Raw genomic sequence first — 54568 nt, forward strand, 5'->3', positions numbered from 1 at the left:
GTCGGCGGCCAGGTTGAGGTGGAGCGAGGGGTACAGCGCCCGGAGGGCGGCCGCCGAGTCGTGCGCGGCCGGCCGCTCCTCGACGAGCCCCTCGGCCGCGCTCAGCGCCCGCAGGTCCCAGGCCAGCTCGGTGTCGGGATCGTCCTGGGCGTCCGCCATGTAGTGCGCGAGGGTGCAGCGGTGCAGGGGGTCGCCGTCCGGGCCGATCTGCTGCCACAGCAGCCCGAAGCGGTTGCGGGCCTCCTCGCGGTCGCCGCCGTGGAGGAGCATCATGGCCTGCCCGATCCTGGTCATGACCCCGTCGTCCGACACCTGCTGCTCGGTCACCGCGACCTCCACCCGCTCACCCACTGGGAGTGACGACGCTAGCCGCACCCGGCCCGGATCGGGCCGAGGCTCAGCCGAGGTCCGGGATGCGCCAGTCGATCGGCTCGTGTCCCTGGGCCGCGACGGCCGCGTCGATCTGGGTGAAGGGCCGGGAGCCGAAGAACTTCTTCGCCGACAGCGGCGAGGGGTGCGCGCCCTTCACCACGACGTGCCGCTCCTCGTCGATGAGCGGCAGCTTCTTCTGCGCGTAGTTGCCCCACAGGACGAAGACGGCGGGGTCGGGGCGGGAGGCGACCGCGGTGATCACCGCGTCGGTGAACTTCTCCCAGCCCTTGTTCTTGTGCGAGTTCGCCTCGCCGGAGCGGACCGTCAGGACGGCGTTGAGCAGGAGGACGCCCTGCTCGGCCCACGGCATCAGATAGCCGTTGTCCGGGATCGGGTGGCCGAGCTCCTCGTGCATCTCCTTGTAGATGTTCCGCAGGGAGGGCGGGGTCTTCACCCCGGGGCGGACGGAGAAGCAGAGACCGTGGCCCTGGCCCTCGCCGTGGTAGGGGTCCTGACCGAGGATCAGGACCTTCACCTTGTCGTACGGGGTGGCGTCGAGGGCGGCGAAGACCTCGTCCTTCGGCGGGAAGACCGGCCCCTTGGCGCGCTCCTCCTCGACGAACTCGGTGAGCTGGGCGAAGTAGGGCTTCTGCAGCTCCTCGCCGAGGACACCCCGCCAGGACTCGGGCAGCATGCTGGTGTCGGTCACGGTCAACAACCTCCGGTGGACGTTCCTGTCACTCCGCCCGAGAACCTACCGGGGGCCACTGACAGTGGCCCCCGCAGGCCCGCTACCAGCTGGCGCGGCGGCTCAGCTCCCACATCTGCATGACCGTCTGCGGGTCGAGGGCGCGCTCGCTGCCGCCGATGTCCTCGCCGGCCGCGATGTACAGCTTGCCCTGCCACAGGGGCAGCAGCCGGACGTCCCTGACCATGATCTCCTGGGCCTCCACGAACTCGTCCGTGACGGTCCCGCGGTCGCTCTCGCGGCGCGACTTCGGGAGCAGTTCGTTGGTGATCCGGGAGCTCTCGTAGGGCGTGCCGAGGACGTTCTCCTTGCCCACGAAGGGGGCGACGAAGTTGTCCGGGTCCGGGAAGTCGGGGAACCAGCCGCGGCCGAAGACCGGGTACTCGCCCTTCTGGTAGCCCGCCTGGAACTCCTTCCAGGGCTTGCCGTGCAGGGTGACCTTGAAGAGGCCGGACTCCTCCAGCTGCCGCTTGAGCTCGGTGAACTCGGCGGCCGTCGAGGAGCCGTAGCGGTCGGTGGTGTACCAGAAGTCCAGCTCGACGGGCTCGGTGATGCCGGCTTCGCGGAGGATCTTCTTCGCCTTCTGCTCGCTGGGCGAGCCGAAGCGGTCGAAGAACTTGGTGGTGTGGGCGGCGATGCCCTTGGGCACCATCGAGTACAGGGGCTCGGCGGTGCCCTGGTAGACCTTGTTGACCAGTTCGTCGCGGTCGACGAGCTGGGCGATGGCCTTGCGGACGGGGAGCTTGGAGACGGACTTGTCCTGGGTGTTGAAGACCAGGTAGCGGATGTCGGCGCCGGTCGACTCGACGAGCTGGAGACCCTTGTTCTCCGGCTTGTCCTCCTGGAGGGCGACGACCTCCTCGGCGGTGAGGCCGCGGTAGGTGGCGTCGATCTCCTTCTTCCGGAGCGCGGCGACCATGGCGTCGGAGGCGTCGAAGTACCGGATCGTGACGCCGCCGTTCTTGCGGTCGGCGAAGCCCTTGTAGGTGGGGTTCTTCGTCAGCTCCGCCGTCTCGCGCTCGGTGTACGAGTCGAGGACGTACGGGCCGGAGCCCATGACCTTGCCGTCCTTGCGCAGCTGGTCGGCCGGGTACTCGGCCGGGTCCACCAGCGACATCGCGGGGGTGGCGAGGACGAAGGGGAAGGTGGCGTCCGACTTGTTGAGCCGGAAGACGACGGTGCGGTCGCCGACGGTGTCGATCTTGTCGAGCGAGCCGAGCATGCCGTTCGGGCCGCCCTTGTAGTTGATCTTGCGGATGCGCTCGATCGAGTACTGGACGGCCTGGGCGTCCAGTTTGTGCCCGTTGGAGAAGGTCAGGCCCTCCACGAGCTTGCATTCGAAGACCCTGCTGGAGGTGTCCGTGAACTTGCAGTCGGCGGCGTCCGACTGCGGGGCGGTGCTGCCCGTCGGGAAACTCACCAGGGTCTGGAAGACATTCCGGAAGAGCTCCCAGGAATTGTCCCAGGCGGCGGCCGGATCAAGCGTGGTGGGAGAACTCGTCGTGCCGACGACGATTCTCTGCTCCCCGGCGGATTCGCTGTCCGAGAAGACACCGCATCCGGTTACCAGGGATATGGACACAAGGGCTGCAGCGGCCTGCAGACTGGTCCGGTTGAACACGTGCACGCTCCTCGTTCAGCCAGGGGTCGGCCGACGATACCGCAGCACCCCGCCAGGTCAATGTTCGAGCCTGCCGGGGCACTTGAGGCATTCAGCATACAACCGGGGTCAATCCGGACAGAGGAATCCGGAAAGTGTCCGGTTATCGGTCACCCGACTCCGGCGTTCAGGAAAATGCCGCCGTCGACGACGAGCGTCTGACCGGTGATCCACTCCGACTGCGACGAGGTGAGGAAGGCCGCCGCCCCGCCGATGTCCTCGGGCTCGCCGAGCCGGCCGAGCGGATAGGAGGCGGCCGCCTCCGCCTCACGGCCCTCGTAGAGCGGCTGCGCGAATTTCGTCTTCACGACGGCCGGGGCGATCGCGTTGACCCGCACGACCGGCGCGAATTCATGTGCCAGCTGAAGGGTCAGATTGATCATCGCGGCCTTGCTCATTCCGTACGCGCCGACGAAAGGCGAGGCGGTGACGCCGGCGATCGAGGCGATGTTCACGATCGCCCCGCCGTGCTCCTTCTGCCAGGCGTGCCAGCTCCGCTGGGCGAAACCGAGCGCGGAGATCACATTCGTCTCGAAGACCTTCCGGGCCACCCCGAGGTCCATGTCCGCGATGGGCCCGAACACCGGATTCGTACCGGCGTTGTTGATCAGGAAGTCCAGACAGCCGAAACCGTCCATGGCCGCCTCGACGGCGGCGGCCTGGTGGGCCTCGTCGTGCGCCTTGCCGGAAACGGCGATGACCCGGTCGGCCCCGAGCCGCTCCACGGCCTCCTTGAGGGCCTCCTCGCCGCGTCCGGTGATGACCACCCGGTCGCCGCGGGCGACGAGGGCCTCGGCGACGCCGTAGCCGATGCCCCGGCTGGCGCCGGTGACGAGGGCGACCCTGCCGGAGAGCTCCGGCCGTTCCTGTGCGCTCATGCGTGCCTCCTCCTCTCGCTGCCGGTCGTCAGTTGAGCGGGCCGCCGGCCACGTACATGACCTGGCCGGAGACGAAGCCGGCGTCGTCGCCCGTGAAGAACGCGATCGCGTTGGCGACGTCCTCGGGGCGGCCGACCCGCGCCACCGGGATCATGGAGGCGGCGGCCGCCTGGAACTCCTCGAAGCCCATGCCGACGCGCTCGGCGGTCTGCGCGGTCATCTCGGTGACGATGAAGCCCGGGGCGACGGCGTTGGCGGTGACGCCGAACTTGCCGAGCTCCTTGGCGAGGGTCTTGGTGAAGCCCTGCAGACCCGCCTTGACGGCCGAGTAGTTGGCCTGGCCGCGGTTGCCGAGCGCCGAGGAGGAGGAGAGGGAGACGATCCGGCCGAAGCCCGCGTCCACCATGTGCTTCTGGACGGCCTTCGCCATCAGGAAGGCGCCCTTGAGGTGGACGTTCATGACGATGTCCCAGTCGGACTCGGACATCTTGAAGAGCAGGTTGTCGCGGAGCACGCCCGCGTTGTTGACGAGGATCGTCGGCGCGCCGAGCTCGGCGGCGACCCGCGCGACGGCGGCCTCCACCTGCGCGCCGTCCGAGACGTCGCAGCCGACCGCGAGGGCGGTGCCGCCCGCGGCGGTGATCTTCTCGACGGTGTCCTTGCAGGCCGCCTCGTCGAGGTCGAGCACGGCGACGGCGCGGCCCTCGGCCGCCAGGCGGAGCGCGGTGGCCGCGCCGATGCCCCGTGCGGCACCCGTGACAATGGCTACGCGCTGCTCGGTGGTGGACATGCTTGGTTCTCCTCGCCCTTGGATCGTCCCTGGTGGCGGCCGAACCGGCCGTCCGCTCCTGCGTCCCGCACATGAGCGACCGCTTAGTATCGTCCGCAGGACGAGACGCTAGAAGCCCTGGCACCCGGTGTCAACGGCCCACCGGGTGCACCAGGTCACTCCTTTTGCCCCTACCGGACGAGCTATCGGACGAGAAGGTCGAGCAGCCGTTCCACCTCGGCCTCGGGGTCGGCGGTCAGACCCGTGTGGACGGGTCCCGGCTGCACGACCGTGGAGCGCGGCGCGATCAGCCAGCGGAAGCGCCGCCCCGCGTCGTCGCGCGCGGCCTGCCCCGCCGCGTCGCCGCCCAGACAGACCCCCTCGACGGCGCGCAGCGCGGCCCGTACGCCGGTCACGTCGGCCGCCGGGTCGAGCACCGTCAGCTTGGCCTCGTCGAGATGCGTGCGGGCGGCCACGAAGGACCGGGCGCGGCAGTAGACGACCACTCCCGCGTTGAAGCACTCGCCGCGCTCCACCCGGGGCACGACGCGCAGCAGCGCGTACTCGAAGACATCGCGGTCGGTCACGTCGTGCTGTCCTTCTCGGTGGTGTGCTTCCGGGGCGCGAGTCGCTCGGCGAGCCAGCCGGGCGGCTGCTGCGGCCGGCTCTCGGTGCGCGGGCCGAGCGTGATCCGCTCGTGGATGGTGGCGGCGCGCGGCAGCAGCGCCGAGACGTACGCCGCGCGCACCTCGTCCGTGCCGTCGAAGCCGGGCTCGTCGACGAGCCACTCGTCGGGGACGTCGGCGGTGACCTCCTCCAGGAGCTCGCGGGTGACGAGCGGGGCGAGCTCGGCGGCCGCGGCGGCGACGTCCGGGGCGAAGGGGGCGAGCGCGTGGTCGGAGGCGTCGTACGGCTTCGCGGCGGAGGCCTGGGCGCCCGGCCAGTTGTGGTGCCAGATCATGGTGGCGCCGTGGTCGATGAGCCACAGGTCGCCGTGCCAGACGAGCATGTTCGGGTTGCGCCAGGAGCGGTCGACGTTGTTGATCAGCGCGTCGAACCAGACGACCCGGCCGGCCTCCCGGGGGTCGACCTCGTACGCGAGCGGGTCGAAGCCCAGCGAGCCGGGCAGGAAGTCCATGCCCAGGTTGAGGCCGCCGCTCGCCTTGAGCAGCTCCTGCACCTCCTGGTCGGGTTCGGAGAGTCCGATGACGGGGTCGAGCTGGATGGTGACGAGCTCCGGCACCCGCAGGCCCAGCCTCCGGGCGAGCTGCCCGCAGACGACCTCGGCGACGAGGGTCTTGCGCCCCTGGCCGGCGCCGGTGAATTTCATGACGTACGTGCCGAGGTCGTCGGCCTCGACGATGCCCGGGAGCGAGCCGCCCTCACGCAGCGGCGTCACATAGCGGGTAGCGGTGACTTCGGTGAGCATCCGGCCAGGCTATCGACTCGCGCGGCCGCGCCGGGCACAGGAGGGCTCCGCCCCGGCAGGGCACCCCCCAGGTGCCCGGAAAGCCCCGCCCGGCTCACGGCGTCCGGCACCCCTAGCCCACGCGGCGCCGCCTGTCAGTCCGCAATCTTCCGGGGTCACCCCGGACCGGTCCCGTTGCTACGTTCCCGACCGTCGTCCCGCTTCGACCCGGAGGTCACGTTGAGCGCGAAGAACCCCACCCGCCGGAACATCCTCAAGACCGCCGGCGGCCTCTCGGCCGCGCTGGCCCTGGGCGGTGGAGGCGTCCTGGCCGCGGCGGGGACGGCCGCCGCCGTCGGGGACGGCTTCGGGCTGCGCATCGTGGACCGCAACGAGGCAGACGCGCGCATGTGGTACTACCGCTTCCAGACCGCCGCCATCGGCTGGAACCCCGGCGTCAACGTGCTCCTGCCGGACGACTACCACTGGAGCGGGCGCAGGTACCCGGTGCTCTACCTCCTCCACGGCGGCGGCACCGACCAGGACTTCATCACCTTCGACCGCGAGGGCGTCCGCTCCTGGACCGCGGGCAGGCCGCTCATCGTCGTCATGCCCGACGGCGGGCACGCGGGCTGGTACTCGAACCCCGTGAGCTCCAACGTCGGCCCGCGGAACTGGGAGCAGTTCCACATCTCGCAGCTCGTCCCGTGGATCGACGCGAACTTCCGTACGTACGCCGAGTACGACGGCCGCGCCGTGTCCGGCTTCTCGATGGGCGGCTTCGGCGCGCTGAAGTACGCCGCCAAGTACTACGGTCACTTCGCCTCGGTGAGCGCCCACTCCGGGCCGGCCAGCCTGCGCCGGGACAACGGCCTCGTGGGTCACTGGGCCAACGCGAGCTCGGCGACGCTCGACCTGAACGGCGGCACGGTCTACGGGGTGCCGTTCTGGGACGAGGCCCGGGTCAGCGCGGACAACCCGGTGCAGCGGATCGAGAGCTACCGCAACAAGCGGGTCTTCCTGGTGGCCGGCACCAGCCCCGACCCGATCAACTGGTTCGACACGGCCAACGAGACCCAGGTGCTCGCGGGGCAGCGGGAGTTCCGCTCCCTGCTCGGCAACGCGGGCATCCCGCACGAGTGGTACGAGCTGCCCGGCGGCCACTTCATCCGCCACGACATGATGCAGCGCGACATCGACGGCGTCATCGACCGCCTCCGCAAGGCCTGAGCCCGTGCTCCGCGGACTGTCCCGACGCGCCCTGAGCCGGGTCCTCGCGGCGGCGGCCGCCCTGCTGCCGGTGCTGGCCGCCACCGCCCCGGCCGAGGCCGGGACCACCGGATCGGCCACCGCCTGCCCGAGCGTCGGCTTCGTCAGCCAGCCGTTCCACCCCGGGCACAACGGCGTCGACATCGCCGCCGACATCGGTACGCCGATCTACGCCGTGGGCGACGGCGAGGTGACCGTCTCCGGGTACGTCGGCGACTACGGCCAGTGGATCCGCGTCCGGCACCCGGACGGCCGGACCTCCGAGTACGGGCACATGTACCGGCGGGACGTCTCGGTCGGCGACCACGTCGTGGCCGGCCAGCAGATCGCCCTGATGGGCGCCGAGGGCAACGCCGACGGCTCCCACCTCCACCTGCGGATCTGGGGGGACGACTCCTTCTCGTACGGGATCGACCCGGAGGTCTACCTCGCGGAGGGCGGCATCACCCTGCCCTGCGTCCCCGGGAGCGGTCCGCGCCCCAAGCCCCCGGTGCACCCGGCGGAGTCGGGCCGGGTGGTGGCGGCGCGGTCGGCCGACGGGCGCCTGGAGGTCTTCGCCGCCGGGGCGGACGGGGTCCACCACGCCTGGCAGCGGGAGGCGAACCGCGACTGGTCGGAGTGGGAACGGCTCGGCGGACCCGTGAACGCCCAGCTGGCGATCGCGCCGAACGCGGACGGCCGCCTGGAGGTGTTCGCCATCGACGGGAGCACCTTCCGGCACCGCTACCAGCTCTCCCCATCGGGCGGCTGGTCCGACTGGGAGGACTTCGGCGGCGGCGGTCGGGACATCGCGGCCGGCGTGAACGCCGACGGCCGGATCGAGGTCTTCGCCTCCGGACCGGTCGGCGTCTTCCACCGGTACCAACGGGATCCGAACGGCGGCTGGTCGGGATGGGAGCCGACCGGTGGCGGGCCCGCCGACGGCCGCATCGAGATGGAGAAGTCGCCCGACGGCCGCCTGGAGGTCTTCGCCCTCAACGGCAGCACCTTCCAGCACCAGTACCAGACGTCCCCGAACGGCGGCTGGTCGGCGTGGGACGACTTCGGCGGCGGCGGTCACGACCTCACGGTCGACCACAACGCCGACGGCCGGATCGAGGTCTTCGCCTCCGGACCGGCCGGCGTCTTCCACAAGTACCAGACGGGTCCCTCCCGTTGGTCGGGATGGGAGGGGAGCGGCGGACCCGCCGACTCCCGGCTCAGCAGCGAGCGCACCGCCGACGGCCGCGTCGAGGTCTTCGCCATGAACGGCGACACGGCCGTGCACACCTGGCAGACCGGGGTGAACGCGCCCTACGGCGCGTGGGAGACCTTCGGCGGAGGCGGCACCGAGGTCACCGCGGCCTCCAACGCCGACGGCCGCATCGAGGTCTTCGGCACCAGCCACGCCGGCACGTACCACGTCTGGCAGACCGGCTTCTCGACCTGGTCCTCCTGGGTCTGGGTCAACGGCACCGCGGGACCCGCGCTCGACTGATCCCCAGCCTCCCCCGCACCCGCCCTTCCCCTCCCCCTCCCTCGTCCCTCGTCCCTCGTCCCTCGGACCGATCCTCCGACCGCCGCCCCCTTCGCCCCTCGGCCGGCCGAGCCCGTACGGCACGGCCGGCCGAGCGGTCCTCCTGGAGAGACCCATGCTTCCGATCAGCAGACGGAACCTGCTGCGCGGCGCCGCCGGTCTCGGCGCGCTCTCCCTCCCGGGCGCCGCCCCCGCCGTGGCCGCGGCCCCCGGGGCCGTCCCGCCCGCCCGCTGGGTCGGCGCGGGGCCCTTCGTCCACGTCCACGACCCCTCCACCCCCGCCGGCCCGCGCTACCTCAACGACCACACGCTGATCCGGGCCCGGGGCCGCTGGCATCTGTTCAGCATCGTCGGGGACGGCGCGCCGCGCGGCGAAGCGCCGGACAGCTCCGCGGAGACCTCCTTCGCCCACGCCTCCGCGCCGACCCCGCAGGGCCCGTGGACCGCCCATCCCGACGCGCTCACCGTCGCACCGTCCTACTTCGGCGAGGAGCACCTGTGGGCCCCGCACGTCGTCGAGGCGGACGGCCGGTTCTGGATGTTCTACGCCGCGGGAGGCGCCGACGGCGCCGCGATCGACCTCGCCACCTCGACCGACCTGTTCGACTGGACCCGCGAGCCGTCCGGTCCGCTGTTCCGGGGGCTCGCCGCCCGGGACCCGATGGTCCTTCGGGTCGGCGGCGAGTGGGTCATGTACTACACCGAGCTCTCGGGCCCGGGCGGCCACCATGTGGTGGCCTACCGGCGGTCCGCCGATCTGGTGCGTTGGAGCGAGCCGGGCGTCGCGTTCACCGACGCGAGCACGGACACCACCGTCTCGGTCACCGAGTCCCCGTACGTCGTCGAACGGGACGGCTGGTACTACCTGTTCATCGGACCGCGCAACGGCTACACGGGCACCGACGTGCTCGCCTCGCGCGACCCGTTCCGCTTCGACCTCACCGGCCCCGCCGGCCATGTCCCCGGTCACGCGGTGGAGGTCTTCGCCGACGGGGACACGTGGTGGGCGAGCGCGGCGGGCTGGTTCGGGCAGGGCCTGTACGTCGCGCCGCTGGACTGGCGCGACACGCCTCCGCCCTGGCAGAGCCCGGACAACCCGGCGGCGGGACTCGACGTCCACGGCCGGCTCACGGTGTTCGCGCTCGACGCCGTCGACCGCTCGATGCTGCGGCGCGTGCAGCTCGACCCGACCACCGACACCTGGTCGGGGTGGGAGGCCTTCGGAGGGCCCGCCGGCGCGGTTCCCACGCTCGGGCGGAACGCCGACGGCCGCCTGGAGGTGTTCTCGCTCGCGCCGGGAGGCGTCAACCTGCACCACCGGGTGCAGCGGCCGGACGGCGGCTGGTACGACTGGGAGGAGTTCGGCGGCCCGGCCGGAGCGGCGCCCGCCGTCGCCCGCGACGCCGGCGGCCGGCTCCAGGTCTTCGCTCCGAGCCCCGGCGTCGCCTCCTTCGCGCGGCGACGCCAGCGGTCGGCCGGGGCGACGGCCTGGGAGGCGTGGGAGCCCGGCTTCGGCGGCGCCGCCGGCGCCCCGCCGGCGGTGGCGGCCAACGCCGACGGCCGGTTGGAGGTGTTCGTCCTCGCGGTCGGCGGCTCCGGGATCCGCCACCGGTGGCAGGAGTCCCCCGACGGTCCCTGGACCGGCGCCTGGCACGCCTTCGGCACCGCCGCCGGCACCGCGCCGAGGGTGGCCGGGGACGGCAGCGGCCGGCTGACCGTCGTCGCCGTCGGACCGTCCGGGGCGGGGACGTTCCACCGGCGGCAGACCGTGCCGAGCGGCGGCTGGGACGACTGGCAGCCGCTGTTCGGCTGGAGCGCGGCCGCCCCGGCGCTCGCCGCCAACGCCGACGGCCGCCTGGAGGCGTTCTCCCTGTCTCCGGGCGGCGCCCGGCTCGTCCACCGCCGGCAGACCGCTCCGGGCGGGAGCTGGGATCCCGGCGCGGAGTTCGGCGAGCCCGGCGTCGGGCTCGCCGCCACCCCGGCGGTCGCGCTCGACGCCACCGGGCGGCTGCACGTCTTCGCCGTCACCGCGGACGGCCGGGTGCGGACCCGTGTCCAGGACCGGCCGAGCGGCGGGTGGCGCCCGTGGACGGCCTTCGGCGACCGCCCGGTGGCGCCCCTCGTGGCGGGCAGCCCCGCACTCTGAGTACGCGCAGCGCAGCGCTCCGTACGGATTGCGCCAATGTGCGGACGCCCGGGCGGGGCTCCGGCCACCTGACGAACCTCCCGGATCGCCCTTTACCCTCCCTCCGGGCGCGGTGACTCACCCCACCTTGCGCGAGACGCGGGGAGCCGACCGCGGCCGGGGCGCGAAGGCGCTCCCCCGCGCCCCGGCCGCCGCCTCCGGCCGGTCGCCTCCCCGGCCTCCGCGCCGACCCCTCGGCCGATCGGCGCCTCAGACGGCCGAAAACGGCATCAAATCGCCGCCCCGGCAGGGCGGCGAGGTGTCCTGGGTCACAGCGGCCGGCGGCGCCGCGGGCCGTGCCCGCACGGGGCCGGAAAGGACCCGGCGGTGGCTTCCCCGCGCCGCCGGGGCGCCCGCCGGGGACGGCCGCCGGCCACCGTGACGGGTCCCGGCCGAAGTGGCCGAAGCACGCCGGTGAACTCACCTGACCCGTGAGTATCGTTCCGCTCGTCCGACAACCGCGACGGGACGAAGAGGGGGAGCGGTGAGCGGCGTAGTCGTCCATCTGCCTCGTGGGAGTGGTGGCGCCGACGGCGGCGAACCGTACGGCGACGCGGTCACGTTGCGGCTCGGCCCCGGCCAGGTCGCCCGTTTCGGGCGGGGTTCCACGACGACTCCGGTCGAGCTCCGGCTCGCGGACGCGGCGATCTCCCGGCTCGCCGGGGAGATCCGCGCGACCGACGACCACTGGCAGCTGACGAACCACAGCAGCACCCACAGTTATCTGGTGGAGAACCCCGAGGGAGCGGGCGAGTACCTACGGGTCCCGCCGCGGCGCGTCGGGGCGCCCGTCCCGTTCGAGTTCTCCCGGGTGGTGCTTCCCACCCGGGGTGACCTCACGGTCTCCTTCCAGGTGTTCGCCCCCGACCACGTCTATCTGGACCCGGACGCGACGGGCGCCCCCTGGGGCGGTCGCACGGTCACCGCGTACTCCCTGGACGAGTCGGCCACGTACTTCCTCGTGCTCGTCGCGCTGTGCGAACCCCGGCTGCGCGACCAGTCCCGCGTGGCGGTGCCCACCACGCCCCAGATCGTGGAGCGGCTCAGGGGTCACGTCACCGGCGGCGCCCTGACCGCGCGGGCGATCAGCTCGCACATCGACTACCTCGCCGAGGAGAAGCTGCGCCTCGGCGGGCTCGATGCCCAGGAACCCGGCAAGGGCGAGCGCCGCAACGGCAAGCGGGAGGAGATCGTCGGGCTCGCGCTGCGGTTCGGTCTGGTGCGGGAGGAGCATCTCGCGCTGCTGCCGCCCCTGGCAGGGGGCGGGCGGGAGCGGCAGAGGTCGCGATGACGGCGCCGCGCGGCCCGGACGACGCCACGGGACTCGACCGTACGGACCTGCTCCCGCCCGGCCACCGGGTGGGCGACTGGGTGGTCACCGAGCTGATCGGGGCCGGGGGCTGGTCCACGGTGTACGCGGCGCGGCCGGCGGAGGGGCGCCGCGACCGCCCCGGCCGGGCGCCGGACGCCGAGGAGGTCGCGCTCAAGATCATGCCGACCGCCGGGCTCGCGCCCCGGCAGGCCCGCAGGATCGTGGAATCCGCGCGCCGCGAGGTCGAACTCGGGCGCAGGGCCGGGCATCCCCGGCTGATCGGCCTCCGGGAGTCCTTCGTCCTCGCCGCGCCGGAGCTGCCGGCCCTGGACGGCGCGATCGTGCTGGTCATGGAACGGGCGGCGGGCAGTCTGCGCGAACTCCTCGACGCGGGCGTGGCCGAGGCCGATCGCGGCCGGCTGATCGCGGGGATCTGCGAGGGCCTGGCCCACCTCCACCGCTCGGGCTGGGTGCACGCCGACCTCAAGCCCGAGAACGTCCTGCTGGGCAGGGACGGTTCGGTGAAGCTCTCGGACTTCGGCCTCGCCACCGAGCTGACCGGGACGCACGGGTACGTGCCTCCCATGGGCACGCTCGACTACCTCCCGCCCGAGCGGTGGAGGGCGCCCCTGGGGGAGCTCGGCGTGCAGGTCCGGCCGAGTGCCGACATCTGGGCGCTGGGAGTCGTCGTCCACGAGGTGTTCGCCGCGGGCGCCTCGCCGTTCCCCGGTGCCACGCCGGTGGCGCGGGGCGCCGCCGTGCAGGAGTACGGCGAGGGGCGTGCGCCGCTGCGCATGGACCACGCGGTGCCGCCGTTCTGGCGCGCGCTGGCCGCCGACTGTCTGGCCCCGACGCACGCGGCGCGTGCCCCGCACACGGCCGAGAGCCTGCTCGCCCGCATCGCCGACCGGGAGAGCGCGCGGGAGGGCACGCGGGAGGCGGGGACGTACGACGCGGGGAGGCGTGGGCCGGGGGCCCGGGGCGCCGGGGCCCGGCCGCCGCGGGGGCGGGCCCGCGCGGTCGTCCTCGCCGCCGTGCTCTGCGGGGCCGCCGGCGCGACCCTGTGGTCGGACACGGTACGGGAGGGCCCGGCGGCTCCGGAGGCGGCGCCCCGTGCGGTCCGGGTCTTCAACGCCGAGCGCGGCTGCCAGGACCGTCCCGACCGGGACCCGCAGTGCAGTCTGGGCCTGGCGATCGATCCCCTGCGGCCGTACGTCGCGGGCAACGTCGTGCCGACCCGGGTGTGGCACGGCGACCTCCTCACCGCCGACTGCCGGCTGCCCGACGGGCTGCCCGTCATCGACGAGGAGGACCTGACGTCCACCCTCTGGTTCCGCGTCCGCCTGCCGCGCGGCTCCGCCCGTCCCGTGGCCTGGCTGCCCGCCGTACGGACGAAGGACCGGCCGCCGCTGCCGGGGTGCCCCCGGCCCCCGGCCGTGCGCTGACCCGGCGGAGGCACCGGCGGGAGCGCCCGCGTCATCGATATTTCATCGCTCCTCCCTAGCGTGACCGCGTTCGCACGCAGGCCTCACCCCAGGGAGGGACGGTTCCATGGCACGGAGGAGATCGAGAGCGAGGCTGCCGATGGCGGTCCTGGCCGCGGCGGCGGTGCTGTGCACGACGGCGGTCACCGGAGCCCCGGCCACCGCGTCGTCCGCGGCCGAGGGGCCGGACAAGCCGACGATCCGGTACACCGAGTACGGCATCCCGCACATCATCGCCTCGGACTGGGAGGGCCTCGGCCAGGGGTACGGATACGCGGCGGCCGAGGACAACATCTGCACCCTGGCCGACACCTATCTGATGGTCGACGCCCAGAGGTCCCGCTACCTGGGGCCCGACGGGCGGACGAGCCCCGGCCAGAACCAGAACACCACCACCAACCTCAACAGCGACCTGTACTTCCAGCGGCTCAAGGACAACGCCGTGGTGGAGCGGCTCCTGAACCAGCCCGCGCCCGACGGGCCCGAGCCCGAGGTCAAGGAGGCCATCCGCGGCTACGTCCGGGGGTACAACCGCTATCTGGCGGAGACGGGCGTGGCCGGCCTCTCCGATCCGGCCTGCCGCGGTGCGGCCTGGGTGCGGCCCATCACGGAGCTGGACGTCTACCGGCACGCCCACGCCGAGATCATCATGGGCAGTGCCGACCCGCTGCTCGACGGCCAGGTGAACGCCGTGCCGCCGGGGGCGTCGGCCGCGGCGACCACGGCCGGGACCGCGCAGGCGCCCGTCGAGTCACCCGCGAGGACGGCGAAGCGGATCAGCGACGCCCTGGCGAAGAGCCGCCGGCAGAACATGGGCAGCAACGCCCTCGCGGTCGGTTCCCAGGGCGTGTCCGGGGGCACCGGCATGCTCCTCGCCAACCCGCACTTCCCGTGGCAGGGCAAGAACCGGATGTGGCAGAGCCAGCTGACCATCCCGGGGAAGCTCAACGTCTCCGGCGCGAGCCTGCTCGGACTGCCCGCCGTGAACATCGGGCACAACGACGACGTCGCCTGGAGCCACACCGTCGCCACGGTCGCTCCGTTCGGCCTCTTCGACGTGCAGGTCGACCCGCTGAACCCGACCCTGTACCTCGTCGACGGCGCCTGGGAGCGGATGACCTCGCAGCGGGTCGAGGTCGACGTCCGGAACGCGGACGGCTCCCTCGGCAAGGTCTCCAGGACCCTGTGGTCCACCCGCTACGGGCCGGTCACCAACTCGATCGTGGGCATCCCGCTGCCCTGGGTGGTCAGCGCGCACGTGGTGCGCGACCCCAACATGGACAACCTGCGGGCGCTGAACACCTGGTTCGGCCTCGACCGTGCCAAGGACGTCCACGACGTCGTGGACGTCCTGGAGACCACACAGGGCGTGCCCTTCTTCAACACGGTCGCCTCCGACCGCAAGGGCGACGCGCTGTACGCCGACATCCAGGCCGTCCCGAACATCACCGACGAGCACGCGGCCTCCTGCCTCACCGAGACGGGGAAGCTGCTGTTCGACCAGGCGCTGCCGCAGCCGAACGTGCCGCCCGTCTCCATCCTCGACGGCAAGCGCAGCGCGTGCGACTGGCCCGACGACCCGAACGCGGCCGCTCCGGGACTCCTGGACCCGCACAAGCAGCCCCGGCTGATCCGGTCCGACTTCGTCGGCAACGCCAACGACAGCCCCTGGCTCGCCAACCCCGAACAGCCGCTGGTCTTCCCCCGGGTGATGGGCGACATGGCGGCGCCCCGGTCGCTGCGCACCCAGGAACTGATCCTGACCGCGCGGAACCGGATCGACGGCACCGACGGCCTGCCGGGCAGGGGCTTCACCCCCGAGACCATGGGGCGGCTGCTCTTCGCCGACAACAGCAGGGCGGCCGACCTCGCCCTCGACGCCACGGTGGCCGCGTGCCGGAGCGTCGCCTTCGGGCTGGTGCTGGTGGACGGCAACCTGGTGAACATCAGTGAGGCCTGTCCGGTCCTCGCCGCCTGGAAGAGCCACGACTTCACGGCGGACAGCCGGGGTTCCTGGCTCTTCGCGAACTACTGGGCCTTCCTGGCGGGGGGACAGAAGCTCGAGAAGCTCCCGTGGAAGGTGCCCTTCGATCCCGAGGACCCGGTCCACACGCCCAACTCCCTCGACTCCGGGAGCTCCGCCGTCCGCGACGCCCTCGCCCGGGCCGTACTGGCCCTGCGCAGGGCGGGCGTCCCGCTGAACGCTCCGCTGTCGGACGTCCAGAGGATCACCCGCGGCGGCGAGCAGATCCCGATCCACGGCTCGATCGGCGAACTGGGCGTGCTGAACGTGATCACCCCCGGCCAGGTCGACGGCAGGCTCGACGTCGTCTTCGGGTCCAGCTTCGTCCAGCAGACGCGGTTCACCGCCGACGGTCCGCCGGAGTCGTACTCCGTCATGACGTACTCCCAGTCGGCCGACCCGACCTCCCCGCACCACGCCGACCAGACCCGGTTGTTCTCGGCGGGCGGGTGGGTGACCGAGCGGTACACCGAGGAGCAGATCGCCGCCTCGCCGGCCCTGCGGACCAAGGTCCTCGACTGACAGGAAGGGAAGCACGGTGAAGAGAACAGCGAACAGGACATCCATCTGGTGGAGGACCGTGACGGCGTGGCTGGTCGCCGCCGTCGCCGTCCTCGCCCCCGAGGGCGCCGCGCGGGCCGCCGACGGCACCGAACCCCCCAAGCTGACCGACGGGTTCGGCCTGACCCAGTCCGCCCCGGCGGTGGGCACGGCCACGAACTTCTACCTCACGGTCACCACGCCCCAGGTCGCGGGCGAGCACCACATCAAGATCATCCTGCCGAGCGGCTACTACGACGACCCCGCCCGGCGCTACCCGGTGCTGTACTTCCTGCACGGATCCCCCGACGACCCGATCCGGCAGACCTATCCGGCGCTGTCCATGTCGAACGAGATGATCACCGTCGTCCCGGACGGCGGCGCCCGGAGCTGGTACGCCAACTGGCTCGACCAGAACACGGTGCTCGGCGCCCAGAACTGGGAGAACTTCCACCTCAAGCAGGTGATCCCGTTCGTCGACGCCAACCTGCGGACGATCGCCGCCAAGAAGTCACGGGCCGTCGCCGGCATCTCCATGGGCGGATTCGGCGCCTTCCACTACGCCCAGGCCCGGCCCGACCTGTTCGGCCAGACCGCGTCCCTGTCGGGGGACGTCGACCTGTCGGCCAACTCCATGGACCTGCGGTTCGCGGTCGTCGCCTCCGTCACCGACGCGCTGGGCGCGATGTGCGCCTCGTCGTCCGGCTACTGCGACCCGAACGAGTCCGCCTACAAGCCCGGCGTGGACAGTGACGCCCTGTTCGGCTCGCCCTACCCGGTCTTCGACGTCGACCGGCGGTGGAACGAGGTCGACCCCTCGCAGCACGTGGACCGGTTCGCCGGGACGGGCGTCTCCCTCTACACGGGCGACGGGGGCGGCTCGCCGACGAACATGGAGTTCTGGGTCGCGGGCGCGGCCAAGAACGTCAAGGCCCGCATGGACGCCCGGGGTCTGCCGTACCACTACGTCGACTACGGGGACGGGGCGGGCTGGGGCACCCAGTGCGACGGCGGCCACAGCCCCGGCTGCTGGGAGCAGGACCTGCGGGACCTGATCCCGCGCCTGGAGAGGGCCTTCGCGTCCTGACCGATCGACCATGACGGCGGCCGGGCCTCCGCCCCCGGGAGGCCCGGCCGCCGCATGCGCGAGATGCACGAGGAGCTCTCGTCCCCGCGAGAGGCGGGGGCGGTCGGGCTCACGGAGATCTCGTGACACCGAAGTGCGGCGTCGTTCCCAGGCGGACGGGCTCGCAGGCTGCATGGTGGACGGATGATCGGGACCCTGATCGCGCTGCTCGGACTGGTCGTGTCGGTGGCGACCGCCGTCGTCGGCTACCGGCACGGCCATCGCGCCGAGAGAGCTCAGCAGATCCGCGACGAGCGTGAGGAACAGTCTCGCAGACAGCGCGAGGAAGAGGCGGAACGAGCGGCACGGATCCGGCAGGCGAGCTGGATCTCCGTGCACCCGGAGGCCGGCGGGCGCGGCGTCGCGGTGCACAACGGCAGCAGCCAGCCGGTGAGCGACCTCCGGGTCCTGGTCGACGGCGACGTCCTTCGGCCCGACAGGGTCCGGCTGCTGACGCCCGGCGAGTACGCGAGGTTCGTCCCCTCCGCGGACGCGACGGGCCGCGACCTCGATCCTGCGGCCATGGCCGCGGAGTTCACCGACGTCGCGGGGCGCACCTGGCGGCGCACCGCGGAGGGGACGCTGTACGAGCGGGTGTCGCCGGAGGGTGCGCCGCCGCGGTGGGGGCCTCCCACGGCTCCGCTCGTCGAGCCGTACCGGAGCCCCCACACGGAATCGAGGCGCGAGGACACCGGTGCCGGTCACGGGATTCCGGAGACGGAAAGGCCGGCGGGGCCGCCCTCGGGGCCCCTCGGCGGTTCCACTTCCCCTGTGCCACCGCCGTCGGCGTCCCGGGCCGGTGGCGGCGGCCGGGCCGGTGGCGGCGGCCGGGGGCGAGGCGGTTCGTGGAGCCCGCTGTTCGTCCTCGGCTGCCTCGGCGCCGTCGCCGCCCTCGCGTATCTCGTCGCCAGGCTGGTGTAGGGGTACGCCTCCGGGGCCCCCGGGGCCGGTCATGGCCGGCCGGGCCCCGGGGCCCGGTCCGAAAGCCCTAGTCGATCGCGGGCCCCGAATCGTTCAGCCAGCCCCATTCCGCCCAGGTGGAGAAGCCGGTCTGCCAGCGGTGGTAGACGCCGGCGTGGCTGGTGCCGAACACCTCGACGCGGCCGTCGGCGTTGTTGCCCGCGCCGATCTCGGTGCCCCCGCCGCCGAAGGTCTCCCACGCGGAGTACGCGGCGTTCGGGCCGGTCTGCCAGGAGTGGCCCGCCGCGGCGGAGTTGATCGCGAACACCTCGACCCGGCCGTCGACCGAGCGCGAGGTGGTCAGTTCGGCGTTCGAGAGCCCGCCGGTGCCCGTCCACGCCGACCAGGAGGTCGGGCCCGTCTGCCAGCGGTGGAAGACGCCGGCGGCGTTGGAGGCGAACACCTCGATGCGGCCGTCCTGGTTGTGGCTGACGGCGACGTCGTGACCGCCGCCGCCGAACTCCTCCCAGGCGGACCAGCCGCCGTTGACCGCGCTCTGGTACAGGTGCCCGAAGGTGGAGTCCGACAGCGCGAACACCTCGAGGCGTCCGTCCGGCGCGTTCTCCACGGCGAGCCGCGCGTCGGCCGGACCTCCGCCGGTGCCCTCCCAGTTCGCCCAGCCGCCGCTGGGCGCCGTCTGCCAGCGGTGGAACACCCCGTCGGCGTTGGACGCGAACACCTCGATGCGGCCGTCAGCGTTGCTGCCCGCGGCCAGCCGGTGGCCACCGGTGCCGAAGTTCGCCCAGCTCGACCACCCCGCGCTCGGGCCGGTCTGCCACATGTGGTCGAACGTGCTGTCCGAGAGCGCGAACAGTTCGAGACGGCCGTCCGCGTTGGACGCCACCGCCAGCTGCGCCTTGCGCGGCCCGCCCTCGAACCGCCACGGCGACCAGCCGCCGTTCACCGCGGTCTGCCAGGCGTGCCAGACGCCGTCCGCGCCGGCCGCGAAGGCCTCGAGGCGACCGTCGGCGGACCGCCCGGCCACCACCCGGCCGGAGCCGTACGGGTGCGGGGGGCCGGCGCTCGTGCCGGACCACAGCGCGTCGGCGATGAGCACCGCGTCGCCCGCCTCGACTCCGTACAGGTGGCGCAGGTCCTCGCGCGGTCGCTGGACGTGCCAGCAGACCTCGCCGATCGCCTCGTCGTTCCACGAGCCGCCCGGATACTGCCGCTCCATCTCGTCGAGGAAGGCGTTGGTGGCGTAGACCGGGTCGAGGCGCTCCTCCCGGGTGCCCCACCAGTCCTGCTGCTGGAAGAGTCCGAGGCTGGTGTAGTCGACGGCCTGGGCGTAGTTGTTCATGCTGCTCTCGACGATGATCGTGGCGATGGCGATCGCCGCGGCCCTCGGGTTGAGTCCGCGGTCCTTCACCGCCCGCGTCACCATCCGCGCGCAGGACATCTTGTAGGCGTCCAGGTAGCCGGCCATCTTCGCGTTCAGCTGCGGGTCGAGCTGGTCGGCCATGACGCCGTCGGTGGCCGAGGGGCCGGCCGGGTCGCAGGGCACCGTCGGAATGGCGAACCCCTCCGGGCCGCTGAAGTACCGGGAGACGCCGTGCCGGTCCTTGCCGGGGCTCGGCTCCGGCACGGGCCGGGCGGTGGCGACCGGGGCGGTCAGCCCGACGGCCAGTGCTCCGGCGCCGGCGAGGACGACCAGTCGGGTGAGCGCACGGCGTAACAGGTCTCTTGCCATCGTGGACCTCTCTGTCATGAGCATGAGGGGGAGGAAGGGGCGGGCTGCGTTCCGGCCGTGGGGGCGAGGCCTGCCTCGTCCCCGCGCAGGATGAGCCGGCGGGTGCGCCGCAGCATCGGGCTCGGGGGGACGCCGAGGTCCTCGGACAGGCGGCGGCGGACGCGGTCGTACACGTCCAGCGCGTCGGCCTGCCGGCCGCTCCGGTACAGCGCGCGCATCAGCGTCGCGGCCACCGGTTCGTTCAGGGGGTGCGCCGCGGACAGGGCGAACAGCTCCGCCGTCGCCTCGGAGTGCCGGCCGAGCCACAGCTGCCAGGCCGCCTTCCGCTGGACGAGGGCGATCCTGCGCTCGGTGAGCCGCAGGCGCTCCAGTTCGGCGAGCGGTCCGGGCAGTCCGTCCAGCGGCTCCCCGTGGAACAGGTCGAGCGCCCGGGAGCACAGCCGGACCGCCTCGGCCGGTTCGCCCGCGCGGTCCGCCGCCCCGATGGCGGTGACCAGTTCCTCCAGACGTGCCACGTCCACGTCGACCGCACCGGGGACCAGGCGGTAGCCGTGCGGGTCGCGTTCGATGACCGGGGCGGTGCCGTCCCCGGCGCCCAGGGTCCTGCGCAGCCGGTAGACGTACACCGGGACGACGTTGGCGACCGGGGTGTCCGTCCCCCACACGGCGTCGAGCAGTTCCCGTCGGCTGACGGTCCGGCCCGCGCGCAGCGCCAGCGCGGCGAGGACGGACTGCTGGCGGAGGTGCCCGAGGTCCACGGGCCGTCCGTCCTGCCGTGCCGTCAGGGGGCCGAGCAGACGGAGCCGCACCGCCGGTCCGGCCGCGCGGGCGGCGGTGCCCCGCGGTGCCGGGTCCGCCGCTTGTGTGCGGGGGCCTCGGCCGGGGACGACGAGCCCGGAGTCGAAGGCGTGGACGATGGCGGCGGCCCGGTCCCGGAGTCCGAGTTTCACGAGGATCCGGGCGAGGTGGGAGGCCACGGCCTCCTCGGGGATGGCGAGGTCGGCGGCGATCTCGTCGTCCCGCAGACCGCAGCCGACCGCGGCGAGCACCCGGCGCTCCTGGTCCCGGAGCGCGGTGGCACCGGGCCGGCCGGTGGTGCCCGGTCGGCCGGTGGTGACGGTCGTCGGCATCGGTGCTCCCCCGGGCTCCTGACTGGTCGGTCTGGCGGACGCCGTCGACAAGGTAGTGGCGGGGGCGCCGGGGAAGGCATCCGGAACGATCCGGAGTGACACCGCCGTCGAGCACGGCTCGACGCGCTGCGGTCAGGGCGTGCCGGGCGTCCCCGTGGGGGCCGCCGGGGCGGGGCAGGCGACCGTGCCCGGCCGTACGGAGAGCGAGAGCTTCGGGGTCGTGAGGAGGCCCGGGATCTGGAAGTCCTGGGCGGTGCCGGTGATCCGGTCGAACTTGGCGTAGCGCGCCTGGATGCCGAAGCGGTGCTGGGGGCTGTCCAGGGGGTTGGTGACGTACGCGCCGGAGGCGTCCTTGACGGTCTTCACGTCGGCGCCGTTGACGTTGAGGTCGACGATGCCGTCCATGTCGAGGACCCCGGTGGCGCTGCGCAGGTCGAGGACGGTGTTCTTCGTCCTGATCTCCCAGGAGCCGGGGTTGTCGTCGCCGAGGGTGAGCAGCAGGGTGTACGTGGCTCCCGCGATCTGCTGCCGTTGGCTCAGGCAGAGGCCGTTGATGACGCCGTCCGCGAAGCCCATGCGGAGCACGCGCTCGCTGCCGGTGGAGCCGTCGGGCCGTACGACGCTCTGGTCGACGACGGCGGCGCCGTACTGCGTCCCGTACAGGCTGCTGGTGGTGAAGTCGACGGGACGGTCCTGGACGCGGAGGCCGACGGCCAGCGCTCCGGTCGCCATGGCGGAGCCGAGGCCGCCGGCGGCGAGGAGCGCGGGCAGGGCGACGGCGAGGGACCGGCGCCAGTGGGTGCGGCCTTCCTGACGGTTCCTCATGGCGTGGTCACCGTGATGGTTCCGGGGAGGTGGACGGGGTTGTCGGTGGATTCGAGGGCCGCGTGGTCGTCGACCGTCCGGATCGCGTAGATGTCGCCGGTGAAGTCCTCGGCTCCGGCGGTGAGCGGGATGAGGGAGCCGAAGAAGTCGAGGAGGCCCTGCACTCCGCAGATCTTGACGAGGACGCGGACGCAGACGTTGGTGATGTTCCCCCACATCGTCGTCGTCTCGGCCTTGCCCGCGCTGTCGTAGCCGCCGAGCGAGCCCTCCCCGGGCACGTCGATGGTGACGGTGTGTCCGGCCGTCCGCTGGACCACGTTCATGTGCGAGCGGACCTTGAGCTTGGTGAAGGTGTACCGGGTGGTCGTGCGCGTCGAGCCGTCGGAGAGCCTGATGGTGACGTTCTTCTCGACCGTCATCGAGACCGCGACCATGCTGTCGATGGTGACGTGCAGCGGGTCCGGTGAGGGCAGGAAGGGAACGCCGAGCGGCTCGACCGCGGCGCTCTCGCCCGAGGCGCTGCTCGGCTGCCCGGACCAGACGGCGGTGACGACGGCGAGGAGCAGGGCCGTGGCGACGGCGAGGGCCCTGTGGCGCGCCCCGGCCGTCATCCTTCCACCGCCCGGCGGCGGGGTCGCTTGGCTCCCCAGCCGACCGTCATGGAGCCGCCGAGCACGCCGAGGGCCATGCCGAGCAGGAAGCCGCCCAGGTTGGAGACGACGAGCGAGACGACGGCGAGGACCACCCCGATGAGCCCGAAGGTGTACCGCTGGGCGGGCAGCGCCAGCGGGATGAGCCCGCACAGGATCATCCCGCCGCCGACGAGGTAGCCGGCCACTCCCCCGAAGCCGGTGCTGACGATCAACTGCAGGGAGCTGAGGGAGAACTTGAGGACGGTCCAGCCGCCGGCGACCAGCCACACCCCGCCCCAGAACGGCCGGGTGCGGCGGAACGCGCGGAACCAGGCGTACGCGGTCCTCGCCCGGCTCAGCATGCGGTCGCCGTTCCCGCGACGACCCTGATCTTCAGGTCGGGCAGGACGAGCGCCCCGGCCATCTCGGCGTCGTACGCGCTGGCGTTCAGTCCGTGCAGCGCGATGGAGCTGCCTCCCTCGCCGCCGGCCGAGCCGAGTCCGAAGCCGCCGGGCAGGGCTCCGGTGAGCGGCTTGCCGGCGACGGTGACCTGGTCGGCGGACTGGCCGAGGACCGCGTTCTGGAGGGTGGTGGGGCCGTACGCCTGGAGTTCGGTGGCCTGGATGTAGAGGTTCGAGGCGTCGATGTCGGTGGTGAAGGCGGCGGGCGGGGTCGCCGTCACCTTCTGGCCGCCCGTCAGGAGCAGGGAGTACGGGACTCCGGCGATCGTCTGGTGGACGATGCCGCACAGTCCGGCGAGGTGGGCGCTGGCGAAGCCGACGCGTGCCATCGCGGTGTTGGTGCTCGTGGTGCCGTCGGGGCGCCCGACGGCGGGGGTGTTGACGATGGCGCCGAAGCCGCTGCCCTCGACCCCGTTGGAGGTCAGGGTGAAGGGCTGTCCGGTGACGCTGAAGTTGGCGGCGAGCGCGCCCTGGGCGAGGGCGGTGCCGAGGACGCCGACGGCGAGGACCGAGGGGACGAACGCGAAGGCGCCGCGCCCCCAGCGGGTGCCGCGGCGGGTGCCGTCGGCGGCCTGGGCGAGCATCCGGGCGTTCCAGTCGGCGGCGGCGCCGCGGGCCCCGGAGAGGAGGTGGCTCATGCGGATCCGCTCCCCAGGGGCACGGGCCTTTCGGCGGAGGGGGTGGTGCGGCGCGGGCGGCGCCGCCTGGCGGGCTTCTCCGGCAGCCAGGCGAAGGCCATGGAGCCGCCGAGGACGGAGAGGAACATTCCGACGAAGAGGCCGCCGAGGTTGGAGAGGGGGAAGGAGGCGACTCCCGCGATCACCGCGATGACGCCCGCGGTGTGGCGCTGTCCGGGGAGCAGCAGGATGAGCAGGGCCATCGCCATCAGGAGGACGCCGCCGGCCATGCCCGCGATGCCTCCGACGCCGACCTGGAGGATCTTGCCGAGCGGCGCCATCGGCAGGAAGAAGATGACGAAGCCGCCGAGTCCGGTCCACAGGGCCGCCCAGAACGGCCGGGTGCGGCGCCAGCGGCGGAAGGCGGTGCGCGCGCGACGCGGGCCGCCCGGGGCGGACGCCTCGGTCGGCTCGGGCGGCGGATCGGTGGTCATGGGGGCCTCGCAGTGGTGGGTCGGTGTGGGAGGGCCGGGGCCCCGCGCCGTACGGAGGGCGCGGCGCCCCGGGGTGGTGCGTGCGGTCAGGCTCCGCAGGTCTTGTCGCCGTGGGCGATCCCGATGGCGAGGTCCGGCAGGGTGATCGCGCCGGCGATGGTGGCGCCGTTGGCGTCGGCGTTGAGGTTCTTGATGTCGGTCCGGCCGCCGGTGGCGTCGAGGCCGAACTGGCCCGGGGTGCCGTCGTTGATGCCGGTGCCCTTGATCCCGGCGCCGTCGGCGGCCGCGCCGATGACGTTCGGGGTGGTGTCGCTCGCGTTGAGGGTGGCCGTGGCCGCCTTGAGCGCCTGCGCGTCGAGCACGAGCTTGTTCGCCTGGAGCCCGGCACCGGCGACCAGTTGGTCGCTGGTGAGCGGGGTCGCGGCGGCGGGCGAGGAGATGTTGAGCGACCAGGTGCCGAGGCTGCCGATCACCGGGAGGTCGACCGACTGGACGGCGTGGACGCAGATGCCGTCCAGGCCCGCCTTGGCGATGCCGACCTCGGCGGCGCCCTTGGCCCCGCCGGCGTCGACGGTGTGCATGACCGCGCCGATGCCCTGGGGCGCGGCGACCGTCTTGGAGCTGAGGGTGAAGGGGACGCTGGTGAGGGAGAGGTTCGCGGCGAGCGCGCCCTGCACCATGGCCGTCGCCATGGCGGCGACGGCGGCCGTCGCGGGCACGGCGAGGAACGCCGATCTGCGCCAGCGGGTGACGCCTCTGGTCTCGTGCTGCATGTGATCTCCAACCGTCGTGCCGCACTGGCCGAATGACACTTCGCGGCTACCTGTTCGAGAATTGGACACTTCACTCAGAACTGTCAACACTTCTGACAATCCTGGGAAGTTCTGCTGCTGGTCTAGGCTTGGCCGATGCCACGGTTCAGGGAGACGGTCCGGACACTGCTGCGCGAACGCCTGCTGGACGCCGCGTACGAGGCGGTCGCGGACCGCGGCTTCGACAAGCTGCGCATGGCGCACCTGGCGAGCGCCGTCGGCGTCAGCCGGCAGACGCTGTACGCGGAGTTCCCCTCCAAGGAGGCGGTCGGCGAGGCCCTGTTCCAGCGCGAGCTGGAGCGCTGCCTCGTCGGGATCCAGCAGGGCCTGGACGCGCACCGGGACGACCTGCGGGCGGCGGTCGAGGCCTCCGTCGGCTTCACGCTCACGCTGGCCGGCCGGAACCCGCTGATCAAGGCCATGCTGACCAGTGCGGGCGAGGACGGACTCCTGTCGTACCTCACGACGCGGTCCGCGGCGGCCTTCGGCACGGCGACGGCGATGGCCGACGCGTACGCCACGGAGGCCTGGCCCGCCATCGACCCGGTGGCGCGCGAGCTGGCCGTGGACGCGGCGGTCCGGCTGACCGCCAGTCACATCGTCCAGGCCGGCCCCTCGCCGGAGGAGTCGGCCCGCCGCATCGCGGACACCGTGGTCCGGATCGCCCTGAGCACGGGCCGGGAGCGGATGCCCCGGCAGGACTCAGGGACCCGGCCCCCGGTACTCCTCGAGGACGGGTCTGTTGCCGATGTCCGGTGACGCGGAGACGGGGAAGGCCCGCACCCCGACCCGGCCCTCGATCCGGTCCAGCGCGCCCCAGCCGTACGCCCGCGAGTCGTCCGACAGGTCGGGGTTGTCGCCCAGGTAGAAGAACGCGCCCTCGGGCACGGTCCGCAGCCCGGGCCGCGCCGACCGGGTGCCGTCGGGCCCGCAGCAGGCGCTCGTACGACGGGCCTGCGACGCCCACGAGGGCGCCACCACCCGGCGCACCGGCCCCCGGCCGCCCTCCTGGAGGAGGACCTGGAAGGGCTCGTCCGGCGTGGAGACGATCGCCACCCGGTCGCCGGGCAGGGCGATCACCCGCTTCACCAGGAGGGCGTCCTTCCCGGTGGCCCGCAGCAGCACCACGTCGAACCGGCGCGCCTCGCCCGCCGAGCCCGGGGCGACGAGGATTTGGTCGCCCTGACGGAGGGTGGGGCTCATGCTGGTGCCGTCGACCCGGACGCCGAGGGCCGTGACGGCGACCCCGGCGAGGAGGCAGAGCAGGACACCGGTCCCGAGGACGGCGCCGGCCGCCCGGCGCGGGTTCATCGGCGTCGGGTGGGGTCCGGCGGCCAGGGGTCACCGGACCGGTCGATTTCGGTCATGGCGGGAAGGTAGGCCCCAGGGCGGACGACGGCTGTGACCGTACCGCTCAGGGTTGTTGACCGCGCGTCTGATAAGAGCGGGGCGTCTCGCCGGTCCAGCGCCGGAACGCCCGGTGGAAGGCGCTGGGTTCGGAGAAGCCCAGCTGCCGCGAGAGCCGCTCGATCGACACCCGCCCACCGGTCAGCTCGGCGATGGCGTGGTCGCGCCGCACCTGGTCGCGGAGCCGCTGGTACGTCGTTCCCTCGGCGGCCAGTTGACGCCGCAGGGTCTGCGGGCTGACGGACAGCCGGTCGGCGAGCTGCTCCGGCGTCGGCACCGGCCCGGCGGGCAGCGCCCGGCCGATCAGGTGCCGCACCCGGCCGGTCACCGTACTGCCGTGGTCGCCGCAGACCAGCACGTCGACCGGGGCGCGGCGGAGGAAGGCCTTGAGCGCCGCCGCGTCCCGCAGGACGGGTTCGTCGAGGTCCGCCCGGTCGAAGACGGCCGCCGTCCGTCCCGCGCCGAAGACGCAGGGCGCGCCGAAGAGCAGGGCGTACTCGCGGGCGTGCCGGGGTTCGGGGTGGACGAACTCGACCCGCCTCAGGCCGATCCGGCGCCGGACGAGCCAGCCGGCGAAGCGGTGCGCGACCAGGACGGTGGACTCGGCGCCGAAGTGGAGGGGGTCGTCGTACCCGGAGACGTCGAACTCCATCCGCGCCTCGTCGGATCCCCCGTCCTCCCCCACCCCGGTCCCGGTCCCACCGGCCCCGGCCCCACCGGTCCCGCCGGCGCCGGGCTCGACGAGCCGGAAGCGCGGACCGGCCGGGAAGAGGGAGTAGAAGGTCTGCGCGCGCCGGAGCGCCTCGCGCAGGTCCCGGCTGCCGTGGACCACGACGTGGGCCATCATCGCGAAGGTGCCGACCTTGCTGGGCGCGCCGCCGAAGCCGATCAGCTCGTCGTCGAGCGCGGCCCACAGGGTCCTGACGAGCTGTCCGAACTGCTCGACCGGGACCCTGGCCCGCGATTCCTCCAGGAGCGCGGGGGGCAGTCCGGCGCGGGCGAGGAGCGGCCCCGGGGCCACCCCGTGCCGCTCCGCCCCGAGCAGCACGGCCCGTACGTGATGAGCGCTGACCGACGAGTTCACCGAAGCTAGACACTTTCATCGAAGGATGTCCAGTTTCCGATCACTCTACTCAGAACTGTAAGGCCCTCGAAGTGCTCATCCCGTGAACGGGACACAGCTCACAGCCGTACCGTCTGATGCCGTCGGAACAGTGCGTCCAGCACACGAGGAAAAGGGGCAGTACATGAGCGGAGTGGCACGCCGGACGGTGGTCGCGGCGGCGGGCGGCGCGGGCCTGACGGCGGCGCTCGCCGCCTGCGGGGGCGGCGCGGACGACAAGGGCGCGGCGGACGGCCGGACCACGGCACCGGAGGCCACCGCCCTCGCGCGGACCGGGGACATCCCGGTGGGCGGCGGGAAGATCCTCGCCGACAAGGGACTGGTGATCACCCAGCCGAAGGCCGGCGAGTTCAAGGCCTTCTCCTCGAAGTGCACCCACCTGGGCTGCGCCGTGAGCAGCGTCAAGGACGGGGCCATCGTCTGCCCGTGCCACCAGAGCCACTTCGACATCTCGGACGGCAGCGTGAAGTCCGGCCCGGCGCCCTCGCCGCTGCCGCCGGAGCCGATCCAGGTGGTGGGCGAGGAGATCAGCCTCGGCTGACGGCACCGCCGTCGCCCGCCGGGGCCTTCCAGCACTCCAGCACCTCGTCGGTCGTGGTGACCGTGGCGACGAGGGCGAGGGTGTGACGGATCATCGCGGGGGTGTAGTCGGCCGGCACCCCCGCGATGGCGTCCCCGGGCACCACGACCGTGTAGCCGAGGTTCACGGCGTCGAAGACGGCGTTGGGCACGGCCACGTTGGCGGAGACGCCGGTGACGATCAGCGTCCGGCAGCCGAGGTTGCGGAGCAGCGCGTCGACGTCGGTGCCGGCGAGCGGCGAGAGCCCGTGCAGGCGCCGGACCACCAGGTCCTCGTCGGCGACCTCGATCGGTTCGGCGATCCGGACGGCCCCGCTGCCGCTGTGCTGCTGCACGGGCAGCCGGGCGGCGGCCCTGAACAGCCGGGCGTTGGTGTTGGCGCCCCGCCCGTCGGGGCGCCGCTCGGCGACGGCGTGGACGACCTGGACGTCCGCCGCGTGCGCGGCGGCGACGAGCCGGGCGACGTTCCGCAGGGCGCCCGACGCGCGGGCGGCGGCGGCCAGTTCGGGCAGGGCGCTGTCGGGGCCGACGACACCCCGCTGGCATTCGACGGTGAGCAGGACGACTCCGCCGTCCGGGCGGATCCGCTCCCCGAGCCGTTCTCCCGTACTCCGTGCCATGGCTCTCCCGACCTCCCCTTGCACGCGTGCGACCGACCCCCCATGCTTTCTGACGTCTCATCAGAAATCCAGAAGGGTGCGGACGATGACCGTCGCACAGCGCCGTGGACGCCGGATCATGATGACCCCGGCCGAGCTCGACTCCTTCCTCGCCGAACAGCGCACCTGCCGGGTCGCGACCGTCTCCGCCGACGGCCGCCCGCACGTCAGCGCGCTCTGGTTCGTCTGGGACGGCTCCTCGCTGTGGCTGTACTCGATCACCCGCAGCCGGCGCTGGGCGGAGCTGCGCGCCGACCCCAGGATCGCGGTCGTGGTGGACGACGGCGAGGAGTACGGGGAGTTGCGCGGCGTCGAGCTGTCCGGCACCGCCGTCTTCGTCGGCGAGGCGCCGCGCACCGGCGAGCCCTGCCCCGAACTCGACGCGCCCGAGCAGCTCTTCGCCGCCAAGAACTTCGGCCTGGACTCCATGCCGCACGACGGCCGGCACGCCTGGCTCCGGCTGACCCCGGACGCCATCGCCTCCTGGGACTTCCGCAAGCTCGCGAACCCCTGACGGGCGCGGCCGGCCGCGCCGGCCTCAGCTCGCCCGCGACTCCGCCGCCGCCCGCAGCGCGGCGACGACCGCCCGCACGGAGGGACGGCGGCCGGCGTCGGCGCGCCAGGTGGCGTAGATGTGGCGCCGCACCTTCTGCCGCACGGGGACGAAGGCGACCCCGTCCGGCACCGGGCGTCCGAGCCGGGGGGTGATGCACACCCCGAGCCCGGCCGCGACCAGGGCCAGCTGGGTGTGGTGCTCCCCCGCGAAGTGGCCGATGCGCGGCTCGATGCCCTGCGAGCGCAGCGTGAACATCAGCCAGTCGTGGCAGAACTCGCCCTCGGGCCAGGACACCCACTCCTCGTCGGCGAAGTCCTCCAGGTCCACCGCCTCCCGTCCGGCCAGCGGGTGACCGGCGGGCAGGGCCACGTCGGCGGAGTCGTCGAGGAGGTGGGCGCGCTCCAGACCGCCGGGGACGGGTGCCCGCTTGTTGCTCCAGTCCAGGACGATCGCCAGGTCCGCGTCACCGCGCAGGACCGCCCGCACCCCCGGCTCCGGCTCCAGTTCCGTCGTACGGACGCGGAGCTCGGGGTGGCCCGCGCGCAGGGCGGCGAGGGCGGCCGGGAACAGTCCGCGCGCCGCCGTCGGGAAGGCCGCGAGCCGGACCTCGCCCACCACCCTCCCCCGCTGGGCCTCGATGTCGGCCTGCGCCATCTGGACCTGGGACAGGATCCGGGCGGCGTGCTCGGCGAGCAGCAGACCGGCGTCGGTGAGCCGCACGCCCCGGCCGTTCTTGGCGAGCAGCTGCTGCCCGACCTCGCGCTCCAGCTTGGACAGCTGCTGGGAGACGGCCGAGGTGGTGACGTGCAGGCCGTCGGCCGCGCCGCTGACCGAGCCGTGCCGGGCGACGGCGTCGAGGGTGCGCAGGCGCTCCAGGTTCAGCATGTCCGCTCCAGGTTCAACATGTAAGCGATACTAAGGGGAGGGGTCGAGGAATTCTCGCTTGTTCTAAGACGTCCTTCCGGTCACCCTGAGCGCATGAGCCCCGCAGCCCCGCCCTCCCCGTCCCCCGCGCCCGCCTCCGCCCCACGTCTGCTCGACTGGCGCGTCCGCTTCGGCGCCCTGGCCCTCATCTGGGGCTTCAGCTTCCTCTTCATCAAGGTCGGCACGGAGGGCTTCGCGCCCTTCCAGGTCACCTTCGGACGGCTCCTGTTCGGTACGGCGGTGCTCGCCGCCGCGATCGTGATCAAGCGCGACCGGCTGCCGCGCGGCGCTCGCGTCTGGGGCCACCTGGCGGTCGCGGCCCTCCTCCTCAACGCGCTGCCGTTCTCCCTCTTCGCGTACGCGGAGCTGACGATCCCCTCGACGCTGGCGGGCATCTGCAACGCGACGACGCCGCTCTGGGGCATGGTGCTCTCGCTGGTGGCGCTCTCCGAGGACCGCCCGACCCGGGTCCGGGCGGCCGGCCTGGGCATCGGCTTCGTGGGCGTGCTCACCGTGCTCGGCGCCTGGCAGGGCTTCTCCGGCCTCGACGTGACCGGCACGGCCCTGGCCCTGCTCGCCTCCTTCAGCTACGCGGTCGGCTGGATCTACGTCCGCAGGACCCTGAGCGGCACGGGCGCCTCGAACCTCTCGCTGGCCGGCTCCCAGGTGGGCCTCGCGACCCTGCAGCTGGCGGTGGTGACCCCCCTGTTCACCTCGGTCCCGCGGTCCGTGGAACTCATGCCGCTCCTCTCCGTGATCGCGCTCGGCGCCCTCGGGACGGGGTACGCGATGCTGCTGCAGTACGGCGTCGTCGCGGAGGTCGGCCCGACGACGGCCTCGATGGTCACGTACTTCATCCCGGTGATCGCCACGGCGGCGGGCGTCGCCCTCCTGGACGAGCACCTCGCCTGGAACACCCCGGTGGGCGCCCTGGTGGTCCTGGCCGGCGCGGCCCTCACCCAGACCCGCGCCTCCCGCCGCGCGGCGCCGCCGGCGACGGCCCCCCGGCCGGCCGCCGCGCCCGCCGAGACGCCGCCCAGGGCGGCGAGCCGCGCCTGAGGGCCCCACCCGGACGGCGGGGCGCGCGGGCGGCGGCCGGGCGCCTCTCCCTCTCCCGTGTCACTCTCCGTTACGCACGGTTCCGCAAGATCGTTGACCGGGCATGAACCTCACCACCACCGCCCGAACCCTCTTCGCCGCCCTCGCCCTCACCGGTGCCTTCCTCGGCTCCGCCGGCGCGGCCCACGCCGCGGGCGCCGTCTCCGCCCCCGCGTCCGCCACCGCGGGCGCGGTCACCGCCGTCGCCCCGACAGACGGGCCGGAGCCGGTCGAGTTCGACGAGCTGGGCCGCCCCGACCTCCTGGAGGACTGACCGCACACGACAGCGGGGCACGGGAACGGCCGGACACCACGAGGGCGGTGTCCGGCCGTTCCGTTCGTCCCGAAGCGTCAGCCCGCGTCCCGGCGCGCACCGCCGAACAGGGCCTCCAGGGCGTCGACGGCGCTGCCGTCGTGGTCACTGCCCGCCGTGCCGCCGCTGCCGTACTGGACGTTGGCCGCCCGGTCGATCTCCACGACGGAGTCGGCGTGGGAGTTGTCGATGACGGTGAGCAGGCTGCCGCCGGCCGCGGCCGGAGCGGCGCCCGCCGCCAGCAGGGCGACGGCCAGGCCGAGCGCCTTCAGCGGGGTCCCGAGCACCCCCTCCCCCCGCTGTCCGGGGAGCGCGGGGCTCACGCGCCGACCCGCTCGGGCACCGCGTGGTGGCGGGTGATGTTCCGCTCCAGGAGGCGGGTCGAGGCGGCGACGCCGACGCCGGAGTCGGGGTCGAAGGAGGGCAGCCGGCCGTCGTCCCGCTTCAGCTCGGAGAGCGCCGAGTCCATCGCCTCGTGCGCCGCGAAGAGGCAGGGCGTGCTGTAGATCGCCACGTCCACCCCGAGATCGGAGAGTTCGGTGAGCGAGAGCCGCGGGGACTTGCCCCCGGCGATCTGGTTGAAGAGCAGCGGCTTGCCGTCGACCACCTCACGGATCCGGTGGATCCACTCGACGCTCCGCACGCCGTCCACGAGCACCACGTCGGCGTCGGTGGCGGCCAGGCACTTGGCTCGCTGGAGGATGTCCGCCTCGTCGGTGGCGTCGGTGCGGGCCACCACCACCATGTCCCGGCGGGTGGCCAGGACCATCTCCAGCTTGGCCAGGTACTCGTCGAGCGGCAGCACCTGCTTGCCGTCCGCGTGGCCGCACCGGCGGGGCCGCTTCTGGTCCTCCAGGATCACGCCCGAGGCACCGATGCGCTCCAGGCCCTCCACCACGTGACAGGCCACCTCGGGGTCGACGTAGCCGTCGTCGATGTCCACGAGCAGGTGGTGGCGGGGGAACGCGCCGCGCAGCCGCTGCACGAACGCCACCATGTCCGGCCAGGCGATGAAGCCGATGTCCGGCAGCCCGTAGTACGAGGCGGCGAAGCCGAACCCCGAGACGAACATGCCGTCGTAGTGGTCGGCGGCGACGGAGGCCGAGTACATGTCGTACACGCCGATCAGCGGGGTCGTGCCCGGCGCCGCGACGGCCTCGCGCAACTTGTTTCCGTAAGTCAAGGTCTGACTCCTGGTCATCTCGGGGAAACACGGAAAAGGTGCAGAACCGCCGCAACACGACGGAGCTTTACCAAAACCTGATGATTTCCTGAGACGTGGCGGAACTTCCGCGTACGAGCGCTTTACTCACTCTCCAGGACTAGCGCATTCACCAGAGAAACGTCACTTGCGCGGGGAACGACCGCGCCCCGCACGCCGGATGGGCCCGACACGGACCCGCCGACGCCCGCTCCCGGGCCCGCCGCCCCTACCCGTAGCTCCGCGCCGGCGCGGGCCCCACCGCCCCCGCCACCGCGTCCGCCAGCGCCTCGACCTCCGTGACCGCGAGCCCGGAGACGGTGAGCCGGACCGCCGGCCCCGCGTCCATCCGGAAGCGCGCGCCCGGTGCGACGGCCCACCCCGCGGCGAGGAGCCGGGCGACCGCGCCGGTCTCGTCGGAGACCGGCACCCAGACGTTCATGCCGCCCCGGCCGTGCGCCTCGACGCCGCGCCGCGCGAGGGCCCGCACGAGCCCGTCGCGCCGCTTCCCGTACGCGCGCGCGACGACGGCCGGATCCACCGCCCCCGCGGCCCAGAGGTGCGCGACGGTCCGCTGGAGCAGCTTGCTGACCCAGCCGGGTCCGAGGCGCTGCCGCCCCAGCACCCGGTCGACGGTCTCGGCGTCGCCGGTGAAGGCGGCGATCCGCAGGTCGGGCCCGTACGCCTTGGCGACCGAGCGGACGAGCACCCAGTGGTCGGTGACGCCCGCCAGCGGGTGGAGGGGCTGCGCGACGATGCCGTGCCCGTGGTCGTCCTCGACGAGGAGCACGTCGGGATGCGCGCCGAGGATCCGCCGCAGCTCCCGGGCGCGCGCCTCGGTGACGCAGGCGCCGGTGGGGTTCTGCGCCCGGTCGGTGACGATCACGGCCCGCGCCCCGTCCTGCCGGATCGCGCGTTCGACGGCCCCCGGGAGGGGGCCGTCGTCGTCGACGGCGACCGGCACCGGACGCAGTCCGAGCGCGGGCACGAGGTCGAGGAGGCTGCCCCAGCCCGGGTCCTCGACGGCGACGGCGTCACCGGGCCTGAGGCGGGCGGCGAGCACCCGCTCGACGGCGTCGAGGGAGCCCGAGGCGACGCCGACGGGCCCGGCGGGCACGCCGTCCGCGTCGAAGGCGACGCGCGCGAGGCGCCCGAACTCCTCGTCGACGGGGGCCTCTCCGTACATGCCGGGCCGCTCGGCGTACCGCCGGGCGACCTCCGCGAAGGCCTCGCCGAGGGAGGGGAGCAGGGCGGGGTCGGGGCTGCCGTTGCTGACGTCCCGGACCCCGGCGGGCGCGTCCACCCGGATCGAGCCGCGGGCGGTCGTGGCGGGCCGCGGGCGCACCCGGCTGCCGCGCCGGCCGTCCGTCTCGATGACCCCGCGCTCGCGCAGGGTGCGGTAGGCGGCGGCGACGGTGTTGGGGTTCACGCCGAGGGCGGCCGCCAACTCCCGCATGGGCGGCAGCAGTTGGCCGGGCTGGAGCGCACCCGCGCCCACTCCCCGCTCGACGCTGGCGGCGATGTCCGATGCGCGACGGCCTTCGATCCGATACTCTCCTAGCACAAACATGATTATGCACTAGTGCAATGGAGTACGCAATGAGCGCCGCCGACACGAGCACCGCGACCGTCACGCCCGCGCCGGGCGAGGCCTACGAGGCGACCGACCGGACCGTGCCCACCCGCTCCCGTCACCGCGCCTCGTACGACAAGGCCCTCGTCCGCTCGATACTCGACGAGGCCTACGTCTGCCATCTCGGCTTCGTCCGCGACGGCGCGCCGGTCGTCCTCCCGACGCTCTTCGGCCGGGTCGGCGAGCGCCTCTACGTCCACGGCTCCACCGGCTCGCGGCCGCTGCGCGCGGCCGGCGACGGCGTGACCGCCCCCGGCCTGCCCGTCTGCCTGACCGTGACGCACGTCGACGGCCTCGTGCTCGCCCGCTCCGCGTTCCACCACTCGCTCAACTACCGCTCGGTCGTCGTCCACGGCACCGCCCACCAGGTCACGGACCCCGAGGAGCTGCGGGTCGCCCTCGACGCCCTCGTCGACCACGTCGTCCCCGGCCGCTCCGCCGACTCGCGCCCCGGGAACGCCAAGGAGCTCGCCGCCACCGCCGTGATCCGGCTCGACCTGGACGAGGTCTCGGCGAAGGTCCGCACCGGCGGCCCCAACGACGACCCCGAGGACCTCGGCCTCCCGTACTGGTCCGGCGTCGTCCCCGTACGGGGCGGCTACGGCGCGCCCGTCCCGGCCGACGACCTCGACCCGTCCGTCGCCCTGCCCGGCTACCTCGCCGCGCTCTGACCCCGCGCTCGCGCAGGAAGGACGGACCGACGGTGCTGATCCACCCCTGGGACGCCGCCCACGACGAGGGCGAATGGCGCGACTGGCTCTCCCGGCACGACTTCGGCCAGCTCGCCGTCAACGGCCTGCCCGGCGAACCGCCGTGGGTGCAGCCCCTGCACTTCCGGTACGACGCCGAGCCCGGCCCGTACGGCCGGGTCCTGGCCCACCTGGCCCGGCCCAACCCCCTCTGGCGCGCCCTGGAGGCGGACCCGACGGTGCTCCTGAGCGTGGTCGACGACTACGTGTACGTACCGGGGCACTGGACGGCCCCCGAGGGCGCCCCGTCCGAGCACGGCACCCCGACCTCGTACTACGCGGCCGTCCAGCTGCGCTGCGCCGCGCGCGTGATCGACGGTCCGGAGGAGAAGGCGGCGCTCCTCAACCGTCAGGTCGCCCACTTCCAGCCGGAGGGCGGCACGGCGGCCGTCGCGCCGGGCGAGGCCCCCTTCGGCAGGCTCCTGTCGGGGATCCGGGTGCTGAGCCTGGAGGTGACCGACGTACGGGCGAAGTTCAAGTACGCGGGCAACAAGCCGCAGGAGGTCCGGGACCGGGTCTCCGGGCGGCTCGCCGAGCGGGCGGGCCCCGGCGACCTGAACGCCCGCGCCCACCAGCTGCGCCGCCGCGCGCACGGGTGACGGCGGGGGGCGGGAGCCACGGCGGCTCCCGTCCCCGACCGCCCCCGACCGCCTACGCCGCCACCGGCTCCCGCCTGCGGGCCTCCGCCACCGTCCGCGCCTCCGCGAGGGCGAGGCCCGTCACGGCGGCGAGCAGCAGCAGGGTGCCGAGCACGATCGCCGCGGTGAGCCGCTCGCCGAGCAGCGAGACAGCGATCAGGGCGGCGCTCACCGGCTCCAGGAGCATGATCACGGAGACGGTGGCGGCCCGGACGACGGCCGCCCCGGCGAAGTACAGCGCATAGGCGAGCGCGGTCGGCACCGCCGCCACGTACACGAGCAGCAGCACCACGCTCACCGGCGCGTCGGTGTGCGGGACGAGCCCCTCCGCGAGCGCGGCGGGCAGCAGCCCGACCGCCCCGATCGCGAAGGCCCACGTGGTCGTCGCCAGGGCGTCCGTACCGCCGCCGTCACGGCCGAGCCACCGGGTGAGCAGGGTGATCGCCGCGTATCCGGCCGCCGAGACCACCGCGAGGACGACACCGAGCGGCCGCACCTCCGCGGCTCCGCCGCCCAGGACGAGGACGAAGAGCCCGGCGAGCGCGCCGGCGACGGCCGCGACCCCGCCGCGGCCGAGGCGCTCCCCCATGGTGAGCCGGGCGCCGATCGCGATGAGGACGGGTCCCGCGCCCAGGGTGACGACGGTGCCGACCGCGAGGCCGGTCGCCTCGACGGCGGCGAAGTAGGCGCTCTGGAAGACGGTGAGACCGATGCCCGTGCCGAGGACGCGGGCCGTCCGCCGGCCGCGCGACTCGGTGGCCCTGCGGACGGCGGGGCGCCGGGGCCGCAGCGCCAGCGCGCCCAGGAGCAGGGCGAGCCCGCCGGCGCAGCGCCAGAAGGAGAGGGCCAGCGGGCCCATGTCGCTGACGCGGAAGATCAGCGAGGCGGCGGCGCCGGCCGTGCCCCAGGCGATGCCGGCGACGATCAGGTAGAGGAGGCTCCGCCCGACGGACAGGGCGGATCCCGAGGAGTTCGACACGTGGGTTCTCCGTGGAAGACAGGAGGGAAGGGTGGTCGCTGGGCTCCGCGCGCGGGCAGCGACGAACCGCCCGGCGGCGGGGAGTCGCCGTCCGGGCCCGGTCTTCGTCGAGGAGGGCCTCCGCGCGCGCTAGGCGGCGGGAGGCGGAAGCACGGTCGAATGCATGGTCGGCACCCTACGGGGCGGTTCGCCCGCCCGACAACTGCGGGTCCCGCCCGGCACCCGCCGCCTCGGAACCGGAACCGGAACCGGCCACGGGTACGGACACGGTCCCGGCGCCGGAACCGGCGACCGGCTCAGGCGCCGGCGCCTTCGGCGTCGAGGACTGGGCGATGAAGGCCCCGACCAGGACCACCGCGCCGCCGACGATCTGCGGCGCGTCGAGGTGCTCGCCGAGCAGGATCCAGGCCAGGACGGTCGCGATGACCGCCTCCAGACAGGCCACGACGCCCGCCACCTGCGGGGAGAGCCGGCGCACCGAGATGACGCCGGTGACGTACGCGAGGACGGTGGCGATCAGCACGATCCAGCCGATCAGCAGCCACGCGGGCACGCTCGTCCCGTCCATGTCGGCCCGCCCGGCGAGGATGCTCCAGTCCATGCCCCAGGGCCGGGCCACGACCGTGAGGACGAGCGCGCCGATGAGCAGTCCGTACGCGATGACACCGACCGGATCGGCCCGATCGGCCTGCTCGGCCCCGTCGGCGCCCTGGTCGGAGAGGACGAAGTACCCGACCTGGCAGCATGCGGCGGCGAGGGCCAGGAGCAGCCCGACGAGGTCGAAGCTCAGGCCGGACCAGACCTGCACGACGCACCCGAGGCCGCCGACGGCGAGGACGACGCCGAGGGCGGCGGCGCGGGTGACGGGCCGGCGCTGGACGAAGCGGACCCAGCCGAGGACGAGGGCGGGGGCGAGGTACTCGATGAGCAGGGCGACGCCGACGGGTATGCGGGATATCGAGGCGAAGTAGAAGGCCTGGACCCCGGCGACGGCGAGCAGGCCGAAGCCGACGAGGAGGGCGGGTCTGCGGCGCAGGAGGTCCCGGTGGCGCCAGGCCACGGGCAGCATGACGAGCGCGGCGCCGGCGACCCGGAGCCACACGACGTGGAGCGGGTCGAGTCCCGCCTCGATGAGCGGCTTGGCCGCCACTCCTGAACCACCGAATGCGAAGGCCGAGGCCAGGGCGAGTCCCAGGCCGGCGCTTCTCCCCTGAGACGCGTGCATCGGGCCATCATGACAGGACGCCGTCAGGGGCGTAACCCCCGTTACACCTGTTGAGACGGCTCCTCGTCCCGGGCGGCCAGGAGGCGGGCGACACGGGCGGTCAGCGCGGCCGGATCGACCCCCGCGCGGCGCAGGACCTCCACGGCCCGGCTCTCGGGATCGGCGGCGACGGCCGCGAGCAGGTCGACGCCGCGGGCCTGCGGCTCGCCGCGCTCGGCGGCCCGCAGGAAGGCGCCCTCCAGGGCGGCGGCCGCGGCCGGGGACCACGGGGAGGGGCGGGCGCCGGGGGACTCCGCCCCGCGCGCGGCGGGCAGCAGGCGCCGGGCCGCCGACCTCTCCTCCGTCCGCTGCCAGCGCAGGCCGTAGCCGATGGAGCGCTGGACGAGATAGCCGAGGACGCGGGCGAGCTGATGGCCTCCCTCGAAGGCGGCGCCGACCTCGGGGTCGGACTCGACGAGGGAGTGCAGGAGGTGGGCGGTGTCGATCTGGCGGTCGCCGTCCCGGAGCGCCCTGCGCCGCGCGCCCGACACGACCGTGGCGAGCGAGGGCGTCAGGAAGGGCGCGACCGCCGCGAGCGAGGGCGACGGGGAGGACGCGAGCTCCGCGCGCGGGGCGACGGACGGCGGGAGCGGCTGGGGGCGCGGGACGGGATGGTGCACCCTCCCACCTCATCAGGCCGGGGCGGCCGGAGCATCACCGGGGAGAAGCATGTCCGCATCCCACCGGAGTTGGGCACGGGCGCGCGGTTCCTCCTCCTTACGGATGAGATCGCGCGCGTCGCCCCCGAGAGGCGCGCGTCGCCTTGCTTCGCGCCCCTCTCGCAACCACGGACCTCCTTCCGCGCGTCCTCCGGTCGTGTTCTGGACGGTGGGCCTGCTCGCGCGTGACGGGCGGCAGTACGTGTACCGGGTGTACGCGCCCCGGGAGGCGCTGCCGGCCGATCTGTTCTGGGCGGCCTTCCACTGCCACGAGGAGGACGGGGCGCCGCGGGCCTCCGACAGCTTCGACGCGGCGGAGATCCGGTGGGTCGGGGGCACGGGACCGACGGCCGCAGAACTGACGGTTCATCAGTATTGAATGTTCACGGCCACCCCGCTACGTTCCGCGACACCGGAACCCAGTTGGCACGCGTGAAGGGGTGGTCTCATGGCCGAAGTCAGCGCGGAGGCACGGATCGAGGCGCCGGCCGGAAAGGTCTGGGCGCGACTCACGGACTTCTCCTCGTACGGCGAGTGGAACGCCACCCACACCAGCTTCCCGAACGGCGGGCCGGCCGCCCTGGAGGCGGGCGCGACCTTCACGGAGAACATGAAGCTGATGGGCTTTCCCGCCGAGGTCCTGTGGACGGTCGAGGAGCTGGAGTCCGAGCGGGCGTTCGCCATCAGGGGCAAGGGTCCGATGGGGGTCGTCGTCGCCACCCGCTACTCGCTGGCGGCGGAGGGGGACGCCACGACGGTGCGGATCGACGGCGAGTTCACCGGAGCGGCGGTCTCCCTGATGGCGGGCAAGCTCAGGGACTCGGCGACGGCGGCACTGACCGAGTCCCTGCGCAAGCTCTCGGGCCTGGTGGCCTGAGCCGCGCACACGGAACGCCGGAAGGGCCCCGCGACGGTCGTCGCGGGGCCCTTCCCGTGGCACGCCGGACTCAGTGCTCGTCGGCGAGGATCAGGTACAGCTTCTTGCGGGCCTCGTTGATCACGGCGACCGCCTTCTGCCGCTGTTCGGGGCTGCCGGTCTTCCAGACCTGCCCGAACGCCTCCATCAGACCGAAGCCGGCCTGCCGGATCTCGTTCACGGCGTCCCAGTCGACCCCGCGCCCGGCCTCCTCCCACGGCGCCTCGGGGCCCTCTTCGGCCTCGGCGCGCCCGGTGTCGGTGAGCGTGAACAGCTTCTTGCCGCCCTCGCTCGCGCTGGCGATCAGCCCCTCGTCCTCCAGCATCTGGAGGGTCGGGTAGACCGAGCCGGGACTGGGCTTCCACGCCCCGTCGCTGCGCTCGCCGATCTCCCGGATCATCTCGTAGCCGTGCATCGGGCGGTCCTTCAGGAGCGCCAGGATCGAGGCGCGCACGTCACCGCGCCGCGCCCGCCCCCGGCCGCCACCGCGACCCCGCCCGCCGAAGGGGCCGCCGCCCCACGGCCCGCCGCCGAACCCGGGCCCGAACGGCCCGAACGCGGCGCGCCGCCCCTCGAAGTCCCCCCGAGCCCCGGGGCCGCAGCCTCCACGGCCGTGTCCGTTTCCGTACTCGTGTCCATGTGAACGCATCGCAACGCTCCTTCCGCCGAGAATCCATCGTTGAACTGTCGCGATGCCTCAACGATATATCGGAACTGTTCGGCGAGCAAGACCCGACAGGTCGACCACCAGGGCCTGCCGAAAAGCGGGAGCGGGCCGGTTCCGTCGCAGCCGCCACGCGGGGGATCGCGCATCCTCGGACCGACGACTCCCCTCGTCCCGCCGCGGGATGACGGGGAAGGGCGCCGCGTGCGTCCGGTCGAAGATGCTGGACCGTCTGGTTTCTGCTTGATCATTTGCGTACGCACCGTCCACCGGGGGGAGACGGCCGAGCCGCCTCATCGCCCTGTGCACTGAAAGGGCTGAGGATGAGGATCGGCAAGACGGCCACGGCCCTGCTGCTGGCGGGTGGACTGATCGGCGCACTGTCGGCGTGCTCCTCCGGCGGCGATCGCGCCGACGGCACCCCGGGAGGCGGAGCCGCCCACGGGGGAACCGACAGTACGGCCGGAGTCGCCCTCACCAGCACGATCACGGCGCCCGCCGCCTTCGACAGCGGCAAGGGGTGGGAGATCAAGGCCGACTGGCTGCCCGAGGGGCAGCCCTTCCCCTTCGCGGTCTCGGCGAAGAGCGGCACGGTCGCCCATCTGGACAAGACGGAACAGGGCTACGTGCTGAGCGTCCGCGAGGCCGCGTCCGGCAAGCTGCTGTCGACCGGCAAGCCCTGGCAGGCCCCGAAGCTCACCGAGGAGCAGAGCGCGGACCACACCTCGGCGCTGGCGGTCCCCCGCATCTCCCTGATCACGGGCGGCGGACGCGAGTTCTTCGCCGTGTGGGCACGGGGCGAGAAGCGGAAGGATGAGCTCCATGACTTCCGGCAGGCCGTCTCCGCGGCCTTCTACCCGGCGGACGCGACCGGGAAGGACCTCGCGCCCGCCGGCGCCGGGGACGTCGAGGCGCCGGACGGCGAGTTCGACAACCAGCTCAGCGTGTTTCCCGGTGCCGGGGGTCTGCTCGTCAGGTCCTCCTCCGACAACTTCCTGGTCTCACCCGACGGGAAGGTGACCGACAACGGCGACGCCAAGGTCCGGATCGGCGGGCAGTCGGTGGACGGCGACTACCACATGGCGTTCCCCGGCCGGGACGGTCTGGTGACCAACAACAAGCACGAAGGCACCGGAGAAGGCGGATTCGGCGTCGACGGCGGCTGGGACAGCGCGCAGGCGATCCCGCCGGGCGTCGAGGCGGTCGTCGAATTCGAACCGGTCTCGAACTCCGTGGAGCGGGTCCCCAACGGACATGTCGTCGGCGCCGTCGGCGACCTCCTGATCGCCGGATGGGGCAAGGGGAAGAAGGAGAGCTCCGCCGTCACGGTGAGCGAGGAGATCTCCGCCGTGCACGACCTGGCGACCGGCAGGGTCCGGGCCACCGCCCCGTGCGAGACCGCAAGCACCTCGTACGCCGCCGGCGTTCCCCAGGTGACGGAGCGGGAAGACGTTCCGGCGGCGGTCTCCCCCGACGGGCGCTACCTGGTCAAGGGCGGCAACGTCTTCGACCTGCGGACGGGCAGGGGCACGTGCACGGACAAGGGCGAGGGCGCCAAGGAGATCACCCTCTCCTCCGTCGGCGACGACGGCATCGCCTACGGCCTCGCCGGGGAGGAGGCCCCCCGGACACCGGTCTCCGTCTCCGCGGCCACCGGCGCCGCCGAGCCCCTGTCGGAGAAGACCATCACGCCCACCGCCATGGCCAAGGGCGCGGGCGTGTTCATCACGCACGCCGGGCAGGACACGGTGCGCATGATCGTCCTCGGCCTGCGGCACTGACCGCCACCGCGCGGCACCCGCTCCCGCTCGACGGGACGGGCGCCGCAGGCGCACCGTTCGAGGCACGCCCCCGGACACGGCCTAAGGCCGTGTCCGGAAAGTAGCGCCGTCTGCCCGGAGGGCAGGGGCCGCGGCGTCTGGTGCGTGCGAGCGCAAGGCGCCGGGGTGCCCTCGTAGCGGAGCTACTAGGGCATTTCGGCAACGCGGCGATCGTGCGTGCCAGACGCCGCGGCCCAGGCGGGACTTTCCGGACACGGCCTAGCCCTGCGTCACCTCCCTGACGAACACCAGCCCGTCGCAGTCCGCGAGGTGCGCCGGGTCGAAGGGGGCGTAGCCGAACCAGGGGGAGACGCGCGGCGCGGGCCGCGCGGCGCCGAGGGCGTCGGCGAGCCTCCGGGCGTCGACGACGCAGCGGTCCTCCGGCAGCGCGGACAGGAGCCCTTCGACGGTGTCCGGCGGCGGCGCGTCCACCCCCTGGTGGCTGATCGTGCCCACGGCCGTCGCCACGAAGGCGTACTCCTCCCCGAGCGCGGCGCTCACCAGCGCACCGGCGCTCCACCACTCCAGCCGCCGGCCGCCCATCCGCACCGAGCTCTTCTCCCGCTGGAGGTGGCTGTTGTGGGCGAAGACGAACGCGGGGCCCCGCTCGGCGAGCGCGAGCAGATTGAGGGACATCATCCGGTCCCGCGCGGCCACCAGGCGGGCCAGACGGACCGGCGAGGTGTCGGCCGTCCAGTGGTGGTAGCGCAGCAGACCGTGCGCGGTGCGGGCGTACAGGCGGGCCCGCTCCCACTCCTCCGGCGAGCTCGCCGCGGCCAGGTGCGGACGCTGCTCGTCGAGCAGCGCCGCCAGGTCGTCGGCGATCAGCCGCAGCCGGACCGCCGGCTCCGACCGCCCCACCGACCGGGCCGGGTCCGTCATCGCGGCCGGCTCGGTCCACCGGTCGTCGTCGCCGAGCAGCTCGTCGAGCGTGTCCGGGGCGCAGGGCAGCAGGTCCGCCTCCACCCGGGCCGCGAGGTATCCGTGGAGTGCGGTGAGGGCCTGCCGGGGGCTCTCGGCCGCGGTGATCTCCAGCGGCCCGTCGAATCCGGCGAAGCGGACCTGCTCGGACGCGGGGCGGCCCTCGTTGTACGCGCGCATCCAGCGCACGAGCTCGCGGTTGGCCGCGTCGGCGCCCCACTCGTGGCTGAAGCCGTGCTCCATGACCTCGTCGAGGGTGCCGGTGCCCGAGGTGACGTGGTCGTCCACGGTCAGGCCCCTCAGGCAGTCCGTCTCGAGCGCGATCGTCCGGTAGCCCTCCCGCTCGACGAGCTGCCGGAAGAGCTCGTTGCGCAGGTCAAGCAGCGTGTCCTCGCGGTGGGTGGGCTCGCCCAGGGCGAGCAGCCGGGGTCGGGCCGGGAGCAGCCCCATGAGGGCGGCAGCGTCGACGGCATGGATGGTGTCCTTGATGTCAGTCGCCATGCCTCCCACGCTATCGTTGAAGCTTCGGTGGAAACTTTTCCGCGATTCTCTCGCGATATCGTCGGCTTCATGGGGAAGAACCTTCAAAGCGGGGATCGACTGAGGCCGATCGATCTGGCCCGCGCGCACGGTCTGTCCACCCAGGCGGTCAGGAACTACGAGGAGGCCGGCGTCCTCCCCGCCGCCGACCGCTCCCCCGCCGGCTACCGCGCCTACACGCCGCTGCACGCAGGCGCCCTGCGCGCGTTCCTGGCCCTGTTGCCCGGCCACGGGCACCCGACCGCGACGTCGATCATGCGGGCCGTGAACCGGGGCGCGGCCGACGAGGCGTTCCGCCTGATCGACGAGAGCCACGCCCAGCTCCTCGACGACCGCCGGACCCTCCGGGCCGTGGAGGACGCCCTGCGCGACCTGGCCCCCGGCGCCGCGTCCGGGTCGGCCGCGCCGTCCGGCCCCGGCGGCACGTTCATCGGACCACTGGCCCGGCAGCTCGGCATCCGCCCCGCGACGCTCCGCACGTGGGAGCGCGCCGGGCTCGTACGCCCGCGCCGCGACCCCCGGACCGGGTACCGCGTCTACGACGGAGCCGCCGTGCGGGACGCCCGGATGACCCACCAACTCAGGCGGGGCGGCTACCTGTTGGAGCAGATCGCCCCTCTGGTCGACCAGGTGCGGGCGGCCGGGGGCATCGAGCCGCTGGAGGCCGCGCTCGGCGACTGGCACCGTCGCCTGTCGGCCCGCGGGCGCGCGATGCTGACCGGCGCCGCCGCGCTGGAGGCGTATCTCCGCGCCCGGGAATGAGACCGCCCCGCGTCGGCGGGAGTGGCAGGATCGACGCCATGTCGACGCGTCAGCTCCTGCTCGAAGCCCGGGGCCTGTGGGAGCGACTCGCCCGGGAACCGGGGTCGTTCCCGCCCACGGGCGGCATGAACGTGATCGTCTCCCCGGAGTCGGGGCTGTGCCCCGCCGGCTGGGTCGGTGTGGTCGTTCTCGGAGGGGCGGCGCTCGTGACCGCGCCGGACGAGAGCACCGCCGGGGCCGTGCGCACCGCTCTGGCGGGCCTGCCGCCGACGGCACTGGCGGACGCGGCCGCCGTCCGCGAGGTGCTGCCCGTGGCCGGGGTGCTCGGCCCCGCGACCCTGGCGTACGTGGCCCCGGAGGGCTTCCGCCCGGCCGCCGGCCCGTCGGCGGTGGAGCGGCTGCCCGGCGGCCGTCCGGCACTGCGCGCCCTGGAGGAGGCCGCCGGCGAGGAGGACTCCGCGGAGGCCTCCCTGGAGGAGATCACCTCGGACGCGTTCGTGGTCCGCGAGCACGGCCGGGTGGTGGCCGCCGCCGGATACCGGACCTGGCCCCGACGGACCGCCCACATCAGCGTGTTGACGGCCCCGGAGGCGCGCGGCCGTGGACTCGCGCGGACGACGGCCTCGGCGGCGGTCGCCGACGCCCTCGCGGCCGGCCTCCTTCCGCAGTGGCGGGCGCGTCCCCCGGCCTCCCGGCGGGTCGCCACCGCCCTCGGCTTCGAGGAACTGGGCGCCCAGCTCTCCCTGGAACCGCCCCCGGACGGGCCGGCGCCGCGACCGCTTGCGACACTCCTGCCATGATCGCCCAGGACGAGACCCCGCTCTTCACCCAGTTCACCGCCCCCGGGTCGCTGCCCGACGGACTCTCGGCGGCGCTCGCCGACTGCTGGACCGAGGTGAGCGACGCGGGCGGCGCGGCCGGGTTCCCCTTCCCGCCGGTCGACCCGGCCGAGGTCGCCGCCGCGGTCGACCGCATCGTCACGGGACTCGACCCGGCGAGCAGCCGTCTCGTCGTCGCGACGGTGGACGGCGCCCTCGCGGGCTGGCTGTGCCTCCGCCGCGACACCCATCCGCTGGTCGCGCACTGGGGCACCCTGCACCACGTCCAGACCCGCCTCGGGGTGCGCGGGCGGGGCATCGGCGCGGGCCTCGTGCGGCGCGCCCGCGCGATCGCCCGGGAGGAGATGGGCCTGGAGCAGCTGCGGCTCGCGGCACGCGGCGGCGTCGGGCTGGAGGAGTTCTACGGCAGGCTGGGCTGGCGGGAGGTCGGCCGCTGGCCCGGGGCGCTGCGTCTGGCCGCCGACGACGACCGCGACGAGATCCTCATGGTCCTGACCCCCCTGTGACCCGGCGCCCCTGCGCTCCGGAGCCGGGTGCCGCGGCGCCCCCGTGCCACGGCGCCCCCGTGCCGCGGAGCCCCTGCCACCGGAGCCGGGTCACACCCCGCCGCCACCCCGGCCGCGCCGGGCCCGTACGGCACGCACCACCCGGGTCGTCCCGTACCCCAGCACCCACGGCAGCACCGTGATGCCGAGGACGTACACGAGGAGGTAGCCGACGAGGTCGTCGGTCCGCGTCGGCTGGCTCCAGGGCAGGACCATGGCGGCCGTGGAGACCCCGACCGGCTCCAGCGGCAGGAGCACCGTCCACAGCCACGGCCACGGACCGGGCCGCCGGGCGCACCAGACGCCCAGCCCGCCCATGACGAACGGTCCGAACGGCACCCACAGCAGCACCGGGTAGAACAGCAGCACCCACCACTCGTCCCCGTACCCGAACATCATGGAAGCCCCCCGGCCCGCTCGTCCCGCACCCCGACGTCCAGGACGACGCGCGGAAGAACCGGTCCAGTTCTCCGGGATTGGCCTTGGTCCGCGGTTTTCCGCCGCCGGTACGGTCGGTGCCATGCGCATCCGAATCGTCGACGCCTTCACCGACCGGCCCTTCTCCGGCAATCCGGCCGGGGTCCTGCTCCTCGACTCCTTCCCCGACGACGCCTGGCTCCAGAAGGTCGCCGCCGAGGTCAACCTCTCCGAGACGGCCTTCGCCCACCCGCTGCCCGCCGGCGGCGAGGCCGACTGGGCCCTGCGCTGGTTCACCCCGGCCACCGAGGTCGACATGTGCGGTCACGCCACCCTGGCCACGGCGCACGTCCTGCACACCACGGGCACCGCGACCGGCACCGTCCGCTTCGCGGCCCGCTGCGGCCTCCTGATCACCACGGCCGAGGCCGACGGGACGATCACGATGGACTTCCCGACCTCCTCCCTCACCCCGCTCCCCGTCCCCGAGGGCCTGGAGAAGGCGCTCGGCGCCGAGATCGTCGCCGTCCACGACACGGCCGACCACATCGGCGACCTCGTCGTCGAGCTGCGCGACGAGGCCACCGTCCGCTCGCTCACGCCGGACTTCGCCGCCCTGAAGAGCCTGTCCTCGCGCGGTGTCATCGTCACCGCCGCCGCCGAACGCCCGCACGACGGGTACGACTTCGTCTCGCGGGGCTTCTTCCCCGCCGTCGGCATCGACGAGGACCCGGTGACGGGCAGCGCCCACACCGCGCTCGCCCCGTACTGGTCGGCCAGGTTCGGCCGCGAGGAGCTCACCGGCTTCCAGGGCGGCGCCCGCACGGGCCTCGTCCGCACCCGTCTGAACGGCGAGCGCACCCTCCTGAACGGTCACGCCGTCACGGTCATCGAGGGCGACCTGCGGGTCTGACGCACGAGAGGGGGTGTGCGGCGGCCCCGCGCACCCCCTCCTCCGCGTCCGGTCACGCGGTGGGCAGCCAGCCCACCTTCCCGGCGAGCAGCCCGTACCCGACGAAGGCCACGATGTCGAGCAGCGCGTGCGCCGCGACCAGCGGCCCGACCCGCCCCCAGCGGCGGTACAGCAGCACGAAGACGACGCCCATCACCATGTTGCCGATGAAGCCGCCGACCCCCTGGTAGAGGTGGTACGAACCGCGCAGCACCGAGCTCGCCACCAGGGCGGCCATCGGCGTCCACTCCAACTGGCCCAGTCTGCGCAGCAGATAGCCGACGACGATGACCTCCTCCAGGACGGCGTTCTGCACCGCCGAGAGGATGAGCACGGGATACTTCCACCACACGTCGGGCAGCGACTCGGGCACCACCGTCAGGTTGAACCCGGAGGACCGCGCCGCCAGGTAGAAGGCGAGGCCCGCGCTCCCGATCCCGGCCGCGACCAGCGCCCCGCGCCCGAGGTCGGACCACGGACGGGTCCGGTCGAAGCCGATGGCCCGCAGTCCCCGTACCCCTGGTCCTTCCCGCATCAGCAGGTGGGCGACGAGCACGACCGGCACGAGCGCCGTGGCGATGTCGAAGAGCTGCCAGGACAGGTCGAGCCAGGGCCGCCCGGGGGCGTACGAGCCGTTGAGCTTCGCCGCCTGGTCCTTCAGGGCCCCCGGTCTGGTCAGCGAGCCGATGAAGCTGATGAGCGCGGACACCCCGCTCGCCCCGAGCGAGAGCGCGAGGACGATGAGCGTCTCGGAGCGCAGCACGCGGCGCGGCAGGCCTTGGGGGGGCGGGAAAGCGTCCCTCAGTCGTTGCTCCGACACCACACCTGTCTCCACTTCCCGTCGCGGGGGCACACGCCGTTCCGGTGGTCCCGGCCGCCCGGGACCACCTTGACATGATCGCCCATGCTCCCGACGGGTACGGGGTCAGCCGATCCCCACCGGCCAGGTGTGCACCGGTTCGCCCGCGAGCATGAGCGTCCGGTACCGCCGGGTGGTCGCCGCGAGGGCGGCCTCCCTGTCGAGGCCCGACTCCAGGGCCCGGTGGAAGGTGTCGGCCTGCCACGAGGCGCCGTTGACCCGCCGCAGACAGCGCTGCTCGATCACCCCGAGGTAGAAGTCCCGGTCCGCCGGCTCGATGTGCCAGGCGTCGAGGCCCGCCGCGGCGAGCGGCAGCAGCTCGTCGAGGACGAGCCGTACGGCCGGGAGGGTCGCGACGCCTCCGGCGCGTCCCGAACGGGGCCAGCGCAGCTCCGCCTCGATGCCGTGGCGGCAGGCGGTGTCGAAGTTGGCCTCGGCGTCCTGGAAGGTCATGCGCTTCCACACCGGTCGGGGGTCGTCGGCGAGGGAGCGGACGAGTCCGTAGTAGAAGGCCGCGTTCGCGATCACGTCGGTGACGGTCGGGCCCGCCGGCAGCACCCGGTTCTCGACGCGCAGGTGCGGGACGCCGTCGACCCATCCGTACACGGGCCTGTTCCAGCGGTAGACGGTGCCGTTGTGCAGGACCAGCTCCTGGAGGCGCGGCACCCCGCCGCGGTCGAGGACGAGCAGCGGGTCCTCCTCGTCGCAGAGCGGCAGCAGGGCGGGGAAGTAGCGGACGTTCTCCTCGAAGAGGTCGTACACCGAGTCCACCCACCGCTCCCCGAACCAGGTGCGGGGCCGTACCCCCTGGGACTGCAGCTCGGGCGGCCGGGTGTCGGTGGCCTGGGTGAAGAGCGGTGGCCGGGACTCGCGCCACAGTTCGCGGCCGAAGACGAAGGGGGCGTTGGCGCCGAGGGCGATCTGGACTCCGGACACGGCCTGCGCGGCGTTCCACACGGGGGCGAAGCGGGCGGGCGTCACCTGGAGGTGCAGCTGCACCGAGGTGCAGGCCGCCTCGGGCACGATCGACTCCGAGGTGCACAGCAGGCGTTCGACGCCGTGGATGTCGAGGGTGAAGTCCTCTCCGCGGGCGGCGAGGATCTGGTCGTTGAGAAGGGTGTAGCGGTCGTTGTCCGAGAGGTTCTCGGGGACCAGGTCGTGCTGGGCGAGCGTGGGCAGTATGCCGATCATGACGACGCCCGCGTCGAGTTCCGCCGCCTTGCGGTCGGCGTATCCGATGCCGGTTCCGATCTCTTCCGCGAGCCGGTCGAATACGCGCCCGTCGAGCTGGTGGGGCGCGATGTTCACTTCGAGGTTGAACATTCCGAGTTCGGTCTGGAAATCGGCGCTGGCGATCTTTTCGAGAACCGGTCCGTTGAGCATCCTGGGCAGTCCGTCGGCGCCGGCGAGATTGAGTTCGATCTCCACGCCCATGAGATTGCGCGGCCGGTCGAACCTCTTCTCCGCGAGGAGTCGCGCGAGTCCCGCGAGACACTGCTGGAGCTTTCTCCGGTACTGCTGCCGGTCGGACGGGCCGAACCCGTCGGCCACGACCTTCTCCCCCATCGAAGCGTCCCTCCCCGAGTGGGCAGCCGCCGGGACGGCCGCGCGTCACGGACGATGATGCCCACCCCGCTGATCCACAACGCCTGCGGAACCGGCCTGTCGGAGGATAGGCTGGAGTGAGCACCCCACCGGCACATCCCGAGGGCAAGGAACAAGCGACATATACCAATGTCGTATTTACCGGGGCCCCGGATCGGAATTCAGCCGTCCACCTTCGCGAGGAATACGCAGGTGGGAGCGGTATCGTCCTCGTGATTCCGCTTCAACTCCCGGTGATTACGGCCTGATGACGCCTTGTCAGGAATATCCGCGAGGTCTAGCGGAAACACTGTGTGAACACGTGTCGTATAAACTCCGCGGACGAGGCAGAGTGTTGGCGCCCGGCCATGGCCCCATGGCCCCTCTCTGGCCCCGCCGCCGACAGCGCCGTCGTACCTGCCCACGCATCACCGTGTCTCCTGAGTGAGAGGCGACCCACCATGCTCCGACCCTCCCCGGCCCCTGCGCCGGCCCTCCGCAGCGTCCTCGCGGCCCTCGGCTCACCGACCGCCGTCCGCGAGCCGCGAACTCCCGCGCTGCGGGCAGCACAGGGACCGCTGAGCCCCGAACACGCCCTGCCCGTGCACGTCCTCGACGTCGCCGGAGCACCGGGGCTCGCACCCCGCATCCGGCTCGTCGGCTGGCGCTTCCTGATCCGGAGCGGGGACCGGGCGATCGCCGCCGCGGACACCATGCTCACCGCCGACGGCTGGGCCTTCTCCCACTTCTTCGAAGGCCCGTACGTCTCCGCAACGGAACGGGCCCTGCTCCAGGCCGAGGCCCTGCCCGTCACGTACCGGCCGAGGCTGCTCTCCGTACCGGAGCTCTACATGCTGACCCTCTGGCTGCACTCCGGCCCGGAGACGGACGGCGCCGCCGACACCCCGGCCGCCGCCGATCTGATGGTGCCCCTGGCCCCCGCACCCCCGGGGATCGCGGCCCACCGCCCGTACCAGGTGTCCGACCTCCTGCCCGTGATCAGCACGCGTCTCGCGCCGCCGCCCCTCCTGGGCTCGCCGGCGCCCGCCTGAGCCGGCACACGCGCGTCCCCGCCCCGTGACCCGGCCGGGTCACGGGGCGCACTCCTGTCCGATCCGCGCGCCCGAACGCGCCTCCCGAACGCCCCTCCCGTACGGACTAGCCCGCTCGGACCACCCCGAACCACCCGAAGAGACGGTGCAGTTGACCTGAACCGCCCCTGCGGGTGATGCGTCTTCCCAGGAGAGGACGAGCTGTCGCGAAATACCTGCGGAAGACCGTCCGTGGGGCAAGACTGGGAACGGAACCGAACCGACCGACGGGGGCGGCCATGAGCGCGCAGAGCCGCAGGACATCCACCACGACGCAGCGAAAGAACCCACCCATGTGCCAGCATCAGCCTGCCTGTCCCACCGCCGACTCCGCCGACCGGGAGGCGGCCCGACTGATGGCACACCACCCGGAGCAGGGCTGGAGCCTGCTGTGCAACGGCGTCCTGCTCTTCGAGGACACCGGAGAACTGCTGCCGGACGGGCAGATCATCGCCCCGCACCGGCCGCTCACCGCGGGACAGGTGACGACCGCCGCCTGAGAAGGGCGCGGAAGGACGCCGTACGAGGGAGAGAACGCCGAGGGCCGGCCCGGAGGAGATCCTCCGAACCGGCCCTCGGCGCGTGATCAGTTGTCGTACTCGTCCAGCGGCGGGCAGGAGCAGACCAGGTTCCGGTCGCCGAAGGCACCGTCGATGCGGCGCACCGGCGGCCAGTACTTGTCGGCGGCCGAGACCCCGGCCGGGAAGACGGCCTCGTCGCGGGTGTACGGGTGGTTCCACTCGCCGCCCAGCGCGGCCGCGGTGTGCGGGGCGTTGTGCAGCGGGTTGTCGTCGGCGGGCCACTGGCCCGAGGCGACCTTCTCGATCTCGCCCCGGATCGCGATCATCGTGTCGCAGAAGCGGTCGAGCTCGGTCAGGTCCTCGGACTCGGTGGGCTCGATCATCAGCGTGCCGGCCACCGGGAAGGACATCGTCGGCGCGTGGAAGCCGTAGTCGATGAGGCGCTTCGCGATGTCGTCGACGCTGACGCCGGTGGCCTTGGCCAGCGGACGGATGTCCACGATGCACTCGTGCGCGACCAGCCCGTTCGGACCGGTGTAGAGCACCGGGAAGTGCGGCTCCAGGCGCTTGGCGATGTAGTTCGCCGCGAGCACCGCGACCTGGGTGGCGCGCTTGAGGCCCTCGCCGCCCATGAGGCGCACGTACGACCAGGAGATCGGCAGGATGCCCGCGGAGCCCCAGGGGGCGGCCGAGATCGGGCCGACGCCGGTCTCCGGGCCCGCGGTGGGCTGGAGCGGGTGGTTCGGCAGGTACGGGGCGAGGTGGGCGCGGACGCCGACCGGGCCGACGCCGGGGCCGCCGCCGCCGTGCGGGATGCAGAAGGTCTTGTGCAGGTTCAGGTGCGAGACGTCGCCGCCGAAGTGACCGGGCTTGGCCAGGCCGACCAGCGCGTTGAGGTTGGCGCCGTCGACGTACACCTGACCGCCGGCCTCGTGGACCTCGGCGCAGATGTCGGCGACGTGCTCCTCGAAGACGCCGTGCGTGGACGGGTAGGTGATCATCAGCACGGACAGCTCGTCGCGGTACTGGGCGATCTTGGCGCGCAGGTCCTCGACGTCGATCTCGCCGTCGTCGGCGGTCTTGACGACGACGACCTTCATGCCGGCCATCACCGCGGAGGCGGCGTTGGTGCCGTGCGCGGAGGACGGGATGAGACACACGGTGCGCTGCTCGTCGCCGTTGGCGCGGTGGTAGGCGCGCACGGCCAGGAGGCCGGCGAGCTCGCCCTGCGAGCCGGCGTTCGGCTGGATCGACACCTTGTCGTAGCCGGTGACCTCGGCGAGGCGCTCCTCCAGCTCGGTGATGAGCGTGACGTAGCCCTGCGCCTGCTCGACCGGGGCGAAGGGGTGGATCTGGCCGAACTCGGGCCAGGTCACCGGCTCCATCTCGGTGGTCGCGTTCAGCTTCATGGTGCAGGAGCCGAGCGGGATCATGCCGCGGTCGAGCGCGTAGTCACGGTCCGCGAGCTTGCGCAGGTAGCGCAGCATCGAGGTCTCGGAGCGGTGCGCGTGGAAGACCGGGTGGGTCAGGTACGCGTCGGAGCGCAGCAGACCGGCGGGGAGGGCGTCCTCGGTGCCGGCGTCCAGGGCCTCGACGTCGGCGGTGACGCCGAAGGCGCCCCAGACGGCGGCGAGCTGCGCGCGCCCGGTGGTCTCGTCGCACGAGATCGAGACGAGGTCGGCGTCGACGCGGTAGAGGTTCACCCCGGCCTCGCGGGCGGCGGCGACGACCTCGTCGGCCTTCCCGGGCACGCGGACGGTGAGGGTGTCGAAGTAGGAGCCGTGCACGACCTCGACGCCACCGGCGGTGAGGCCCGCGGCGAGGAGCGTGGCGTACCGGTGGGTGCGCTCGGCGATCTGCTTCAGACCGTCCGGGCCGTGGTAGACGGCGTACATGCCGGCCATGACGGCGAGCAGCACCTGGGCCGTGCAGATGTTGCTGGTGGCCTTCTCGCGGCGGATGTGCTGCTCGCGGGTCTGCAGGGCCAGGCGGTAGGCGCGGTTGCCGTCGGCGTCGACCGAGACGCCCACGAGACGGCCGGGGAGGGAGCGGGCGTGCTTGTCCTGGACGGCCATGTAGCCGGCGTGCGGGCCGCCGAAGCCCATGGGGACGCCGAAGCGCTGCGTGGTGCCGACGGCGATGTCGGCGCCCAGCTCGCCCGGCGAGGTGAGCAGGGTGAGCGCGAGCAGGTCGGCGGCGACGGTGACGATCGCGCCGAGCTCATGCGCGGCGTCGATCAGCGGCTTGATGTCGCGGACGGCACCGGAGGCGCCGGGGTACTGGACGAGCACGCCGAAGACACCGCGCTCGGCGATCTCGGCGGGGATGCCCTCGCTCAGGTCGGCGACGACGACCTCGACGCCGGTCGGCTCGGCGCGGGTCTCGATGACCGCGATGGTCTGCGGCAGGGCGTCGGCGTCGACGAGGAAGACACCGTTCTTGACCTTGCCGACACGGCGGGACAGCGCCATGGCCTCGGCGGCGGCGGTGCCCTCGTCGAGGAGGGAGGCGCCGGAGGTGGGCAGACCGGTCAGGTCGGCGACCATGGTCTGGAAGTTCAGCAGGGCCTCCAGGCGGCCCTGGGAGATCTCCGGCTGGTACGGGGTGTAGGCCGTGTACCAGGCCGGGTTCTCCATCACGTTCCGGAGGATGACCGGCGGGGTGAAGGTCCCGTAGTAACCGAGGCCGATCATCGGGGCGAGGACCTGGTTGCGGTCGGCGAGCGTGCGCAGCTCGGCGAGGACCTCGGCCTCGGTGCGCGCGGCCGGCAGGCCCAGCGCCTCGGCGTTCTTGATCACGTCCGGCACCGCGGCGGCCGTGAGCTCGTCGAGCGAGCCGTAACCGACCTGGGCGAGCATCTTGGCGCGCGCCTCGGCGTCGGGCCCGATGTGCCGCTGCTCGAACGGAATGCCCTGTTCGAGCTCGGAGAGCGGAGTGCGGTTGGCGGTCATGTACGGAGGCCTCCTGGTCGTCACGACCTGCGAGGGGCACCACGGCGCGGGTGCCCGGACGGCCTCCCCCTCTGTCATCTCAACCTGAGAGTTTCACCGGCACGCCTCGCGGCCCGCCGGCTTTCACCGTCGGTGAGAGCGGAATGCCGTCGGACATCCGCTCTGCTTTCCAGAGTGACCTCGTCCGCGCGGTACAGGGGCCTGAGAGATTCCGGGGAGGATTTGCTCCTTCGGCGCCCACCGGAAGGTTTCTCCGGGGGACTCTCCCGCACGGGGTCGACAGCCACAACCAGCCTACCAGCGAGGTTGCGGCTTCCATCGCTCAAGTGGCCGACATCCCAGATGTGCACTTTCGTAGGGGTGTAGAGCAGTTGCGACCAGTTGGAGGGACCGTGCAGACCGATATCGATCCGCGCAGCCTGATCGGCCGCAAGGCGTTCGACCGGAACGGGCACAAGATCGGAACCGTGGACGAGGTGTACCTGGACGACGC

General features: G+C 73.2%; 56 protein-coding genes and 1 riboswitch (2 of these 57 only partly in view). Of the genes, 25 read left to right on the forward strand and 31 right to left on the reverse strand.

Features of this window, described 5'->3' with window-relative positions; genetic code table 11:
• The 7 genes from ACFYUZ_RS34830 to ACFYUZ_RS34860 form a co-directional block, all read right to left on the reverse strand.
• Positions 1–294: the 5' portion of a hypothetical protein gene (locus tag ACFYUZ_RS34830; protein ID WP_389316211.1), read on the reverse strand. Its footprint begins 144 nt before the window's first position; only the first 294 of its 438 coding nucleotides appear in the window; it begins with the start codon at positions 292–294; the stop codon falls past the left edge of the window.
• A gap of 103 nt (positions 295–397) precedes the next feature.
• Positions 398–1081: a uracil-DNA glycosylase gene (ung, locus tag ACFYUZ_RS34835; protein WP_030686303.1), complete on the reverse strand. Its 684-nt coding sequence runs from the start codon at positions 1079–1081 to the stop codon at positions 398–400.
• A gap of 82 nt (positions 1082–1163) precedes the next feature.
• Positions 1164–2741: an ABC transporter substrate-binding protein gene (locus ACFYUZ_RS34840; RefSeq protein WP_389316111.1), complete on the reverse strand. Its 1578-nt coding sequence runs from the start codon at positions 2739–2741 to the stop codon at positions 1164–1166.
• A gap of 149 nt (positions 2742–2890) precedes the next feature.
• Positions 2891–3658: an SDR family oxidoreductase gene (locus ACFYUZ_RS34845; protein ID WP_389316113.1), complete on the reverse strand. Its 768-nt coding sequence runs from the start codon at positions 3656–3658 to the stop codon at positions 2891–2893.
• A 28-nt stretch (positions 3659–3686) separates the two neighbouring features.
• Positions 3687–4448, reverse strand: coding sequence for a 3-oxoacyl-ACP reductase FabG (gene fabG, locus ACFYUZ_RS34850; protein ID WP_093877218.1), 762 nt, complete (start codon positions 4446–4448; stop codon positions 3687–3689).
• 182 nt (positions 4449–4630) lie between these two features.
• Positions 4631–5014, reverse strand: a complete 384-nt coding sequence (locus ACFYUZ_RS34855) for a DUF3037 domain-containing protein (protein WP_030686313.1) — start codon at positions 5012–5014, stop codon at positions 4631–4633.
• Complete coding sequence (locus tag ACFYUZ_RS34860; RefSeq protein ID WP_093877217.1) at positions 5011–5856, reverse strand: HipA family kinase; 846 nt, start codon at positions 5854–5856, stop codon at positions 5011–5013. Before ACFYUZ_RS34860 ends, ACFYUZ_RS34855 begins: the two co-directional genes overlap by 4 nt.
• 219 nt (positions 5857–6075) lie before the next feature.
• Between ACFYUZ_RS34860 and ACFYUZ_RS34865 the strand changes: the two genes are divergently transcribed.
• From ACFYUZ_RS34865 to ACFYUZ_RS34900, 8 genes are all read left to right on the forward strand, one after another.
• Entirely contained in the window at positions 6076–7065 is a 990-nt protein-coding gene (locus ACFYUZ_RS34865) for an alpha/beta hydrolase (protein WP_389316116.1), read from the forward strand.
• Positions 7066–7069: 4 nt separating this feature from the next.
• A complete protein-coding gene (locus ACFYUZ_RS34870; RefSeq protein ID WP_389316118.1) occupies positions 7070–8581 on the forward strand; it encodes a peptidoglycan DD-metalloendopeptidase family protein in 1512 nt (503 codons plus the stop codon).
• A gap of 154 nt (positions 8582–8735) precedes the next feature.
• On the forward strand, positions 8736–10766 hold the full coding sequence (locus ACFYUZ_RS34875; RefSeq protein ID WP_389316119.1) for a family 43 glycosylhydrolase: 2031 nt from the start codon (positions 8736–8738) through the stop codon (positions 10764–10766).
• Between the two features lie 523 nt (positions 10767–11289).
• Complete coding sequence (locus tag ACFYUZ_RS34880) at positions 11290–12096, forward strand: serine/threonine protein kinase (protein ID WP_389316121.1); 807 nt, start codon at positions 11290–11292, stop codon at positions 12094–12096.
• Complete coding sequence (locus ACFYUZ_RS34885; RefSeq protein ID WP_389316123.1) at positions 12093–13562, forward strand: serine/threonine-protein kinase; 1470 nt, start codon at positions 12093–12095, stop codon at positions 13560–13562. The genes ACFYUZ_RS34880 and ACFYUZ_RS34885 overlap by 4 nt, the downstream gene beginning before the upstream one ends.
• A gap of 106 nt (positions 13563–13668) precedes the next feature.
• Positions 13669–16146 carry a penicillin acylase family protein gene (locus tag ACFYUZ_RS34890; RefSeq protein ID WP_389316124.1) on the forward strand — a complete coding sequence of 826 codons (2478 nt, stop codon included), beginning with the start codon at positions 13669–13671 and terminating at the stop codon, positions 16144–16146.
• 58 nt (positions 16147–16204) lie between these two features.
• On the forward strand, positions 16205–17251 hold the full coding sequence (locus tag ACFYUZ_RS34895) for an alpha/beta hydrolase (RefSeq protein WP_389316126.1): 1047 nt from the start codon (positions 16205–16207) through the stop codon (positions 17249–17251).
• A gap of 183 nt (positions 17252–17434) precedes the next feature.
• Positions 17435–18211 (forward strand): hypothetical protein, encoded by a 777-nt coding sequence (locus ACFYUZ_RS34900; protein ID WP_389316128.1) that lies wholly within the window; start codon positions 17435–17437, stop codon positions 18209–18211.
• 67 nt (positions 18212–18278) lie between these two features.
• Here the strand turns inward: ACFYUZ_RS34900 and ACFYUZ_RS34905 are convergent, their stop codons facing one another.
• The 8 genes from ACFYUZ_RS34905 to ACFYUZ_RS34940 all read right to left on the reverse strand — a co-directional run bounded on the left by ACFYUZ_RS34905 (position 18279) and on the right by ACFYUZ_RS34940 (position 24872).
• Positions 18279–19940 carry a peptidase M23 gene (locus tag ACFYUZ_RS34905; protein WP_389316130.1) on the reverse strand — a complete coding sequence of 554 codons (1662 nt, stop codon included), beginning with the start codon at positions 19938–19940 and terminating at the stop codon, positions 18279–18281.
• Positions 19941–19954: 14 nt separating this feature from the next.
• Positions 19955–21070, reverse strand: coding sequence for a BTAD domain-containing putative transcriptional regulator (locus ACFYUZ_RS34910; RefSeq protein ID WP_389316132.1), 1116 nt, complete (start codon positions 21068–21070; stop codon positions 19955–19957).
• A gap of 132 nt (positions 21071–21202) precedes the next feature.
• Positions 21203–21895: a DUF6230 family protein gene (locus tag ACFYUZ_RS34915; protein ID WP_389316133.1), complete on the reverse strand. Its 693-nt coding sequence runs from the start codon at positions 21893–21895 to the stop codon at positions 21203–21205.
• Entirely contained in the window at positions 21892–22506 is a 615-nt protein-coding gene (locus ACFYUZ_RS34920) for a hypothetical protein (RefSeq protein WP_389316135.1), read from the reverse strand. The genes ACFYUZ_RS34915 and ACFYUZ_RS34920 overlap by 4 nt, the downstream gene beginning before the upstream one ends.
• Positions 22503–22889 (reverse strand): DUF6114 domain-containing protein, encoded by a 387-nt coding sequence (locus ACFYUZ_RS34925; protein ID WP_389316137.1) that lies wholly within the window; start codon positions 22887–22889, stop codon positions 22503–22505. Before ACFYUZ_RS34925 ends, ACFYUZ_RS34920 begins: the two co-directional genes overlap by 4 nt.
• Positions 22883–23626: a DUF6230 family protein gene (locus tag ACFYUZ_RS34930; protein ID WP_389316138.1), complete on the reverse strand. Its 744-nt coding sequence runs from the start codon at positions 23624–23626 to the stop codon at positions 22883–22885. Before ACFYUZ_RS34930 ends, ACFYUZ_RS34925 begins: the two co-directional genes overlap by 7 nt.
• Complete coding sequence (locus ACFYUZ_RS34935) at positions 23623–24099, reverse strand: DUF6114 domain-containing protein (protein WP_389316140.1); 477 nt, start codon at positions 24097–24099, stop codon at positions 23623–23625. Before ACFYUZ_RS34935 ends, ACFYUZ_RS34930 begins: the two co-directional genes overlap by 4 nt.
• An 86-nt stretch (positions 24100–24185) precedes the next feature.
• Positions 24186–24872, reverse strand: a complete 687-nt coding sequence (locus ACFYUZ_RS34940) for a DUF6230 family protein (RefSeq protein ID WP_190158725.1) — start codon at positions 24870–24872, stop codon at positions 24186–24188.
• A gap of 135 nt (positions 24873–25007) precedes the next feature.
• Between ACFYUZ_RS34940 and ACFYUZ_RS34945 the strand changes: the two genes are divergently transcribed.
• Entirely contained in the window at positions 25008–25670 is a 663-nt protein-coding gene (locus ACFYUZ_RS34945; RefSeq protein WP_389316142.1) for a TetR family transcriptional regulator, read from the forward strand.
• Here the strand turns inward: ACFYUZ_RS34945 and lepB are convergent.
• Positions 25614–26222, reverse strand: coding sequence for a signal peptidase I (gene lepB / locus ACFYUZ_RS34950; protein ID WP_389316144.1), 609 nt, complete (start codon positions 26220–26222; stop codon positions 25614–25616). The two genes, ACFYUZ_RS34945 and lepB, sit on opposite strands and share 57 nt — an antisense overlap.
• A 103-nt stretch (positions 26223–26325) precedes the next feature.
• Positions 26326–27402: an AraC family transcriptional regulator gene (locus tag ACFYUZ_RS34955; protein WP_389316146.1), complete on the reverse strand. Its 1077-nt coding sequence runs from the start codon at positions 27400–27402 to the stop codon at positions 26326–26328.
• A gap of 163 nt (positions 27403–27565) precedes the next feature.
• On the opposite strand from ACFYUZ_RS34955, the gene ACFYUZ_RS34960 reads away from it, so the two are divergent.
• Positions 27566–27982, forward strand: a complete 417-nt coding sequence (locus tag ACFYUZ_RS34960; RefSeq protein ID WP_389316148.1) for a Rieske (2Fe-2S) protein — start codon at positions 27566–27568, stop codon at positions 27980–27982.
• Here the strand turns inward: ACFYUZ_RS34960 and ACFYUZ_RS34965 are convergent.
• Positions 27969–28640 carry an isochorismatase family protein gene (locus ACFYUZ_RS34965; RefSeq protein WP_389316150.1) on the reverse strand — a complete coding sequence of 224 codons (672 nt, stop codon included), beginning with the start codon at positions 28638–28640 and terminating at the stop codon, positions 27969–27971. The two genes, ACFYUZ_RS34960 and ACFYUZ_RS34965, sit on opposite strands and share 14 nt — an antisense overlap.
• Before the next feature lie 85 nt (positions 28641–28725).
• Here ACFYUZ_RS34965 and ACFYUZ_RS34970 point away from each other — a divergent pair, with 85 nt between their 5' ends.
• Positions 28726–29193, forward strand: a complete 468-nt coding sequence (locus ACFYUZ_RS34970; RefSeq protein ID WP_389316152.1) for a pyridoxamine 5'-phosphate oxidase family protein — start codon at positions 28726–28728, stop codon at positions 29191–29193.
• Positions 29194–29217: 24 nt separating this feature from the next.
• Here the strand turns inward: ACFYUZ_RS34970 and ACFYUZ_RS34975 are convergent, their stop codons facing one another.
• The gene (locus ACFYUZ_RS34975) at positions 29218–30120 is read right to left on the reverse strand and encodes a LysR family transcriptional regulator (RefSeq protein ID WP_389316154.1); all 903 of its coding nucleotides are present in this window, start codon (positions 30118–30120) and stop codon (positions 29218–29220) included.
• Between the two features lie 93 nt (positions 30121–30213).
• On the opposite strand from ACFYUZ_RS34975, the gene ACFYUZ_RS34980 reads away from it, so the two are divergent.
• Both ACFYUZ_RS34980 and ACFYUZ_RS34985 read left to right on the forward strand, forming a co-directional pair.
• Positions 30214–31218: a DMT family transporter gene (locus ACFYUZ_RS34980; RefSeq protein ID WP_389316156.1), complete on the forward strand. Its 1005-nt coding sequence runs from the start codon at positions 30214–30216 to the stop codon at positions 31216–31218.
• Between the two features lie 103 nt (positions 31219–31321).
• Complete coding sequence (locus tag ACFYUZ_RS34985) at positions 31322–31531, forward strand: hypothetical protein (RefSeq protein ID WP_389316158.1); 210 nt, start codon at positions 31322–31324, stop codon at positions 31529–31531.
• Positions 31532–31608: 77 nt separating this feature from the next.
• Here ACFYUZ_RS34985 and ACFYUZ_RS34990 read toward each other — a convergent pair whose 3' ends face one another.
• The 3 genes from ACFYUZ_RS34990 to ACFYUZ_RS35000 form a co-directional block, all read right to left on the reverse strand.
• The gene (locus tag ACFYUZ_RS34990) at positions 31609–31893 is read right to left on the reverse strand and encodes a hypothetical protein (protein ID WP_389316160.1); all 285 of its coding nucleotides are present in this window, start codon (positions 31891–31893) and stop codon (positions 31609–31611) included.
• Positions 31890–32753 (reverse strand): oxaloacetate decarboxylase, encoded by an 864-nt coding sequence (locus ACFYUZ_RS34995; RefSeq protein WP_389316162.1) that lies wholly within the window; start codon positions 32751–32753, stop codon positions 31890–31892. Before ACFYUZ_RS34995 ends, ACFYUZ_RS34990 begins: the two co-directional genes overlap by 4 nt.
• Before the next feature lie 247 nt (positions 32754–33000).
• Positions 33001–34335, reverse strand: a complete 1335-nt coding sequence (locus ACFYUZ_RS35000) for an aminotransferase class I/II-fold pyridoxal phosphate-dependent enzyme (protein WP_389316164.1) — start codon at positions 34333–34335, stop codon at positions 33001–33003.
• Positions 34336–34370: 35 nt separating this feature from the next.
• On the opposite strand from ACFYUZ_RS35000, the gene ACFYUZ_RS35005 reads away from it, so the two are divergent.
• Both ACFYUZ_RS35005 and ACFYUZ_RS35010 read left to right on the forward strand, forming a co-directional pair.
• Positions 34371–35075 (forward strand): pyridoxamine 5'-phosphate oxidase family protein, encoded by a 705-nt coding sequence (locus ACFYUZ_RS35005; RefSeq protein WP_389316166.1) that lies wholly within the window; start codon positions 34371–34373, stop codon positions 35073–35075.
• Between the two features lie 32 nt (positions 35076–35107).
• Positions 35108–35752 carry an FMN-binding negative transcriptional regulator gene (locus ACFYUZ_RS35010; RefSeq protein WP_389316167.1) on the forward strand — a complete coding sequence of 215 codons (645 nt, stop codon included), beginning with the start codon at positions 35108–35110 and terminating at the stop codon, positions 35750–35752.
• 52 nt (positions 35753–35804) lie between these two features.
• On the opposite strand, the gene ACFYUZ_RS35015 is transcribed toward ACFYUZ_RS35010, so the two are convergent.
• The 3 genes from ACFYUZ_RS35015 to ACFYUZ_RS35025 form a co-directional block, all read right to left on the reverse strand.
• Complete coding sequence (locus ACFYUZ_RS35015) at positions 35805–36770, reverse strand: DMT family transporter (RefSeq protein ID WP_389316169.1); 966 nt, start codon at positions 36768–36770, stop codon at positions 35805–35807.
• A 175-nt stretch (positions 36771–36945) separates the two neighbouring features.
• The gene (locus tag ACFYUZ_RS35020; protein WP_389316171.1) at positions 36946–37995 is read right to left on the reverse strand and encodes a DMT family transporter; all 1050 of its coding nucleotides are present in this window, start codon (positions 37993–37995) and stop codon (positions 36946–36948) included.
• Between the two features lie 41 nt (positions 37996–38036).
• On the reverse strand, positions 38037–38654 hold the full coding sequence (locus ACFYUZ_RS35025) for a Clp protease N-terminal domain-containing protein (protein ID WP_389316173.1): 618 nt from the start codon (positions 38652–38654) through the stop codon (positions 38037–38039).
• 196 nt (positions 38655–38850) lie between these two features.
• Between ACFYUZ_RS35025 and ACFYUZ_RS35030 the strand changes: the two genes are divergently transcribed.
• Both ACFYUZ_RS35030 and ACFYUZ_RS35035 read left to right on the forward strand, forming a co-directional pair.
• On the forward strand, positions 38851–39072 hold the full coding sequence (locus tag ACFYUZ_RS35030) for a hypothetical protein (RefSeq protein WP_389316175.1): 222 nt from the start codon (positions 38851–38853) through the stop codon (positions 39070–39072).
• Between the two features lie 69 nt (positions 39073–39141).
• The gene (locus tag ACFYUZ_RS35035; RefSeq protein WP_389316177.1) at positions 39142–39570 is read left to right on the forward strand and encodes an SRPBCC family protein; all 429 of its coding nucleotides are present in this window, start codon (positions 39142–39144) and stop codon (positions 39568–39570) included.
• 70 nt (positions 39571–39640) lie between these two features.
• Here ACFYUZ_RS35035 and ACFYUZ_RS35040 read toward each other — a convergent pair whose 3' ends face one another.
• Positions 39641–40258, reverse strand: coding sequence for a PadR family transcriptional regulator (locus tag ACFYUZ_RS35040; RefSeq protein WP_389316179.1), 618 nt, complete (start codon positions 40256–40258; stop codon positions 39641–39643).
• A 338-nt stretch (positions 40259–40596) separates the two neighbouring features.
• On the opposite strand from ACFYUZ_RS35040, the gene ACFYUZ_RS35045 reads away from it, so the two are divergent.
• Positions 40597–42054: a hypothetical protein gene (locus tag ACFYUZ_RS35045; RefSeq protein ID WP_389316181.1), complete on the forward strand. Its 1458-nt coding sequence runs from the start codon at positions 40597–40599 to the stop codon at positions 42052–42054.
• A gap of 258 nt (positions 42055–42312) precedes the next feature.
• On the opposite strand, the gene ACFYUZ_RS35050 is transcribed toward ACFYUZ_RS35045, so the two are convergent.
• A complete protein-coding gene (locus ACFYUZ_RS35050; protein ID WP_389316183.1) occupies positions 42313–43515 on the reverse strand; it encodes an erythromycin esterase family protein in 1203 nt (400 codons plus the stop codon).
• A 69-nt stretch (positions 43516–43584) separates the two neighbouring features.
• Between ACFYUZ_RS35050 and ACFYUZ_RS35055 the strand changes: the two genes are divergently transcribed.
• Genes ACFYUZ_RS35055 through ACFYUZ_RS35065 form a run of 3 tightly spaced genes read left to right on the forward strand, consistent with a single transcriptional unit; the run spans position 43585 to position 45661 of the window.
• Entirely contained in the window at positions 43585–44316 is a 732-nt protein-coding gene (locus ACFYUZ_RS35055; protein ID WP_389316184.1) for a TioE family transcriptional regulator, read from the forward strand.
• A 38-nt stretch (positions 44317–44354) separates the two neighbouring features.
• On the forward strand, positions 44355–45116 hold the full coding sequence (locus ACFYUZ_RS35060) for a GNAT family N-acetyltransferase (protein WP_389316186.1): 762 nt from the start codon (positions 44355–44357) through the stop codon (positions 45114–45116).
• A complete protein-coding gene (locus ACFYUZ_RS35065) occupies positions 45113–45661 on the forward strand; it encodes a GNAT family N-acetyltransferase (protein WP_389316188.1) in 549 nt (182 codons plus the stop codon). Before ACFYUZ_RS35060 ends, ACFYUZ_RS35065 begins: the two co-directional genes overlap by 4 nt.
• A 90-nt stretch (positions 45662–45751) precedes the next feature.
• Here ACFYUZ_RS35065 and ACFYUZ_RS35070 read toward each other — a convergent pair whose 3' ends face one another.
• Positions 45752–46099 carry a hypothetical protein gene (locus tag ACFYUZ_RS35070; RefSeq protein WP_389316190.1) on the reverse strand — a complete coding sequence of 116 codons (348 nt, stop codon included), beginning with the start codon at positions 46097–46099 and terminating at the stop codon, positions 45752–45754.
• Between the two features lie 121 nt (positions 46100–46220).
• Here ACFYUZ_RS35070 and ACFYUZ_RS35075 point away from each other — a divergent pair, with 121 nt between their 5' ends.
• Positions 46221–47030: a PhzF family phenazine biosynthesis protein gene (locus tag ACFYUZ_RS35075; RefSeq protein WP_389316191.1), complete on the forward strand. Its 810-nt coding sequence runs from the start codon at positions 46221–46223 to the stop codon at positions 47028–47030.
• Between the two features lie 52 nt (positions 47031–47082).
• On the opposite strand, the gene ACFYUZ_RS35080 is transcribed toward ACFYUZ_RS35075, so the two are convergent.
• Together ACFYUZ_RS35080 and ACFYUZ_RS35085 are read right to left on the reverse strand one after the other, a co-directional pair.
• Positions 47083–47874 (reverse strand): CPBP family intramembrane glutamic endopeptidase, encoded by a 792-nt coding sequence (locus tag ACFYUZ_RS35080; protein WP_389316213.1) that lies wholly within the window; start codon positions 47872–47874, stop codon positions 47083–47085.
• Between the two features lie 120 nt (positions 47875–47994).
• Complete coding sequence (locus ACFYUZ_RS35085; RefSeq protein ID WP_389316192.1) at positions 47995–49494, reverse strand: glutamate--cysteine ligase; 1500 nt, start codon at positions 49492–49494, stop codon at positions 47995–47997.
• Positions 49495–49973: 479 nt separating this feature from the next.
• Here ACFYUZ_RS35085 and ACFYUZ_RS35090 point away from each other — a divergent pair, with 479 nt between their 5' ends.
• Together ACFYUZ_RS35090 and ACFYUZ_RS35095 are read left to right on the forward strand one after the other, a co-directional pair.
• Positions 49974–50564, forward strand: coding sequence for a hypothetical protein (locus ACFYUZ_RS35090; protein WP_389316194.1), 591 nt, complete (start codon positions 49974–49976; stop codon positions 50562–50564).
• A 332-nt stretch (positions 50565–50896) separates the two neighbouring features.
• On the forward strand, positions 50897–51103 hold the full coding sequence (locus ACFYUZ_RS35095) for a DUF5999 family protein (RefSeq protein WP_017238438.1): 207 nt from the start codon (positions 50897–50899) through the stop codon (positions 51101–51103).
• A gap of 86 nt (positions 51104–51189) precedes the next feature.
• On the opposite strand, the gene gcvP is transcribed toward ACFYUZ_RS35095, so the two are convergent.
• Positions 51190–54075, reverse strand: coding sequence for an aminomethyl-transferring glycine dehydrogenase (gcvP, locus tag ACFYUZ_RS35100; protein ID WP_389316196.1), 2886 nt, complete (start codon positions 54073–54075; stop codon positions 51190–51192).
• A gap of 179 nt (positions 54076–54254) precedes the next feature.
• A riboswitch (glycine riboswitch) is annotated at positions 54255–54354 on the reverse strand.
• A 113-nt stretch (positions 54355–54467) separates the two neighbouring features.
• Between gcvP and ACFYUZ_RS35105 the strand changes: the two genes are divergently transcribed.
• Positions 54468–54568: the beginning of a PRC-barrel domain-containing protein gene (locus ACFYUZ_RS35105; RefSeq protein WP_389316198.1), read on the forward strand. It continues 274 nt past the right edge of the window; the window shows 101 of its 375 coding nt (coding positions 1–101); its start codon is at positions 54468–54470; the stop codon falls past the right edge of the window.

This window comes from Streptomyces sp. NPDC004266 (genome assembly GCF_042874095.1).
Lineage (GTDB): Bacteria > Actinomycetota > Actinomycetes > Streptomycetales > Streptomycetaceae > Streptomyces.

Excerpts from the sequence above, each read along its gene's own strand:
- ACFYUZ_RS34845 (WP_389316113.1), bottom strand. The coding sequence starts at position 3,658 with ATGAGCGCACAGGAACGGCCGGAGCTCTCCGGCAGGGTCGCCCTCGTC.
- fabG (WP_093877218.1), bottom strand. The coding sequence starts at position 4,448 with ATGTCCACCACCGAGCAGCGCGTAGCCATTGTCACGGGTGCCGCACGG.
- ACFYUZ_RS34860 (WP_093877217.1), bottom strand. The coding sequence starts at position 5,856 with ATGCTCACCGAAGTCACCGCTACCCGCTATGTGACGCCGCTGCGTGAG.
- ACFYUZ_RS34875 (WP_389316119.1), top strand. The coding sequence starts at position 8,736 with ATGCTTCCGATCAGCAGACGGAACCTGCTGCGCGGCGCCGCCGGTCTC.
- ACFYUZ_RS34885 (WP_389316123.1), top strand. The coding sequence starts at position 12,093 with ATGACGGCGCCGCGCGGCCCGGACGACGCCACGGGACTCGACCGTACG.
- ACFYUZ_RS34890 (WP_389316124.1), top strand. The coding sequence starts at position 13,669 with ATGGCACGGAGGAGATCGAGAGCGAGGCTGCCGATGGCGGTCCTGGCC.
- ACFYUZ_RS34900 (WP_389316128.1), top strand. The coding sequence starts at position 17,435 with ATGATCGGGACCCTGATCGCGCTGCTCGGACTGGTCGTGTCGGTGGCG.
- ACFYUZ_RS34905 (WP_389316130.1), bottom strand. The coding sequence starts at position 19,940 with ATGGCAAGAGACCTGTTACGCCGTGCGCTCACCCGACTGGTCGTCCTC.
- ACFYUZ_RS34910 (WP_389316132.1), bottom strand. The coding sequence starts at position 21,070 with ATGCCGACGACCGTCACCACCGGCCGACCGGGCACCACCGGCCGGCCC.
- ACFYUZ_RS34915 (WP_389316133.1), bottom strand. The coding sequence starts at position 21,895 with ATGAGGAACCGTCAGGAAGGCCGCACCCACTGGCGCCGGTCCCTCGCC.
- ACFYUZ_RS34920 (WP_389316135.1), bottom strand. The coding sequence starts at position 22,506 with ATGACGGCCGGGGCGCGCCACAGGGCCCTCGCCGTCGCCACGGCCCTG.
- ACFYUZ_RS34925 (WP_389316137.1), bottom strand. The coding sequence starts at position 22,889 with ATGCTGAGCCGGGCGAGGACCGCGTACGCCTGGTTCCGCGCGTTCCGC.
- ACFYUZ_RS34930 (WP_389316138.1), bottom strand. The coding sequence starts at position 23,626 with ATGAGCCACCTCCTCTCCGGGGCCCGCGGCGCCGCCGCCGACTGGAAC.
- ACFYUZ_RS34935 (WP_389316140.1), bottom strand. The coding sequence starts at position 24,099 with ATGACCACCGATCCGCCGCCCGAGCCGACCGAGGCGTCCGCCCCGGGC.
- ACFYUZ_RS34940 (WP_190158725.1), bottom strand. The coding sequence starts at position 24,872 with ATGCAGCACGAGACCAGAGGCGTCACCCGCTGGCGCAGATCGGCGTTC.
- ACFYUZ_RS34945 (WP_389316142.1), top strand. The coding sequence starts at position 25,008 with ATGCCACGGTTCAGGGAGACGGTCCGGACACTGCTGCGCGAACGCCTG.
- lepB (WP_389316144.1), bottom strand. The coding sequence starts at position 26,222 with ATGAACCCGCGCCGGGCGGCCGGCGCCGTCCTCGGGACCGGTGTCCTG.
- ACFYUZ_RS34960 (WP_389316148.1), top strand. The coding sequence starts at position 27,566 with ATGAGCGGAGTGGCACGCCGGACGGTGGTCGCGGCGGCGGGCGGCGCG.
- ACFYUZ_RS34965 (WP_389316150.1), bottom strand. The coding sequence starts at position 28,640 with ATGGCACGGAGTACGGGAGAACGGCTCGGGGAGCGGATCCGCCCGGAC.
- ACFYUZ_RS34970 (WP_389316152.1), top strand. The coding sequence starts at position 28,726 with ATGACCGTCGCACAGCGCCGTGGACGCCGGATCATGATGACCCCGGCC.
- ACFYUZ_RS34975 (WP_389316154.1), bottom strand. The coding sequence starts at position 30,120 with ATGCTGAACCTGGAGCGCCTGCGCACCCTCGACGCCGTCGCCCGGCAC.
- ACFYUZ_RS34980 (WP_389316156.1), top strand. The coding sequence starts at position 30,214 with ATGAGCCCCGCAGCCCCGCCCTCCCCGTCCCCCGCGCCCGCCTCCGCC.
- ACFYUZ_RS34985 (WP_389316158.1), top strand. The coding sequence starts at position 31,322 with ATGAACCTCACCACCACCGCCCGAACCCTCTTCGCCGCCCTCGCCCTC.
- ACFYUZ_RS35005 (WP_389316166.1), top strand. The coding sequence starts at position 34,371 with ATGAGCGCCGCCGACACGAGCACCGCGACCGTCACGCCCGCGCCGGGC.
- ACFYUZ_RS35020 (WP_389316171.1), bottom strand. The coding sequence starts at position 37,995 with ATGCACGCGTCTCAGGGGAGAAGCGCCGGCCTGGGACTCGCCCTGGCC.
- ACFYUZ_RS35035 (WP_389316177.1), top strand. The coding sequence starts at position 39,142 with ATGGCCGAAGTCAGCGCGGAGGCACGGATCGAGGCGCCGGCCGGAAAG.
- ACFYUZ_RS35040 (WP_389316179.1), bottom strand. The coding sequence starts at position 40,258 with ATGCGTTCACATGGACACGAGTACGGAAACGGACACGGCCGTGGAGGC.
- ACFYUZ_RS35045 (WP_389316181.1), top strand. The coding sequence starts at position 40,597 with ATGAGGATCGGCAAGACGGCCACGGCCCTGCTGCTGGCGGGTGGACTG.
- ACFYUZ_RS35050 (WP_389316183.1), bottom strand. The coding sequence starts at position 43,515 with ATGGCGACTGACATCAAGGACACCATCCATGCCGTCGACGCTGCCGCC.
- ACFYUZ_RS35055 (WP_389316184.1), top strand. The coding sequence starts at position 43,585 with ATGGGGAAGAACCTTCAAAGCGGGGATCGACTGAGGCCGATCGATCTG.
- ACFYUZ_RS35060 (WP_389316186.1), top strand. The coding sequence starts at position 44,355 with ATGTCGACGCGTCAGCTCCTGCTCGAAGCCCGGGGCCTGTGGGAGCGA.
- ACFYUZ_RS35065 (WP_389316188.1), top strand. The coding sequence starts at position 45,113 with ATGATCGCCCAGGACGAGACCCCGCTCTTCACCCAGTTCACCGCCCCC.
- ACFYUZ_RS35070 (WP_389316190.1), bottom strand. The coding sequence starts at position 46,099 with ATGATGTTCGGGTACGGGGACGAGTGGTGGGTGCTGCTGTTCTACCCG.
- ACFYUZ_RS35075 (WP_389316191.1), top strand. The coding sequence starts at position 46,221 with ATGCGCATCCGAATCGTCGACGCCTTCACCGACCGGCCCTTCTCCGGC.
- ACFYUZ_RS35085 (WP_389316192.1), bottom strand. The coding sequence starts at position 49,494 with ATGGGGGAGAAGGTCGTGGCCGACGGGTTCGGCCCGTCCGACCGGCAG.
- ACFYUZ_RS35090 (WP_389316194.1), top strand. The coding sequence starts at position 49,974 with ATGCTCCGACCCTCCCCGGCCCCTGCGCCGGCCCTCCGCAGCGTCCTC.
- ACFYUZ_RS35095 (WP_017238438.1), top strand. The coding sequence starts at position 50,897 with ATGTGCCAGCATCAGCCTGCCTGTCCCACCGCCGACTCCGCCGACCGG.
- gcvP (WP_389316196.1), bottom strand. The coding sequence starts at position 54,075 with ATGACCGCCAACCGCACTCCGCTCTCCGAGCTCGAACAGGGCATTCCG.